This window comes from Mesorhizobium sp. BR1-1-3, assembly GCF_020165455.1.
GTDB classification, from domain to species: Bacteria; Pseudomonadota; Alphaproteobacteria; order Rhizobiales; family Rhizobiaceae; genus Mesorhizobium; species Mesorhizobium ciceri.
This window is the reverse complement of record NZ_JAIUIC010000018.1, coordinates 1-57,671: the sequence shown is the minus strand read 5'-3', so window position 1 is coordinate 57,671 and position 57,671 is coordinate 1. Positions and strand designations below refer to the sequence as shown.

The following is a 57,671-nucleotide window of genomic DNA, read 5'->3' as shown; positions in this document are numbered from 1 at the left end:
GCCCTCAAGTGCGACAGCAGGGAGTGGTCGCGGAAGCCCCGCGCGGAGTGTGTTTTCGTACAGGTCGCAGTACTGATCGACCACCAACGGCAGGGCAAATCGCTCCCGCACAAGTTCAGCGGAACGGACGCCCATTGCCTTTGCCCCAGCGCGGTCGGACAGCAAGTCTATTGTTCGCGAGGCAAGGGCATCGGCGTCATGCGGTGCAACCAGGTAGCCATTCCACCCGTCTTCGACGACGTCTCTGCAGCCTGGCATCCTGGAAGCCACGATTGGCAGTCCCGAAAGCCCCGCTTCCAGCAACACACGCGGTACTCCTTCGCGATACTGGGTGGGAAAGGCGAATACATCGGCCATGCCGAGGAGATCAGCGACATCGCGTCGTGGACCCAAGGCCAGCACATGAGATGCGTGCCGGTCGATCTCGGACTTGTCGATTGCGAATGAGCCTTCGGATTCTCGCGGGCCGACAAGCACAAATCGTGCTGCTGGTCTTTCGGCCACGACGCGAGGAACCGCCTCGAGGAGGGTTCCCACACCCTTCTGACGGGTCAAGCGGCCGACAAAGATCACCACTTCGGCGGACTGGAGGCCGAGTTCCCTACGCATCTTCGTTGCCGAGGACCCGAGGTGGCGCACCGTTGCGAACGCATCGACATCGATTCCGGAACTGCGTATCAGTCGCGAGCTTCCGCGACCGGTCAGCCGAAAGCGCTCGAAGAACAGTTGGTCATCACGATTTTGGAAAACGGTCGCCGCCGTCCACGAAGACGCGAGCCATTGCAGCGCGCAATAGACCGGACGCAGGGCCAAAGCGCGAGGCGCCAGAGATGAGAACGTCCAGCCCAGCCCGTTGATGGTGCGAATAACCGGAACTGTTCCCCGCATGGAAAGGGGCGTCAACAGATTTGGCTTGGTGTCGAAACTCTGGATGATGTCGGGCCGAAGCTCCCGCATCAATCGGCGCATCGTTCCGAGAGCACGCCATTCTCCGCCGCCAGATGCAAACCGGTCGAAGGAGAACCTGTGATGCGAAATGTCATGCCTTAAAAACGGTACGGGAGAACCGCTCGAGACCGCCGTAACGCGAAAGCCTTTCTCTCGCAGCGCGATGAGGAAGGGAACTCTCAAGGCGTGATCCTCGCCTCCCACGCAGACCAGATGTGGGTTCATCTGCCTCTCCCCAGCGCACACGGCGGGCAATCGAGTAACTGACGCTCTCGATGCTGCCACGGCCCGGTTTCATCACCTATGAGCGCATCCCGCCCGAGTGCACGCTATGGGGAGGCCGGGTTCCTGTCCTCGTCCGTTTGAATGACACCATGATGTTTGGAAAGGGGTAGGACCAGTGAGGCGAGATTCCCTCGCGGTGGGGGAGCGCTAATGTCCCTCCTGTCTTGCCGACGCAGTCTCACCGGGACGCCCCCACGGCATTGCCTGAAGTGGGCACGATGAGTGGCTGGAGTAAGGCGTGGCGAACCTGAGCTCCGCGGCTCGCTGATGGGCGCGAAGTTCGGACGCTCGGCCCAAACGACTGTCGGCGAGGCCCCAAGACCTCGCCGACCTTTTAAGGCATTCGTCGCTGGAGCGTCAGGTGACCAGGAAAGACGATGCGGTAATCGACAGATGCGGAGAGAGGCTCGCGAAATGGATCTGGTTTGCGCCTCCGACGCCGTCGCTGTCGAAAGAAAGAGCTCCGGTCGAACTGTTGTAGATAATGTGATCGGAACTGTCATGCGCCGCTTTGCCGGCAAAGAAAGCGTCCGACGAGAGGCCCCCCTGATCGAGACCGGCAAAGATGGAATGGTCGAGGTGGATCTTGTCCTGGGCTTTGTTGAAATCAGTGATCGTGTCGACGTTTCCAGAACCAAGGGCGGTACTGAACACGAAGGCATCTCTGCCCCCGTGCCCGGTCAACGTATCGGCCCCGCCGCCACCGTCGATCTTGTTGTTACCGGCATTGCCGTGAATGGTCTGTCCGAATTCGTTGCCGGTCAGATTGATGGCGGCCTTGCCGGACGTCTTGGTGGTTGCGAGTTGCTCGATGTGCGAGCCAGCCGAAAGAGCGAAGCTCACCGAGGCAAGAACCTTGTCGAGGCCGCTTCCTCTCTGCTCCACCACCTTGTCGTGGGCATTGTCGACGTAATAGGTGTCATTGCCGCCATAGCCGGTCATCTTGTCGGCGCCACCGCCGCCATTGATCTTGTTGGCACCGCCATTTCCATAGATGGCTTGACCGAATTCGTTGCCGGTCAGGTTGATGGACGCCCTGCCACCCGAATTGGCGGTGGAGAGCTGCTCGACATGTGATCCCGCCGTAAGAGCGTAACTCACCGAGGCCGCGACCTTGTCGAAGCCCCCGTTTGGCGCTTCCATGACCTTGTCATGAGCATTGTTGACGAGATATTTGTCTTTGCCCCCGGTTGCGTGGAAAACGTCTGCGCCGCGCGTGCCATGGAAGACATGATCGCTGCCCGACGGGGCCGGCGCGGTGGGAGCAGGCGTGCCGACGTGAGTAGGAGGCGTCGGTGTGCCGACCGGATCACTGACCGGGGGCGTGACAGGATCGCTAACCGGGGGCGAGACCGGGGCATGGGTGCCCTCGAGATTGTGCTGGAGGAAAAAGGCTTTCAGTTCCGAGGCGCTTTCAAGCGCGGTGTCGCCATTCTGCGTTCCCCATTTATAGGTATAGTCAAAGGCCGGCGACGGAACCAGTGCGGCCCAACGATCAATCATGGCCTGCTCCTGGGCAGCGGTGGGCATGACAAACTTGCCGCCAGCGCTGGTTTCCCAGTTGCCACCACCGAACGCCTGGTAAAGCGGGACGATCTTGTCAATCGGGATGCCTGCTTCACCGGCAGCCGCAACCATCTTGTCGATATGGGTGTAGTCGGGAGCCGAAGTGTTGTTGATGGGGTAATAGCCGATACCGTAGAAATCGATGCCCGTATTCGCCGGATTGTAAGCGGCGTGGGCCGGGTCGTTCGGGTTCATGTAGCTCGGGGAGCCATCGGTGCCCAAGTTCATCATCGTGATGAAGGTCTTGGCGCCGGGAACATGAGAATGAATCCAGTCGGATTCCGCCTTTAGATTTGCGGCGGTTGCGTAGCTGCCCCACTTGCCTGTCGGATCAGGCTCGTCGCTAAGGTAAAACCCGAACACATTTGGATTACCTATGAAGGGAGTGACTTTATCAATGAAAGACGAAGTTACTCCGTCGTGCTCACCGAGATAAACCAAGCCTTTCATGCCATCCGGCAAGGCATTGACTTGCGAAACGTACTGAACATCAGCCAGATTGAATCCGGCGGTTGCGATCTCGGCGGCTGATCCACCGGACGCGTAGTGGAGTGTCATCCAAAAATCCTTTGGTTGATTCGGTTATGCCCCACGTCTGCTTAGTTGACGGCGCATATTAGGCCCAAATCAAATACGACACCCGCTGGATAGAATCTTTGATCGCCGACAGGATTGCTGCACAGCAGGAGATGTTCCTCTTCGGTCAACCGAAGTCTTTTAAAACAGTGCCGCAACAACAACATAAGCCCCTCTCATCCGGCTCATTGTTGAGCCGCGTGATTGGGAAATATCCGCCTTTCCCGACCGGGTTATCCCCAACTAGGGGAAAGCCAATTGGGGTGCCTCGGCACATGAACCGAGGCTTGCGCTGACGCCCTCGCGGCTCACCCGCCAACTTGATGGTCGAAAGATCGTGCCGCTTGCGGCGTGAAGCGGCCACCTATCGCTGCTTTAGGAGCGCTTTCTGCTTTGATCCTATTTAAAAAATCGATGGCCCAACTCTCGTTTGAAATATGATCCGATCCAGCGCATGGAGAAAAAGTCATCTCTCCAAAATATATGTCACCATTAATGCTGTACAAATCGACCCTGACAAACTCAACATCCCTAGATATCGTTTCCGCGATCTCGATCATTTTTTCGAGATTTTCCGGCCTTTCTACGTTTTCTGGTAGGTCATAACCATACATGACATCAATCTGTTTAAAATCCGGAAGAGAAAAGACAGCCCTTTTATGATCAACAAATCTACCGACGTCGACCTGAAGATAAATTGCCTTGCCGCGAACGCAAAAGAATTTGTAGTCACTTAATTCGCCGACAGTAGAAATGTTGTCTTCGACAATTAATTTCTTTTCCATTTTATAATATTGTGTCTCTCGTCCAATATTAAAGTACGATTTCTTAGAGAAATTTAAGAATTCCTCTAGAGTTTTCCTATTGAGCGGTTTGTCGAGGAATATAATTTTTCCAGAGGAATGGGTCGGCTTCATCACGAAATGACGTCCGAGGAAAGGCTGGATCCAAAGTAAAATGTCATCTGCCGTCGTATTTCTATCTATCTTGAATACAGAGATCGTCTTTGGGATTTTAAGGCCTGCAATTCCACTAGCTATGTATTTAGCATAATGCTTATCAACGCAAATCTTCTCCAGGTATCCCCATCTATTTCGTATCATTCTGTCAAATATAAAATCATTTATCGTAGCCGATTGACTGGAAACCCGTCTTGGGAACCTATTGTTCCCGTTAAAGAATCCCGCTGCTGCTATGGGGTAGTTCAGAACGTAGAAATTCGGGGTTATCAAGCTGACCCTATATATCGTTTCCCAGACAGCTCTTCTTAATTTCCGATACTTCTTTTCCACGCAACACCCCACTACGCGGATAACGCACCGGCTAACGCGGCGTCCGCTCTGATAACGACGATGGCGAAGGCGCGATCCGCCTCCTTGGGCAGGTTGGCAGCCGTCACAGATGGGGCCGGTCGAACCCGTCGGCCAGCGCCCCGAGGTGAACGAGCCCTCCAGTCGCCATCCCTGCGCATGCGTTAAACCACAATACGTCAGGCTCGATCACCGTCCTCCTCCGTTTGAATGACGATCCGGCGTGCCGGCCTGACGGTCGTCAATTTGCCGCCTCTGGAAGTCTGGGAGACTGATGGTCTGCTCGGGTGATTGGTGTATCGGGGCGAGATCAAATACAGAATACAGAACGACAAAAGGTTTGATTGATCTAAGTTGTTGCTCCGCATCAGGTATTTTGTGTCAACGACCGTGGCGTCTTTGAAAGTGTGTGGAAGCAAGGACATAAGCCCCTTTTGCGTGTTCCATTCTGGACTGCGTTACTAGCGTGAATTGCCGTTTTTTGGGGGAGTTATCCCCAGCCTGTGCACGCTGCGGGTCGCGTTTCGTTGGTCCTGCGCCACGAATCCGCTGCATTTTCCTCAAAGTCGACGTATGTAAGCAGAGCGTAATAAGGGGGGGCGACGGATAGCGGCTGCTATGCGCACCAAGAAAGGTTTGAGCCATCACAATTTACGGAAGTAACGGCGCGGCAGTGTCGCGCGAACGACCGCTGGTCATGAAAACATCGGGGGCCGGTTCTCCCGAGCTGCGTTCCGCCATTCTCGCCTGCATGCCTGGGCTGCTTGGCGTGGCGCTGTTTTCGGCAGTGATAAACATTCTCGCCCTGACCGGTTCGGTTTATATGTTGCAGATCTACGATCGCGTTCTGCCGTCGCAGAGCGTTCCCACCCTGGTGGGGTTCACGATCGGCATGCTGGGCTTGTATGCGGTCTACGGGCTCCTGGATTTCGTGCGGCTTCGCGTGCTGGTCCGCATCGGCAGTCTTCTCTATAGAAATTTGCAGGAAAAGGTGTTCTCCATCTCCCTGTCCTTGCCGCTCAAGGCAGGACGTGATGCGGGCCGTCTGCAGCCTTTGCACGATCTTGACCGACTGCGCGGCTTTCTTTCCGGAACGGGACCGACGGTCATCTTCGACGCTCCGTGGATCCCTTTTTATCTGGTGATCATTTATTTGCTCCATCCTTTGCTCGGCTTGTTGGCAACCGTCGGCGCGATCGCCGTGGTCCTCCTGACGGCGGTTGCGGAAGTCTTTAGCCGTGGTCCGGCCGCGCGCGCCTCCGAAGACTTGTCGTCGCAACGGGCGCTTGCCGACTCCGCCCGGCGCAACGCCGAGGTTGTTCATGCAATGGGGCTTTCTGGTCGACTGGCTCGACGCTGGAGCGACGTCAGCCGCGCATATCTTGGTCAGCAGGAGCGCCTCTCGGATGTCGTCGGTGGCGCCAGTTCCTTCTCGAAGGCGCTTCGCATGGGTCTGCAATCCGGCGTTCTGGGGCTCGGTGCCTACCTGGTCATCGGCGGTGAAGCTTCTCCTGGGGTGATTATCGCATCTTCCATATTGCTCGGCCGGGCCTTGGCCCCAGTTGACGCGGCGATTGCAAACTGGAGAGGTTTTCTATCGACCCGGCGCAGCTATAGCGAGCTGGCAGCTGTCATGGCTGCATTTGGCAGTCAGGACGATCCGATGGAATTGCCTCGTCCACAGGCACGATTTGCCGTCGAGCAACTGACAGTCGCGCCGCCCGGCCTGACAAGACCGACCGTTGTAAATGTAAGTTTCCACCTGTCGAGGGGGGCTGGAATGGCCGTCGTCGGCCCGAGCGGCTCCGGCAAGACGACGCTGGCCCGTTCGTTGGTCGGGGTGTGGAAGCCGCTCCATGGCTCGGTGAGATTGGACGGCGCCTCTCTCGATCAATGGAACTCGGAACATCTCGGCGCCCATATCGGCTACATGCCGCAGGATGTGGAGTTGTTTGACGGCACGGTAGCAGACAACATTTCGAGGTTCCGAGGCAAGACGGATCCAAAAGGCGTCCTTGCGGCGGCAAGAGCCGCCGGCGTCGAGAAGATGATCATGCAACTCCCTCAGGGATTTCAGACCCGCATCGGGGAGGGGGGGGCGGCCCTGTCGGCAGGGCAGAGGCAACTCGTGGGTCTCGCCCGAGCACTTTATGGCGAGCCGTTCCTTGTCGTGCTCGACGAACCGAACTCGAACCTCGACGTGGATGGGGACGCTGCCCTGGCCGGCGCCATACGGGCAGTGCGTCAGCGCGGGGGCATCGTCATTGTCGTTGCGCATCGTCCCTCGGCACTCGCCAACATCGATCAGGTGCTGGTTATGTCGAACGGGACGGTTCATGCCTTTGGCTCGCGCGAGGAGGTCTTGGCGAACGTGCTCCGACCTTCACCGCCTGTTTCACCTCGGCCATCTTCTTTGGCGCCGATACCGGGGGTTGCCGGGCATGCATGAGGCTCTGCTTGAAACATTCGTCACCTTTTCGTCCTATGCCCGGACCCTTCGTGGCAGCAAACAGCCTGCCGTGAGCTCGCCAGATCTGCCGGACGGTATTCGGGCCAACCTGATATTCGGCTTGGTGATTACAGGTCTGCTGGTCCTCGGCGGCGGCCTGTGGCTGGGATTGACCAAGATCGCCGGCGCCGTGGTTGCACCGGCCACCGTGGTGGTAGAAAGCAACGTCAAGAAGGTCCAGCATCAAACCGGAGGCACAGTGGGCGGGATCTTCGCGCAGGATGGAGATCATGTACGAGCCGGCGACGTGCTGGTCAGGCTGGATGACACGCTGACACGCGCGAACCTGCAAATCATCAGCGAGGATCTCGATCGCGCGACCGTTCGCCTCGCCCGGCTGGAGGCCGAGCGCACGGGCTTGGCGGAAATGCAGCTGCCGGTCGGCCTGAAAGCGCGAATGAACCAAGCGGAGCTGGCTGCGCTCGTCAACGGCGAACGCGCTCTCTTTGAAACGCGCTCTTCGGCTTTGGCTGGACAGAAGGCACAGCTGAGAAGCCAATCCCAGCAACTTGAACGTCAGATCGACGGTCTTAAAGCGCAACAGAGCGCGGTGGATGAATCGGTTGCTCTGCTGAGCAAGGATTTCGCCGACGTTGATTCCCTCTACGCCAAAAAACTCGTCTCCAAGGAGAGGGTAAGCAACATCAAGTTGGATGCCACCCGGGCCAGGGGAGAATCGGGGCGCCTCGCTGCAGCAGTAGCTGAAGCCCAGGCGCGCATCAGCGAAACGGGGTTGCAGATGCTGCAGCTGGATGACCAAAGGCGCACCGACGTGACGACCGAACTCCGCGAGACGGAAGCCAAGCAGACCGAACTCAACGAACGGAGGATTGTGGCGCAGGATGAACTGACCAAGACAACGATCCGCGCGCCACAGTCCGGAACGATACAGGAATCGGCTGTCCATACCGTCGGCGGCGTTATCGCGCCTGGCGAGATGCTTATGACCATCGTACCTGATACCGACGATCTTGTGGTGGACGCGCTGATCCCTCCGTCGCGGGTCGACGATGTCCGGCCTGGGCAGCCGGTGTCGATCCGTTTTCCGGCGTTCGACGTGGGAACCACTCCGGTCTGCCAAGGGTCAGTGAAACACATCTCGGCAGATCTGATTAAAGACCCGCAACGTCAGCTTTCCTATTTTTCGGCGCGTATCAAGGTTGAAAGCAAATCGAGCTGCCTGACCGAAGCGAAGGTGCTGAGGCCAGGTATGCCCGCCGAGGTTCATATCCGCACCGACGAACGCAATGTCTGGTCTTATCTGTTGAAACCCTTTGCGGATCAGATGTCCAAAGCGTTTACGCAGTGATGGCGAGGTGGAGGAGGGCGTGACCAATAGGATATCGGGATTTCTGGCGGCCCGACGGCTTTTGGGGGCGGGCGGCCGTCGAGCCTAACCGGCGACGCGGGGATGAAGCGCCTCCGGCTGGAGGAAACATGCGCGTTGTGTGACGCTACCGCATCATTCGAATAGCGAGGCTGGTTTACCGTCCCCAGACAACGGCATTCTCATGCCGTTTGATGATGTGCTTCAGGTTTTCGAAGGCGGTCGTGACGTGGCCGGCGAAGCGCTCTGCCGCCGGTGAGCGTGGTCCGCTGACCCGGCGAAGGATACCGAGTGAGCGGCTGGGCTGCGGGATTTCATAGGGCAGCACCGTAACCCGGCTCTCCTTGCGCTGCGCGAAGACTACGGAGAATGGCAGCACGGCCAACGCATCGGTTTCGGCAAGGAAGTTGATCACGCTCATCAGCGAGCCTCCCGAATAGCGGATGTTCAGGTCCGACATGCCGATGCTCATCAGGATCATCTGCAGGTCCGACATCAGCGGAGAGCCGGGCAGGGGAGCCACCCAGGGAAAGCTGGTCAGGTCATGCGCCCTGAGGCGGCGATTTCGCAGCAGGGGATGATCGGGCCGGCAAGGCCGGAACTTCGTCCCGCATCCGGATGCGGTACGAGTGGATGGTAATTTTTGTCTCAGCGTACGTCAGACATTTCTACAAAATATATCACATGTTGACGTTAATTTAACAGGCTATTATGGTCTGTTTGCCGCATCGGATGCGGCGCTTTGGTATCACCGTTGCTCGTTGATTGTCGTCATGTCCGTCATCCTTATCCCAACCTGCAGGATTGCCTTGCAGCGCCCTTCACCAGTTGCTGAAAACGGCGGCGCCCATGCCCAGTTTGCTCGGAATCGATAATGGTCTCACGGTCACCAAGGCGGTGATCTTCGATGCCGATGGCACGCAGTTGTCGGTGGCGCGTCGGCGGGTTCCGCAATCGATGCCCCATGCGCGCTGGGTGGAGCGCGACATGGCCGGCCTCTGGCAAGCGACCGCCGACGCAATCAAGGAGGCGATCGCGCTATGTGGCCGCCCGGCGGACGACATCAGGGCGGTGGCGGCAACCGCGCATGGCGACGGTCTCTATTTGCTCGACAAGGATCGTCGGCCGCTGGGGCCTGGAATCCTGTCGCTCGATAGCCGCGCCGGCAAGATTGTCGAGCGATGGTCGGCGGACCGGGTCTTCGAAGAGGCGCTAGCGCGAACAGGCCAGGCGCCCCACGTCTCGGCGCCGTCGGCGCTGCTCGCCTGGATCAGGGAGCACGAACCGGCCCGCTATGGGCGTATCGGGCATGTACTGGCCTGCAAGGACTGGCTGCGCTTTTGCCTGACCGGCACGATCGGCACCGACCGTACCGAGGCCAGCACCTCATTCACGGATTTCCGCACGCAAGCCTTCGCGCCGGAAGCGATGCGAATCTTCGGATTGGACGATGTTTTCGACGCGCTACCGCCGATGGCGCACTCCGCCGCGATCGTCGGCCATGTCACCGCCGAGGCAGCCGAAATGACCGGCCTTGCCAAGGGAACACCGGTCGCGTGCGGACTGCATGACGTGACTGCCTCCGCACTTGGCATGGGCGGCCATGAGGAGGGCGTGCTCGCCATCGTCGCCGGAACCTATTCCATCAACGAAGTCGTCTCTTCGCAACCACGCGTCGACCCGCGTTGGCTCTGTCGCAACGCCATCGACGCAGGCCGCTGGAACAACATGGCGATCTCGCCGGCGTCGACCGCGAACTACGACTGGTTTCTCGACACGTTCTGCCGCTCGGAGCAGGAAAAGGCATCAGTCGATGGTGGCTCGATCCACGAGCTTCTGGCAGCAGAGATCGACGCGGCGCTGAAGAAGCCCTCGACCATCCTGTTTCACCCCTATCTATTCGGCTCCCCTTTTGGCGATGTCGCCAGCGGCAGCTTTGTCGGCCTGCACGGCTGGCATAATCGCGGCGATATACTCAAGGCGGTTCTGGAGGGCATTGCCTTCAATCATCGCAATCATGTCGAAGCCTTGCGCGACGGCTTTGCCATCAGCGAGATCCGCCTGACCGGCGGCGGTTCGCGTAATCCGGCCTTCGTTCAGATGTTTGCCGACGTGCTGAACGCCCCGGTCATCGTCACCTCGACCGACGAGGCCGCGGCCTTTGGCGCTGCCCTTTGCGCGGGGGCGGCGGTTGGCATCTTCGCGACGCCGCAACAGGGCGCCAGGCAGGTCGGGATGACGGCCCGCCAATACGAGCCTGACCAAGCCTCGAGTGCTGTGTTCAACGAGCGCTTTTCCCTCTATGGCCGCATAGCCGGTGCGCTCGAACCGCATTGGCCCGACATCGAGAAGCTGGGCCGGCCAGACACTGGGGGAACCGCATGATCAAGGCCGACGAACGACGCGAAGAGATCGCCGACTATGTGATCAAGCTCGGCCAGGTGCGCATCGACGATCTGGTCGAGCATTTCGGCGTGTCGCGCATGACCGTCCACCGGCATATCGACCGGCTGGCGCAGCAGGGCGTGCTGCGCAAGCTGCACGGTGCGGTGACGGTTCAGCCTTCCGGCCTCTACGAAAGCGCCTTCCGCTACCGTGTGACGGTCAACCGGGCCGAGAAGGATGCGCTGGCGCGGGCAGCACTCGATTATGTCGAAGCCGGCCAGGTGGTGATGCTGGACGATTCCTCGACGGCAAACGCCGTCGCGGCACTGCTGCTCGACGTCAAGCCGCTGACCGTCATCACCAACTCCGTAGCGACGGCATCACTGCTGATCAATGTCGACGAACTCGACTTCATCTGTCTCGGCGGCCAGTACCACGGCACCTACAACGCCTATATCGGTATCGTCTGCGAGAACGCCGTGGCGCAGCTGCGCGCCAATGTGCTGATCTGTTCGGCTTCGGCCATCACCGGAACCACGGCCTTCATCCAGGATCCCAATGTCGTGCGGGTCAAGCAGGCGATGATGGCCGCATCGGTCAAGCGTATCCTTCTGATCGACCACGCCAAGTTCGACAGGATCGCGCTGCATGTCTTCGACGATCTGACCAACTTCGATGTCGTGCTGGCGACCGAAGGCCTGGGCGATGCGCGGGCGCAAGCCCTCGAACGGGCCGGCGTGAAGCTGCGCATCGTCAAGACGAAAGCGTCATGAGCTCAAGCGAAGCAAAATTTACGGAAAATCCAGCCGGGCGTTTGGCCGCCATGGCCGGAACCGGGGAGGTAGACGTCGTCATCCTTGGCGCCGGCATCAACGGGGCAGGGCTGTTTCGCGACCTGTGCGCGCAAGGCGTCAGCTGCCTGATCGTCGACAAGGCGGATTTCGGCTCGGGCACCAGTGCCGCGCCATCGCGGCTTATTCACGGTGGCCTGAAATATCTCGAAACCGGCGAGTTCGGGCTGGTCGCACAGTCGACACTTGAACGCAATCTGCTTTTGAAGAACGCGCCGCACTATGTCAGCCCGCTGCCGACCGTGATTCCGATCTTTTCCTGGAGCAAGGGCATGCTGGCGGCGCTGCGGACGCTGTTCGGCTCGACCAGCGCACCGCGCAGCCGCGGTGCCATCCTGATCAAGATCGGCCTGATGATCTATGATTTCTACGGCTCGCGAAACCAGGTCATGCCGCGCCACCGCATGGTCGGGCGGCGCCAGGCGCTCAGCGGGATGCCGGCGCTCAATCCTTCGATCGTCGCCACCGGCACCTACTACGACGCCAAGATAAGCCACCCCGAAAGGCTCGTGCTTGAACTGATCCTCGATGGGCGGCAAGCAAATGCGGCCTCGGCCAGCGCGAACTATACGGCGCTGGTCAAGTCCGCCGATGGGGTACTGACCTTCCAGCCGGAAAACGGCGCGGCCTTTTCGGTGCGGCCGAAGCTGGTGGTCAACGCCGCCGGTCCGTGGATCGACGATGTCAACGAATTGCTTGGCGCGCCGTCGAAGATGATCGGCGGCACCAAGGGCTCGCACGTCCTGCTCAAGCATGACGAACTGGTCAAAAGCCTGGCCGGGCGCATGCTCTATTTCGAAGCCGATGACGGCCGCATCTGCCTCATCTACGATTATCTCGGCCTGGCGCTGGTCGGCTCCACCGACATCAAGGCCGACAATCCCGACGCGGTGCGCTGCGAGCCCGACGAAGTCGAGTACCTGCTCGACAGCGTGCGGACTCTGCTGCCGGGAATGGCGTTCGAGCGCGACCAGATCGTCTATGCCTATAGCGGCATCAGGCCGCTGCCGGCCTCCGATGCATCGCTGCCCGGGCTGATCAGCCGTGACCACTCCGCGCCGGTCACCGAGCCGGATCGGAACAGACCTTTCGCGGTCATCTCGCTGGTCGGCGGCAAGTGGACGACCTTTCGCGGTTTCGCCGAGGAAGTCGCCGACACCGTGCTCGGTCGCCTGCAGCGCAGCCGCAAGGTGACGACGCAAGCCATGCCGATCGGCGGCGGCAGGGATTTCCCGACCAATGCCGCAGCGCGAGCAGGTTGGCTGGCTCTGGCTCGCTCGAAGACGGGCGCTGAGGAACGGCGTCTCGATGCCCTGCTGTCGCGATACGGCACCAGAGCCACGCAGATCGCCACGCATGGGTCGGGCGATGAGGGTCGGCTGCCGGATTCAGAAAGCTACAGCAAATCGGAAATCGACTACATCGTCCGCAACGAGTTCGTCGAACATCTGGCCGATATTGTCATGCGCCGCAGCACCTTGGCGATATCAGGCTCCCTGACAGGCCGCGACCTGCAGGCGATTGCGGCGATTGCCGGACAGGCGCTGGGCTGGAGCGCCGGGCGCCTTGCAAGGGAAGTCGAGGCCGCAATTGTGGAACTCGAGGACCGGAACCTGATGCGGCTGGGTTGATCAGTCCGTCACCGATGCTCTTCCATAGGCAATCCGGTCGGTTTGCCCATGGATGCGTCGCATCCGCAAATCGCCCAACTCACAGGCAGATTGGGATTTTGCCGATATTAGATATTATCCCTGAAAAACAGCTAGTTAGAAGAAAATCTGGATAGCCGATGGCCATGCAATTCTGCTGGCTTAGGCGTGAGGTAACATAGATTGACGTTAAATTAACATCACCGTATGATCGAGTAACATGCTCACCTCCTAATAGGCCGATGTTGCCCGCCGAATGCCGGCAGACCGGTGTTTCGGGAAGGGCGAGACCTGTGAATTGCCCGCATGTGCATGCGCCAAATCCGGCGGGGGATTGACAGCGATGCAGGGATGTGAAAATTTTTGCACACAAAGATAATAATATCATCTCAGGGAGGAGATGGCTTGAAATCCGGCGGAACCGCTAACCGCGATCATGAGTCCAGCCTTGCCACCCGCGCGGCCTGGCTTCACTATGCCGGGGGTCTGACGCAGGCCCAGGTGGCCAAGCGGCTCGGCCTGACCAGCCTCAAGGCGCATCGGCTCATCACGCGGGCCACCCAGGATGGCCTGGTCAGGGTGATCATCGACGGCGACGTCGGCGAATGCATCGACCTCGAGCAGCAGCTGATCAATGCTTACGGGCTCGATTACTGCGAGGTCGTTCCGGATCTCGATCAGGACGAGCTGCCGCTGAAGGCGCTTGGCATCGCCGGCGCTCAGTTTCTGAAGCGGGAGATCGATCGCGGCGAGGACATGCTGATCGGCGTCGGCCACGGCCGTACCCTTGCCGCAAGCGTCGAGTATCTGACGCGCACCGCCGCCGCCCATATCCGTTTCGTCTCGCTGCTTGGCGGTGTGACGCGCAAGTTCGCGGCCAACCCGCACGACGTCATGCATCGGCTGGCCGAGCGGACCGGCGCGCAGGCCTATGTGATGCCGGTGCCTTTTGTCGCCAACACCGCGGAGGACCGTGAGGTGCTGCTTGGGCAGCGCGGCATCAGCGATGTCTTCGACCTCGCAAGCCGGTCCGACCTGATGTTCGTCGGCATAGGGACCGCCGAGCGGGAAGCTTCGCTGGTCGCCACCGGCATGATCGAACATTCCGAAATCGATGAGGTCAAACGCGATGGCGGCGTCGGCGAGCTGCTCGCCCACTTCTTCGACGACCAGGGACGCCCAGTGGAAACGGCGCTGTCGGAAAGAATCCTGGCACTCCCGCGGGACCAGTTGAAGGGCCGCCGGATCGTCGCCGTCGCCGGCGGCAAAGTGAAAATACGCGCTATCAAAGCGGTGCTCGAAAGCCGCTATCTGAGCGGCCTGATCACCGACGAATCCACCGCTCGTGCCCTTGTCGAACAGAACAAACCCAATGGTGCGAAGCGCCATATGAACGGAGGATCGCCAAATGCGTGACAAGCGCGGATCAGCCTTGCTGGCGGTTGCGTCATGAGCGCGAAAGCCGCCACCGCATCGACCAGGCCTGCCTCGCCCGCCCTGCGTCGGGCACTTGCCGGCGCCGCGGTTGTCGTCCTGCTCGGCGCCATGGCGCTCGATACCAAGGTGGTCAGGATAGGGTCGGCAGGCGACGTTCGCAGCGCCGTGTTTTCCGCCGCTGACTACGGCAAGTCGGAATTTCCCAAGGTGCAGGCCGATGTCGAGGCACGTGCCGCCGACGCGGTGACGGTGGCGACGGCGATTGCCAAGGACAGGGCAACGGCGGAAAAGGAATACGGTGTGCCTGCGGGCGTCGGACCGGTCATTTCAGTCAAGTTCACCGGCGTCGTCGGCGAAGGAAAATCTGGCATCTACAAGGTCGCCGTCGACGGCGTGCCAGATACGTTGATGATCCGCGTGCAGACGGGGCCGGCAATCAACGGGACGGAACTGCGTGACGCCACGGGCAAGATCACATTCGGCCAGTTCACCAACCAGATCGAGTACCAGGACGCCGGTTCGGCGCTGAACAATGAGATGAAGAAGGAAGTCCTGGCCAAGGTCGATACGAGCACCTTGACCGGCAAGACCATATCTGTGGTCGGCGCATTCAAGCTGGTCAACCCGAAGAGCTGGCTCGTCACCCCCGTGAGGCTGGACGTCAAATGAAACCGGCTGCCGACACCGGACCCGCGACTGGCGACGCCGTGCTTTCGGCGCGCAACATCGTCATGTCGTATGGCGGCGTCCATGCGCTCAAGGGCGTCAATTTCGACATCCATCGCGGCAAGGTCACCACGCTGTTCGGAGAGAATGGCGCCGGCAAGTCGACGCTGATGAAGATCCTCTCCGGCGTGGTCACGCCGACATCCGGCGACATCGTGCTCGATGGCAATCTCGTCAGCTTTTCCTCATCCTCGGACGCGCGCGATCGCGGCATCTCGATCATCCACCAGGAACTCAGCCTGGCGCCCAACCTCAGCGTTCGCGACAACATCTTCATGGGCCGCGAACTGCGCACCAGGACCGGCCTCGACTTCGCCGAGGAGCAACGCCAGGCGCGCGCCCTGATGGCTGATCTCGAAGAGGACATCGATCCGATGACCCTGGTCGAGGATTTGCGCCTCGGCCAACAGCAGATCGTCGAGATCGCCCGGGCACTGTCGGTCGATTCGCGCATCCTCATCATGGACGAGCCGACCTCCGCGCTCAGCGCAACCGAGGTGGAAGTTCTGTTCAAGGTGATCCGCGATCTGACCAGCCGCGGCGTTTCCATCGTCTACATATCGCATCACCTCGAAGAGGCGCTGCAGATCACCGACTATGCCGTTGTCCTGCGCGATGGCGCGATTACCGCGACGGCCGAAGCCCGGGATATCGATCTCGAATGGATCGTGCGCAACATGGTCGGTGAGAATTTCGATCTCGGCTCGCCGCCGACCGGCCATGAATTCGGCGAAGTCGCCCTGTCGATCGAGGATGTCAGCGTCGTCGACACTTCGGGCTCAGGCTATTCCGTCGTCGATCACCTGTCGCTGGACGTGCGAGCAGGCGAGATCGTCTGCATCTACGGGCTGATGGGTGCCGGACGCACGGAATTGCTGGAGGCCGTCGCCGGACGAGTGCCGATGGCGGGCGGGCGGGCGCTGCTGGAAGGCGAGGACGTCTCGGGGCTGAGCATTGCCCAGCGTATCTCCAGAGGGCTTGTGCTGGTCCCCGAGGACCGGCAGCGCGACGGACTGGTGCAGACGATGACCGTCGGTCGTAATCTTTCGCTCGCCAGCATCGAAGCGTTCGCCAGGGGCCTGTTTCTGTCTCGTTCCAGAGAGCGAGAGCTGGTCGAAGACTCGATCCGCAAGGTGACCGTCAAGACCGCTGGCGGCAACGCCATGATCGGATCGCTGTCGGGCGGCAATCAGCAGAAGGTCGTCATCGGCAAGATGCTGACGACCAATCCCAAGGTTATCCTTCTCGACGAGCCGAGCCGCGGCATCGATGTCGGCGCCAAGGCCGAAGTCTTCCGCTTGCTGAGCGAACGCGCTGCGCAGGGCCTTGCCGTCGTCTTCTCGACCTCTGAGGTCAACGAATGCCTCAGCATTGCCCACCGCATCGTCGTCATGCGCCGCGGCAGGATTTCAGCCGAATTCGGCGCCAATGCCACCAAAGAGCAGATCATGGCCGCCTCGGGCGAAGCCGTGGTCGCCTGATCACCAGGAATTTCGGAGCCCACACCATGACCGATGTCAGCCAGGCCAGAAAACAGTCCAGTCCAAGCGCGAGCGAAGGCTTCGATCTAGCCAAGCTGCTGCTCGAGGGCCGCGCTTTCTTTGCCCTGATCGTCATCATCGTCGTCTTTTCGATCCTGTCGCCCTACTACCTCTCGGTGGCGAATTTCCTGACCATGGCCTCGCATGTCGCCATCTTCGGAATCCTCGCGATCGGCATGCTGCTTGTCATCCTCAATGGCGGCATCGATCTGTCGGTGGGGTCGACGCTGGGCTTGGCCGGCGTCGTTGCCGGCTTCTTGATGCAAGGGGTGACGCTGAGCTGGCTGGGCGTCGTTCTCTATCCGCCGGTGTGGGTGGTCGCGGTGCTGGCCTGCATGCTGGGCGCCGTCGTCGGGCTGATCAACGGCGTGCTCATCGCGCGCTTCAAGGTTCCGGCGTTCGTGGCCACGCTCGGCGTCATGTACATGGCGCGCGGCCTGGCGCTGCTGATGACCAGCGGCCTGACCTACAACAATCTCGGCGGCAAGCCAGAACTCGGAAACACCGGCTTCGATGCGCTTGGCTTCAACCGCTTGTTCGGCGTGCCGACGGGCGTCGTGGTTCTCGTGGTCATCGCGCTCATTGGCAGCATCGTCTTGAACCGAACCGCTTTCGGGCGCTGGCTCTACGCCTCGGGCGGCAATGAACGCGCGGCCGAACTCTCCGGCGTTCCGGTCAAGACAGTGCAGATTTCCGTCTATGTGCTGTCGGGCATCTGCGCCGCCATTGCCGGCCTGATCCTGTCCTCGCAGCTTACATCGGCGGGACCGACCGCCGGCACCACCTACGAACTGACGGCCATTGCGGCCGTCGTCATCGGCGGCGCGGCACTGACCGGCGGCCGCGGCAACATCCGCGGAACCCTGCTCGGGGCCTTCGTCATCGGCTTCCTGTCCGACGGTCTGGTGATCATCGGCATCTCATCCTACTGGCAGACAGTGTTCACCGGCGCGGTCATCGTGCTCGCCGTGCTCCTCAATGCCGTTCAGTATCGCCGCCGCAGCAAGCTCCCAAGCGCGACAGGTGGCCAACCGACTTCTCAGAAACGGGGGAAGGCCGAACCGGCCAATCCTGCCCAAGGGAAGACTGCCAGGTGAACTGGCAGCAACACGCGTAATCATTGGAGGAATGTACATGAAAACCATGCTGAAAAGTCTGCTCGCGGCCGCGATGGTCGTTGGGTTCACGGCCGCCGCGTCAGCCGCGGGCCTGATCTCGATCATCGTCAACGATCCGGCCAATCCCTACTGGCTGACCGAGGGCAACGTCGCCAAGGCCGAGGCCGAGAAGCTTGGCTATACGGCCAATGTCGGCGCCCACAAGGGCGATACCAATACCGAAAGCAATTTGATCGACACCGCCATCACCAACAAGTCGGTGGCGATCATTCTCGATCCGGCCAACGCCGACGGCTCTGTCGGTGCGGTGAAGAAGGCGATTGCAGCCAACATCCCGGTGTTCCTTGTCAATGCCGAGATCAACCAGGAAGGCCTCGCCAAGGGGCAGCTCGTTTCCAACAACGCGCAGGGCGCTGCTCTCGGTGCCCAGCAGTGGGTGCAGGCCGTCGGTGAAAAGGGCAAATATGTCGAACTGCTCGGCGCCCCGTCGGACAACAATGCCGCCACGCGCTCGAACGGTTACGCGACTGTGCTGAGCCAGTACCCGGATCTCGAAAAGGCTGCTTCGCAGGTCGCCAACTGGGATCGTACCCAGGGCCACGACAAGATGCAGAGCATGCTGCAAGCCAATCCCGACATCATCGCCGTGATCAGCGGCAATGATGAAATGGCTCTCGGCGCGGTTGCGGCGCTGAAGGAAGCTGGCAAGCTCGCCGGCATCAAGGTCGGTGGCTTCGACGGCTCCCCGGACGCGGTTGCGGCGATCAAGTCCGGTGAACTGCAGTACACCGTGCTTCAGCCGGTCGCCATCTTCTCGGCCAAGGCCGTGCAGCAGGCGGACTCGTTTATCAAGACGGGTGCCACCGGTGCGGCGACCGAGAAGCAGCTGTTCGATTGCCTTCTCATCACCAAGGACAATGTCGACAAGTACACCGCACCCTTCGTGCTGTCTGAGTAATACCTGCACAGGGGGTGTCCTTGCGGGCACTCCCTGCCTCTTCTACGAAATGACTGCCCTCGTGAACTGCCTTCGCAACCAATCGGAATTTGCGGCATGAAAGACCTGCTGATCGGCATCGACGCGGGAACGTCGGTGATCAAATCGATCGCTTTCGATCTGTCCGGGCGGCAGCTCGCCATGACGTCGGTGCCCAATAGCTTCGTCACGCTGGAAGGCGGCGGCGCCGAGCAGGACCTCGACCAGACCTGGCGCGACATGGCGCGGACCGTTCGCGATCTCGCGGCCAAGATTCCCGACCTCGCGCAACGAACCGCGGCGGTGGCCATCACCGGGCAAGGCGACGGAACCTGGCTGATCGATAGCGACGGCTTGCCTGTCTCGCGCGCCTGGCTGTGGCTCGATGCCCGCGCCGGACATTTGGTGGACGAGATGCGCGCCGATCCCCGGGATCGCAGGCGGTTCGAACTGACCGGCACGGGGCTGAATTCCTGCCAGCAAGGCGCCCAGCTTGCCTTCATGAAAAAGAACCATCCCGACATGCTGGAGCGGGCGGCCACCGCACTACATTGCAAGGATTGGCTCTACTTCAAGATGACGGGCGAACGCGCCACCGATCCCTCCGAAGGAACCTTCACCTTCGGCGATTTTCGGTCGCGCACCTATTCCGACGAAGCCCTCGACATCCTGGATCTGACGACGCATCGCCGCCTGTTGCCTCCCATGCTCGAAGGCACCACCGACCATCATCCGCTGTCGCGATCGGCGGCGGCGGAGACCGGCCTGCTCGAAGGCACGCCGGTGGTGCTGGGCTACGTCGACATGGTCATGACGGCGCTCGGAGCCGGCCTCTATGATCCCTCGGGCAATGTCGGCTGCACGGTCATCGGCTCGACCGGCATACACACGCGCTTCGCAGCCACTCCCGACGATGTCGTGCTGAACGCAGATGGCTCCGGCTACACGATCGCCATGCCTATTCCGGGCGCCTTTGCACAATTGCAATCCAACATGGCGGCGACGCTCAACATAGACTGGGTGCTTGGCCTTGCGCGCGACGTGCTCGCCACGGCTGGCGGCAAACCTTCTCATGACGAGTTGCTGAAGGCCCTCGACGCTTGGATGGAAGCATCGGAGCCGGGATCGCTGATCTACCAGCCTTACATATCGCTAGCCGGCGAAAGAGGGCCGTTCGTCGACCCTGACGCACGCGCCGGCTTCATCGGCCTTTCGGTCAAGCATGGCTTTGGCGATCTGGCACGCGGCGTGCTCGAGGGGTTGGCCTTCGCCGCTCGCGATTGCTACCAGGCGATGGGCGCCGTGCCGAGTGAGATCCGCCTGTCGGGCGGCGCAGCGCGCAGTCCGTCTCTACGTCGCATCATCGCGGCGGCGACAAGGGCGCAGGTGCGCACCAGCAGCCGCCAGGAAGCCGGCGCGGCGGGTGCCGCGATGATGGCCGCGGTCGGGCTCGGCGTCTACGGCTCCATGGAAGACTGCGCCGCCGAATGGGTGACGCCGCTTCTCGGCGACTGCGATGCCTATGACGAGGCGCTTTCGCAAACATACGATGCGCTCTTCCCTTCCTTCGTTGCGGCGCGCCAGGCGCTTCGGCCGGTGTGGAAGGGCATGGCGCACCGCACAGGAGCAATATCTTGAGCAATACAACAGATGTCGTCGATCTCTTCGTGATCGGCGGCGGCGTCAATGGAGCCGGCATAGCGCGTGATGCTGCAGGTCGTGGCCTGTCCGTCATCCTGTGCGAAAAAGACGATCTCGCGCAAGGCACCAGCTCGCGCTCCGGCAAGCTGGTGCATGGCGGCCTGCGCTACCTCGAATATTATGAATTCAGGCTGGTTCGCGAAGCGCTGATCGAACGCGAGGTGCTGCTCGAGGCGGCGCCGCACATCATCTGGCCGATGCGCTTCGTTCTACCGCACAGCCCGCAGGATAGGCCGGCATGGCTGGTCCGGCTCGGGCTGTTTCTCTACGACCACCTTGGCGGCCGCAAACGGCTGCCTGGGACAAGAACGCTGAACCTGAGGACCTCGCCTGAAGGCGCGCCGATCAAGGACGAATTCAAGCGCGGTTTCGAATATTCCGACTGCTGGGTCGACGATGCGCGCCTGGTGCTGCTCAATGCGCTCGATGCAAGGCAGCGAGGCGCCAGAGTGCTCACGCGCACCGCCTGTGTCGCGGCGCGCCGTGAAGGCGGACTGTGGTCGATCGACATGCAGGATGGCCGCACGGGCGCCGTCACGAAAGTCCGCGCGCGCGCTCTGATCAACGCAGCAGGTCCCTGGGTCAACGACATTGTCAGCCGCGTCGCCGGGCAGAATTCGACGCGCAATGTCCGGCTTGTAAAAGGCAGCCATATCGTCGTGCCCAAATTCTGGGAGGGGCGGCAGGCCTATCTCATCCAGAACAACGACAAGCGGGTGATCTTCGTCAACCCGTACGAGAACGATCTGGCGCTGATCGGCACGACCGACATTCCCTACGAAGGCAGGCCCGAGGAAGTGGTCGCCGAGGCCAGCGAAGTCGACTACCTGATCAAGGTGGTCAATCGCTATTTCAAGCGGCAGCTGACGCCACAGGACGTGGTCTACAGCTTCTCCGGTGTGCGTCCGCTCTATGACGACAATGCCGACAATCCAAGCGCGGTGACGCGCGACTATATTTTCGAACTCGACGCCTCCAACGGCAACGCACCGCTGCTTTCGGTGTTCGGCGGCAAGATCACCACCTTCCGCAAGCTGTCGGAACACGCGCTGGAAAAGATCCAGCCATTCTTTCCGACGATGAAGAAAGCCTGGACGGCCAAAATTCCCTTGCCGGGGGGCGACCTGCCCAATGCGGACTTCGAGCAGTTTCTGAGCGATCTGCATGTCGAATTTCCATGGCTCAGCCCGTCGTTGGTGAAGCACTACGCTCGAAGCTACGGCACCCGCGCCAGGCAATTGCTCGCCGGCGCGCAAAGCGAGGCTGATCTCGGCCGACGCTTCGGTCCCGATCTGTATGAACGGGAGGCAAAGTTCCTGGTCGAGACCGAATGGGCTGGCACATCAGCCGATATACTGGAACGCCGCACAAAGCATGGCCTGCATATCAATGCGGCCGAGCGGAAAGCATTCGAAGATTGGTTCGGTAACATCATGGCGACGGCGGACTGATGGCCTTCACGCTTTCCCTCAACACCAATCCTCTGGTCAATCGCTTCGCCGATCCAGACGATTTGATCGACGCGATTGCTTATGGCATCGGCATTCGCGACGTGCAGTTGACGCATGAATTCGTCAATCCGGGCTGGCCGGCGGCCACGATTGCCAAATTCCTGCGCCTGTTCAACAGCGCGCTTTCGCGGACCGGTGTCAGGATCACCTCCGGCATGACCGGACCTTATGGCCGGCTCAACCATTTCGGCCACCCGGACGCCGACGTCCGGCGCTACTATGTCGACTGGTTCAAGACCTTCGCCGACATTTCCGCCGAACTCGGCGCGCCAGGCATGGGCACGCAGTTCGCCATCTTCACCTACAAGGACTTTGACGATCCGCAACGGCGGGCAGCACTTCTCGATATCGCGCTCGAATGCTGGCGCGAGGTTGCCGAACACGCCAGGGCGGCGGGGCTGACATACCTGTTCTGGGAGCCGATGTCGGTCGGCCGCGAGTTCGGCCACACGATCGAAAGCTGCGTCACGCTGCAAGGCGCCATCGACGCAGCGAAGCTGCCCATACCGATGAAGATGATGGTCGATATCGACCATGGCGACGTGACCTCACCCAACCCTGCCGACACCGACCCCTACGCCTGGGCGAAAGCGTTTCCATTGCAATCTCCGATCATCCACATCAAGCAGTCTTCCATGAACAAGGGCGGCCATTGGCCGTTTACCGCCGCCTACAACAAGGATGGCCGCATAGTGCCGCAGAAGTTGCTGGACGCGGTTCGGCAGGGTGGTGGAACCGACAATGAAATTTGCCTTGAACTTTCCTTCAGGGAGAGGGAACCAGTCGACCATCAGGTTATCGAGATGATCCGCGAGTCGGTGGATTTCTGGGCGCCTTACGTCGACAGTGGCCGCGACAGTCTCAAGCCTCGGACTTGAGCGAATACGTCGCCCGGAAGCCGGCTTCGGCCGCAAAAGTATCGAAGGAGAAAAACAATGGCCCCATATTGGGTCGGCACGAGCTGGAAGATGAACAAGACGCTTGCCGAGGCGTTGCTGTTCGCCGATGCGTTGGCCGCCTTCGTGCCTGGTTTCGATCAGGCGATACAGCCTTTCGTCATTCCGCCGTTCACCGCCGCGCGCCAGGTCAAGGCGGCACTGGCCAACACCCGCGTGAAGGTAGGTGCCCAGAACATGCATTGGGCCGATGCCGGCGCCTGGACGGGAGAGATTTCGCCAGTGATGTTGAAAGACTGCGGGCTGGATGTAATCGAACTCGGCCATAGCGAGCGCCGCGAGCATTTCGGCGAGACGGATGCGACTGTCGGACTGAAAACGGCAGCTGCTGTCAGGCACGGTTTCGTGCCACTGATCTGCGTCGGCGAGACGCTGGACGAGCGTGAATCAGGCCGCGCCGAGGCGGTGCTGACGGCACAGGTTCTCGGCGCGCTGCAGGAGCTGAGCGGCGATCAACCGAAGGCGGAAATCCTCTTTGCCTACGAGCCTGTCTGGGCGATCGGGGAGAAGGGCATTCCCGCAAGCGCCGACTATGCCGACAAGCAGCAAGCGCTGATCAAGCAGGTAGCCGCTGACCGGCTGCCGGCTGCCCCGCCTGTGCTTTACGGCGGCAGCGTCAACCCCGGCAACGCGGCCGAACTTATCGGCCAGCCGCATATTGATGGCCTGTTCATCGGCCGCTCGGCGTGGCAAGCGGAAGGCTATATCGACATTCTGAAAAAGGCGTCGGCCGCCATCGCGCGCTAACCGCGCGAGCAATTCCAGGAAAAGTGTGAAGCGGTTTTCCGTCCGGAATTGCGTCAAATCAAAGAGATAGAAACAAAAGCAAAGGAGTTCATCATCATGAAGATCGCACTCGGAGCCGACAGCGCCGGCAAGCCGCTGCTCGATGTCATCGCCAAGCATCTCGCCACCAAGCCGGAGTTGCAGGTCGTCGACCTCAGCCAGGCCGGCTTCTACGCCGATATCGCCGCCTCGGTCGGCCACGAAATTCTCGACGGCAACTACGACCGGGCCATCCTGTTTTGTGGCACCGGCATCGGCGTCAGCATCTCTGCCAACAAGGTGCCGGGCATTCGCGCCGCGTTGACCCACGATACCTATTCCGCGGAGCGCGCCGCCAAGTCCAACAACGCCCAGATCATCACCATGGGCGCCCGCGTCATCGGTCCCGAACTGGCGAAATCGATCGCCGACGCATGGCTTGCCTCCGAGTTTGATCCGAATGGCCCATCTGCCGCGAACGTGCAGGCCGTCGACAAGCTCGACGCCAAGCGCTGAAAGACGCGGCAAGTCCGCTGATGATCAGTCGGTCAAGGCGGTCCGCATCGCCTCGATCACGGTGACGGCGGACGCAGCGCCCGGATCCATATGGCCAAGCGAACGTTCGCCGAGGCGTGATGCCCGGCCCTTGGTGGCCACCATCGCTTTGGTCGCTTCCGCGCCTGTCTCTGCCGCCTGGGCGGCGGCCTTGAGACTGGCGGCCAGATCCTTGCCTGAGGCCAGCGCTTCGCCCGCCGCTTGCCCCGCCGGCGCCCATGCATCGATCATCGTCTTTTCGCCAAGCTCTGCCTTGCCGCGATCCTGAATGCCCTTGGCCATGGCCTGGAACAGGGCGACCACATCCGCGTCGTCGAGCGCCGTCTTGCCCTTGACGGCTGCCGCGGCGCGCATGAGCGCGGTCGCATAGAGCGGACCGGAGGAGGCGCCGACCGCATTCAGGAACGACTTTGCCGCCGTGTTCAGCAAGGTGGTCGGATCGGTCGCCGCGGTGTCCAGTCCGGCCACCGCATCGCGCGCAGCGGAAAATCCAAGCTCCATCGCGATGCCGTGGTCGGCGTCACCGATAACCCCGTCAAGCGCGCACAGCCTGTCCCTGTCGGCTGACATGGAGTTTGCGATCGCTGCGAACATCGTGACAAGGCGGGCAGTATCGATTGTCGTCATGTCTTAGTCCTTGCCACAGAGTGGGTTTAGCCGGCGCGAAACATGGCGCAGTCGCAGGGGTGGTCCAGCATCGTCTGCAACTCGCCGTCCAGCCGATGCAGCGTGATCGAGGCCCCGGCCATTTCGAGCGAGGTGCAGTAATTGCCGACCCAGCTTGCGTGGATGGACACACCGATCTCATCGAGCCTCTGCTTCACGCGCCGGTTCATGATGTAGAGTTCCATCAGCGGCGTTGAGCCCAGCGAATTGACGAGCACCGCGACCTTGTCGCCGCGCGCCGGCGCCATCTCGTCGAGGATCCTGTCCAGCATCTCGTCGGTGATCTCATCGGCTGTTTTCAACTTTTCGCGTGCGATGCCGGGCTCGCCGTGGATGCCCATGCCGATCTCCATCTCGTCCGGCCCGATCTCGAAATTCGGCCGGCGGGTCTGCGGCAGCGAACAGGGCGACAGCGCCACGCCCATGGTGAAGGTGTGGTCGTTGGCCTTGCCGGCGATGCGCTCGCATTCGTCGAACGACAACATCCGGTCGCAGGCGGCGCCGGCCGCCTTGAAGATGAAGAAATTGCCGGCGACGCCGCGTCTCTTGTGCCGCTGGTCGCGCGGTGCCGAGGCAACGTCGTCGGTGCTCAGCACCGTGCGCACCTCGATGTCGTCCATCGCCGCCATCTCGGCCGCCATGTCGAAATTCATCACGTCGCCGGCATAATTGCCGTACATGAACAGCACGCCGGCGCCGCCGCTGACCGCCTTGGCGCATTCGAGGATCGGATCTGGAGGCGGCGAGGCAAAGACATTGCCGATGGCCGCAGCGTCAGCCAAGCCCTTGCCGACGAAGCCGAGAAAGCTCGGCTCGTGGCCCGAGCCGCCGCCGATGACCAGGCCCACCTTGCCCTGGCGCGGCCCGTCGCGGGCGACGATGGAGCGTGGACTGCCGTCCACGCTTTTGAGATGGCGGGGATGCGCTGCCAGGATGCCTTCCAGCATCTCGTCGACGGCGCGGTTGCCATCGTTGATGATCTTCTTGGTCTGCACCCGGCATCCTCCCGATTTCGGTATTTTCGCAGATAATACCGGGTGTTACCGGGATTTCCACCCGGCAAGGCGTATTTCGCGCGCTGAGATGTTCCCACCGGCCAACACCTGGACGCAGGCGCTGGCTGTTTCAACCGCCGAGGCCGTCGCGGATGGCTGAGAAATAGCGATCGGTCCCGACCTGGCCGCCCTTGAGCGCGACCTCCAGTCCGTCGATCGCCTTGACGCGCGAATGGGCAACGCAAAGCGGGGAACCCGGCGAAGCGGGCAGCGGCATGCGAATTGTCAGGGCATCGACGCCCATCTCGCCGAGTGCGTGGCTCGACGTGTCGCCGCCTGCAATGACCACGCGACGCAGGCTCTGTTCCACCGTCAGGTTGCGAAGGATTTCTCCGAGGCCGCGGCCAAGCCTGTGGCGGGCGCCTTCCTCCCGGTCGATTTCGGCGCCCCTGTCGGCAGTGGGGCCAAGCGCGGTGTAGAGGATGACGCTGCGCCCGGCTTGCAGACTGGCACGGCCGCTTGCCGTTGCGCGCGTGATCGCCTGCTGCGAGGCCTCCGAAACCAGTTCGACCGGATCGACCTCGATGCCGTCGAAACCGTCGGTCAGGGCATGCCGGATCTGTCGTTCGGTGGTCGGCGAGCAACTGCCCGACACGACGGCTATCCGCTCGGCTGCGCCCGGCGGCGTGAAATCTTGTCCAGTGCCGACAATGTCATTCGACACCCATTCGGCCAGCAACGCATACTCGACCCCGGACGAGCCGACGACAAAAGAACCGCCGGGCTTGCGAACGCGCCATAGCTCCTTGCCGGCAAGGGCCTGAGTTTCCAGATTGTCGATATCGACAAGCACGATAGCGGTGCCGTTTCCGGTCAGGCGATCGAACGCCGCCGACCGCGACGCGCACTGCAGCGTCGCAAGGTCGACCAGCCCGGAGCTCAGCGCCGTCTGCCGCGACAGATGGATCAGCAGGTCGGACTCATCCATCGGCGTCGTCGGGTGGCGGCTCATCACCGGGTGGCGATCAATGCGGAAATATTGGTCGCGATAGGCCGCGAACAGATGGCCGAAAGCGGTATAGCGCTTGAGCTGCGGCGCGCCGACCAGCAGCGGCACGCTATCCTGCGCGAACACCGAGCGGCCGACCTCGATGGCTCGGCCGATGCTGCCGATCGTCGGGCTGGAATCGAAGGTCGAGCAGACCTTGTAGTGGCAAATCTCGGCGTTAAGCGTCTTCAGCCAGGCGAAGGCATCGCGCAGATGCGTGTCCATCCATTGCGGCGTCTCACTGCGGCTGGTGCCGGCCAGCCCTATCGCCCGGCAATGGCCAAACCGGGACAGCAGGGCCGCGTCCGGCTGGCGCATGAACAGCACGGTCGGCACGCCACCGAGCTCGAGCGCCTCCATGACATCGGTCGAGCCGGTCAGGTCGTCGCCATAATAGCTGAGAAGCAGGTCCTGCATCGTCTCAGGCTGCCTTGCCGTCGCCGAATTTTTCGATCGACCGCGCCAGTTCGGGATGGTTCAAGGCGAAGTCGGCCAGCGGAATGCCGTCGACCGCCGCTTGCCAGGCTTGCTGCACGGCACGTACGCCGGCGCCCGGTCCGTCCGGATGGCTGACGATGCCGCCGCCGCAGAGATAGAGAAGATCCACGGTCCGGCCGGTCCGTGCATATGTCTCGGGCGCCTGACCGCCCCACTGGCCGGAACCTGCCACCGGTAATGCGCAGTCCCCAGGCGAAAAGATCGGCGTCGTCACCGCCTTGAAGGATTCGACGAAAGAGTCATCCGGCTCCCAGTATTTCGAGGCGATGCCGTTGATCTGGAACTGGTCGACGCCGAGCAGTCGCCAGAATTGCTGCCAGACCTTGAAGTCCATGCCGAGGCCGGGGTGACGGGTGAGGATGTCCCAGCCGTTGCGATGAGCATGCAGCACCAGGCCGGAGCGTTTTCTCAGGAATGCCATGCCGCCAAAGCCGATCGAATTGATGTTGATAACAGCACAATTGCCGCCGGCCTTCGCCACCAGATCGTGGTTGCGCATCATCTCGTCCGGATCGGCGTGCGAAATGCCGAAGGCATACATCACCTTCTTGCCGGTCTTCTGCTCGTGATCGAGGATCAGCGGCATGATTGCCTTCACCCGTTCCGACAGGGGCGAATAGGCCGGGCTCATCAGCTTCTCGTCATCCTTGATGAAGTCGACGCCGGCGGCGATCAGTTCCGCCACCATTGCCGCCGTCTCGTGCGGCCGCAATCCCAGCGCCGGCTTGACGATCGTGCCGATGATCGGGCGGTCAGTCACATTGGTCAGCCGGCGGCTGCCGGCGACACCGAACTGTGGGCCGGGATGTGCCCCGCGATACTCCTCCGGCAATTTCATGTCGACGACGCGAATCCCGGTAAGGCCCTTGATCGAATAGGTGCCGCCGATGGCAATCGTCATCAGCGCCGAAAGGTCGGTGCCGATGGCATCGAACGGAAAGGCGATGTCGACATCGGCGCGCCTGAACGGCCCCTTACCGTCATTGGGAAGCGACGGCCGCTCGGCATCGGGCAGAGGCCGAATCGCCAGCACACACGCCGCCACCCGGGCCTTCAGTTCCTCGGTCTCGCCGGGCAGCGCTACGAAGGTGCCGGTCGACTGATCGCTGGCGATCTTGGCCGCCAGCGCTTCGATGCTTCCAGGCGTTTCGATGCGGTAGGTGAGCGTGATCATGGTCCGCTGTCTCAAGCCGAGGCGTTCGAAAAAGGTTCACTGGTGTTTCAAATCTGGTATAATGAGTACATAAGTATTGCAAGTCATATCCGGCAGCGGGATCGACAGACGGCAATTCCGGGAATTGTGGCGGCAGTGTTAGATAGGGCCGGGTCAAGGGAGTGATTCGCGGCGATGAACCGTTCGGAACCGATTGTCCGGCGCAAGCTTTCCGATGAGGTCTTCTTGCGGCTGAAGCGGCTGATCACCAGCGGCGAGCTGATGCCAGGCGACGACATGCCCTCGGAGCGCGAGCTGATGGAGCGCTTCGAGGTCGGCCGCCCCGCGATCCGCGAGGCGATGCAGGCGCTGAGCAATATGGGGCTGGTTGCGATCTCGCATGGCGAACGCGCCAAGGTGCTGCAACTCACCGCCAAGTCGATCATCAAGCAGGTCGACGGCGCCGCCAAGATCATCCTGTCGTCATCGAAAGACACGCTGGAGCACCTGAAGACCGCGCGCATCTTCTTCGAGCGTGGTATGGTCAGGGAAGCCGCCGAAAAGGCCACCGCCGAGGATGTGCTGCGGCTGCGGGCCACCGTTGCCGAACAGCGCGGCTTTCGCGGCGCTTCCGAAGCCTTCATCTCCGCCGACATGAAGTTCCATACACAGATCGCCGCGATCTCCGGCAACCCGATCTATGTCGCCGTCAGCGAGGCGATGCTCGGCTGGCTGAAGGAATACCACACCGAAATGCTGATCTGGACCGGCAAGGAAAAGTTCACGCTCACCGAGCACGAAGAGATCATAGGCCGCATTGAGCTGAAGGATGCAGACGGCGCCGAGAAGGCGATGATCAAGCATCTAGAACGCTCGCGCGCGCTCTACGTGATGAACTCCGAAAAATAACGTCAGTCGATCCGGAGGATCTCGTAAGGCGTCATCACGAGATGGCCTCGGCCAAAAGCTGAAATGTCGACCTGCACGTCGTCCGCCGTCAGGTTCGCCAGCCACACGACAGTGTCGCCCGAGGCCGAGCGTCCAGCCAGCGCCAGCACCTTGGTCTCATCGCTCGTCCCTGCCGCCACATGCGCAAGGCCGGCCAGTTCGCAAAGCCCCTTGATGGCTCTGAAGAGCGGCCGGGGCGATCCTTCCGCGACGGGTTCTCCGGATGACGCCAGCACGCCGAACGGTCCGGTGAAGCTGGAGAGCGTGAGCTGTTCCAGCCCAGCGGCTGCGACGCGCGCGGCATAGCCGACCGTCCAAGCCGCCGCGAACTGGCCGGCATGGCGGGGATCGCTGTCGGCCATGGCAATGCGCTGTCCCCCGGGATTGGGTTTGGTCGCTCCGCCATAAGGGTTCTGGCGCATGGCAATCGTCGACGGTCCGATCCGGTAGGGCTTTGCCCCGAAGATAGCCCGTGCCGATTGGGTGATGAAAGGCAGCGCCTCCAGCGACTGCATGACGCTGAGATCGTCGGCGGCGTGCACGATCGGGCAGGTGCAATGGGTGACGAAATCGAGCTGGTCTGCCGGAACGCGCTTGCGGTTGAGTTCGGTGAAATAGCTGAACATGCCGCCGCCGAGGCGGATATCGGGGAATGCCCGCCGCGCTGCGGCATAAATGACGTCGAGCGGCGGGCATTCCGGCCACGCGCTGCCCGGCGGCGTCGACTGCCGGTCGACCGACGGCGACACGGCAATGGCCGAGAGTTTTAGCCCGGCCCGGCGAACCAGGTCGGCGACGCCGGACAGCTCGGCGTCAAGATCGCCAGCGCAGGCAACGACGCATTCGAGGGTTGTTTCGGCTGCGTAGGCAGTTGCGAGCCGGGCGAAAGCGCGCAAGGCATCGAGCCCGTGGCCGCGCGTCGGATCGTAGTGAAACAGCAGCTGTTGTGGGCCGAGTTCCGCCAGCGTGGAGAGGTTCGCCAGCGCCGTCTCGACATCCTCGGGATAGATGATCACGCCGATATCGGGCAGCCTTGCTCCCGCCTCGGCGAGTTTGACTCTGACCGGTTCGCTGGCCACTGCGGCAGCCGGCGCTTTGCCGTCACCTGCGATGCGCAGGCTGATCGTCTGGCGCAGGGGCTGGCCGGCAGGCAGCACATACGGCCACGGCAGCACCAGCGGCCGCACATAGGTCTTGTAGGAGGCGTCCGACCAGTTGCGCTGGTCCTCCATTTCGAAAGTATCGCCTTCCATCCGGCACTCAGCGGTGACACCAGGCCGAACCTGATGGGAGATGGCGCGGATATCCTTGAAAGGCTGCCAGGGGTCGATCAGTTCGGGAAGCTTTGTCGCCACCACGTTGCCGTCCGTATGCTCGACCGTGACCGGGCTGCCGGCGAGGCGGGCGATCGGGTGCAGGATGCAGAAACCGCAGCGGTTGGTTTCGAAATCGCTTTCGGGAAGGGCGCTGACGTCGAAGACCAGACGGCCGTCGGCAGAGCCTTTGATGGTGGCGCGGAAGCCGAGCCGGTTTCCATCGGGGGCCAGGCAGCTTGCCGAATAGCTGACCGAAAAAGCGTCGGCAGCCTGGTCGATGATCAGGTCTGTCAAATTTGGCTCATAGGTGCCCCAGTCGCGGTCACGCACGATATAGGCGATGGCGCGCAGCACTTCGGTGCCGCCATGGCGGATGGTGCGTAGATTGCCGTTGACGAAGTCGGCGCTGAGCGAGCCTGCGCTGAGCCTGACCGGCTCGGCCTCGACCACGCGCGTGCCGTAGAGCAGGAAAGTGTCGGCGGTCATTTCGGCAAGGCGTCGAGTTGCACCGATTGCCGGCTCGCGGCCCCAGCATAGGCGGCCTCGACCAGCGCGAACGTTTTGAGATTGTCCGCGCCCGAGGTCGCCGGCTCGGTCCCCTTTGCCAGGCAGTCGACCCAGTGCTGCTGGATGGCTACGACGCTTTCCTGGATGTTGTGCCAGGGCCGCGACGCCCAGGCCAGCAGCGGCGGCGAGACGTCGGTGACGGCCGTGCCGCTCTTGCCGGTGACGGTCAGCCGGTATCCCTGCGCCAGCCGGATCGTGCCGTCGCTGCCATCGATCTCGATCAGCGTTTCGGGAAACGGCTCGGTGGCGAGCTTGGTCGCGTAGCTGCAGTCGACCACGGAGGTTGCGCCGCTCTTGTGGTCCATCAGCATGGTCGCCACATCCTCGCCCGCAATGGCGGGATTGATGCGGGCGATTCGTGTCGTGATGGTCGAGACGTCGCCGAGCAGGAAACGGGCGATATCGAGGATATGGATACCGAGGTCCTCGATGATGAAGCGCTTTCCCGTCGCCAGATAGGGCTGACCGGAAAACACGTCATAGGCCGAGCGGAAGGAGATACGCCCGAAGAAGGGCGTGCCGATCTCGCCGCTATCGAGCACGGTCCGCACCGCCTGGATAGGTGACTGCCAGCGAAAATTCTCATGCACCATCAGCGGAACGCCGGCTTCCGCGCATGCCTTGACCATCGCCTTTGCGTCGGCAAGCGTCGGCGCGAACGGCTTTTGGCAGATCACCGGAACGCGATGGGCGGCCGCCATTTCGACCAGCGGACGATGGCTGGGCGCGGTGGTGGCGATGTCGACGAAATCCAGGCTTTCGCCGGAAAAAAGGTCCGCCGCATCGGTATAGCGCTTCGCAATGCCGAACTGGTCACCGACGATCCGCAACCGTTCCGGGTCACGGTCGCAGATGGCGATGATCGAGGCGCCCGCTATGTCGCGCCAGGCATGCACCTGGTTGACGGCAAAGAAGCCGCAGCCGATCAGCGCTCCCCGCAGTTCCGCCATGCTCAGCCTGCCTTTGCCATCTGCATCAAGGTGACACGTTGCTGAAGCCGGCGCTGTGCCTGGTCGACGACGACGGCGACGATGATGACGAGGCCCTTGATCACCATCTGCCAGAACGAACTCACGCCCATCATCACCAACCCGTCCGAAAGGATGCCGATGACGAAGGCGCCCACGATGGTGCCGCCGATCGTACCGCGGCCGCCCGACATCGAAGTGCCGCCAAGCACCGCCGCCGCAATGGCGTTGAGCTCGAAGCTTTCCCCCGTCGCCGGATGCGAGGCCATCAGCTCGGACGAGATGATCAGGCCGACGATCGCCGCGCAGAAACCGGAGAACATATAGACGAACATCTTGACCATGTTGACCCGGACGCCCGAAATCCGCGACGCCCGTTCATTGCCGCCGACGGCGAAGATATGGCGACCGAGTGGCGTGTACTTGGCGAGATAGGCGGCTCCCAGTGCAACGACGATGAGGATCCAGATCGCCACCGGCAAGCCGAGCAGCCGGCCTGCACCGAGGAAACCGAAGCCGGTGGTGCCAAGCTCCGGCTTGCCGACGAGGTTGGGAAAGGTGCGGCCATCCGACGACAGCAGCGCCAGGCCGCGCGCGACATAGAGCACGCCGAGCGTGGCGATGAACGGCGCGACGTTTAGCCTGGTGATCAGCAAGCCGTTGACGGCGCCGATCAATATGCCGACGGCAAGCGTGATCAGCGCGATCTCAAAGACGTTGAAATAGATGGTGTAGCCGATCTGCAGGTCGATGCCGTTGAGCACGAGATACCCGGCCACCATACCGCACAGGCCGACGATCGAACCGACCGAAAGGTCGATGCCGCCGGTGATGATGACGAAGGTCATGCCCATCGCCAGGAACGCATTCAGCGCCACGTGCTTCGACATCAGGATCAGATTGGCGGTCGACAGGAAATTCGGCGCCGCGATCGAGAAGAAGATCAGCACGGCGATCAGCGCAATGAAGGTCCTGAGCTTCATAACTGTCAGCAGCACCGAGCCGCTGGAAGCGGAGGGAGCGGCCGCTTTGGCTGGGATGTCAGTCATGGGCGGTGCTCTCCGTATGTGGGGCTGGTCCGTGGCCAAGCGCCGATGCGGCGACGAGTGCCGCCTCCGTCGCCTCAGTGCGGTCGAACATGCCGGTCAGTTTTCCGTTGCTCATCACTGCGATGCGGTCCGACAGCGCCATCACCTCATCGAGATCGGAGGTGGCGAACAAAATCCCCAAACCGTCGCGGGACAGTTTGCGCATCGTGCGGAAGACGTCGGCCTTGGCGCCGACATCGATGCCTCGGCTGGGCTCGTCCATCAACAGCACCTTGGGTTCGGTGAGCAGCGCCTTGCCGATCACCACCTTCTGCTGGTTGCCGCCCGACAGCGACGACACCTCTTGCGCCGGGTCGGCGACCCTGATCGCCAACTCCCGCACCACCTGCGTCACCGCCTGCCTTTCGTCGGCGCCACGGATGTGGAACAGGCGGGCAAAGCGCGACAGGCTGGCCAGCGTCAAATTGCTGGCGACCGAAAGGATCGAGACAAGCCCTTCGCGCTGGCGATCCTCGGGGATCAGCGCCAGCCCGCGCCGGATGCGCCGCGTCGTATCGCGCTCCTTGACCTTTCTACCGCCAATGAAGATGTCGCCGGTCGAATGGCCGTGGCGGCCCATGATGCAGTCGAACAGTTCGCTGCGCCCGGCGCCCATCAAGCCGTATATGCCGAGGATCTCGCCGGCACGCAGCGACAACGAGACATGGTCAACGGCAAGTCCGCCGGTGGCACGAGGCAGGCAGATCTCCTCGGCACGAAAAATCTCTTCGCCCGGAAGATGGCCGTCGGCCTTGGCGAAGTCCTTGGCGTCGGAGCCGATCATCTGGCGAACGATCCACTGCGTGTCGACGTTCTTCATCTCTTCCTGGCCGGTGATGCGGCCGTCACGCAGCACGGTGATGTAGTCGCCGATGCGGATCAGCTCTTCGAGCCGGTGCGAAATGTAGACGATCGCCACGCCGCGCGCCTTGAGGTCGGCGATCACCTTAAACAGGATCTCGACTTCCGCAGCACTCAGCGCCGAGGTCGGTTCGTCCATGATCAGGATGCGCGCGTCGAGCGAAACCGCCTTGGCGATCTCGACCAGTTGCTGCTGGCCGATACGCAGATCCTCGACCAGCATGTCGGGCCGGATGCCGGCCTGCAGGCGTTCCAGAAATTCCGCAGCGCGGTTTTCCTGTTGCGCGTGGTCGATTTTGCCGAAGCGGTTGGTGATTTCTCGGGTGGCGAAAATATTCTCGGCGACGCTCATATTGCCGAACAGGTTCAGCTCCTGGAACACCATGCCGATGCCACGGTTCACCGCATCACCGGATGACGAGAAGGAAACCTCTTCGCCTTCCAGCAGGATGCGGCCGGCGGTCGGCCGTTCGACGCCGGCGATGATCTTCATCAGCGTCGACTTGCCGGCGCCGTTTTCGCCGACCAGCACGTTGACCGCGCCCTTGCGCACCTCGAAATTGGCGCGCTTGACCGCAACGGTGCCGGAATAGACCTTGGAGACGTCCTCGAGCTTCAGAATGATTTCGCGCTCCGCGATCGCGCTCATGGCTTCGGCCCGATCTCTGCCTCCGCCGGCGTCACCAGCGGCAGGTCCTGGCCGCTGCCCAGCGTGTAGGCGCCGAGCACCTTGGCGCTGCGGCCTTCCAGCGCCTCGCGCGGCAGCTTGGAAAGCACCGTCTTGTCGGCATAAGCGTTGAAAGCCTTGCCGAACTGGGCGAAGTCGATCTGGTTGGTGAAGTCGTTGAACTGGATGAAGTCCAGGCTGTCGCGCAGCGCGGTACCGCGCACCGCCGGTCCGATCTGCACCCGTGCATCGGCTTTGCCGTCGCCGTCGACATCGACGTCGACCGTTGCCGCACGCGACTGTGTGTTGGCCGCGATAATCTTGCCTTCCAGCCGAACCGCGAAAGTCCAAGGCGAATTCGCCTGCTTGTTCGGATTGCCGTATTTGGCGCCGGCAGCCGCTGGGTCGGTTGTCGCCAGTGTGTGAACCTGCGCAAACGCTCCGGCTTTCTGCTGGAGATAGGGCACGACCTTTGCCGCCCATATCTCTTCGACCATCTTGTCTGGATTGAAGGTGGCAGCGTTGTTGCTGTCGTCCGATTTCGTCGGCAGGATCTTGCAGCCGGTCAGGCTGATGCCGACCATCACGGTAAGGATCGGCCAGTTCGGCTTGGTGTTCAGCATGGCGGCCTGTCGTTCAGCATCGTGGGCGGCCCACGGAAAATGGCAACGACGGGCGATCCTGGGTTCGCCCCTCGCTATTCAAATCACGCTGGCTCAGTTCGTCAGCGCGAAGGTCTCCAGCTTGGCGGCATTGTCGCCATTGACCAGAACGCAGTCCATCAATTGCTTTTCCTTGGCCGGCGACTTCTTGTTCTTGATGAAGTCGTTGGCCTGCTCGACCGCCATCTGCGCCTGCGCGAAGGCGGGCTGCAGCACCGTTGCCTTGATGCCGCCCGAGGTGATGGAGTCGCGAACATCGTTCGATCCGTCGAAGCCGACGACGATGACATCCTTGCGGTTCGCCGCGGCAAGTGCCGCATAGGCGCCCATCGCCATCGTATCGTTGCCGGAGATCACGCCCTTGATGTCGGGGTTGGCCTGCAGGATCGATTCCATCTTGGAATAGGCTTCCGTCTGGCTCCAGTTGGCCGACTGCTGGGCGACCATCTTCAGGTCCGGATAGTCGTCGATGACGTCGTGATAACCCTTGGAACGAATGCCGGCATTGGTGTCGGATTCCTTGCCGACCAGCTCGACGAAATTGCCCTTCTCGCCCATCAGCTTGACGAATTCCTGCGCGCCGAGCTGGGCGCCCTGGTAGTTGTTGGAGACGATCTGCGCGACGGCGACGCCGGTGGCGTTGATCTCGCGGTCGATCAGGAAGGACGGAATGCCTGCGTCCTTGGCCTTCTGCACGGCGGCGACGGTGGCGTCGGCGCCGGCATTGTCGAGGATGATCGCCTTGGCGCCGCGGCCGATCGCGGTGTCGATCAGCTCGGACTGCTTGTTGGCGTCGTCGTCATGGACCAGCACCAGCGCCTCGTAGCCGAGTTCCTTGGCCTTGGCTTCGGCGCCGACGGCTTCCGCCTTGAAGAACGGATTGTCGTGCGAGGGCGTGATGATGGCGATGAGATCCGCCGCGTAGGCGGGCGCGGCCGTGCCAAGCGCCAGCATGCCGGCGAAAGCCGCAAGCGTCATTCTGCGTGTAAGTTTCATGAAGTCCTCCCGTTTGAAAATTGCCTTGGTAACCCAAAGCATCTGTCGGCATCCGAATTCGTCAGGCGGCGCGGGCGGCGGATCGCTTTCGGGCTAAAGAGCCGTTTGCCGGCTTCCCCTCCACGGATCGTTGCTCCCCAGCCATCCTCCACTCGCCCAGGCATCGTACTCCTGCGAAAACCCTGTCGATCCGAGCCATGAACAGCTAAGCCAACTGGTATGATGAGTCAACCACGAATTCAGGTGATATGTACCTGATGAGCTACGATGCCGAGCGTCGCAACGGTACGGCGACGTCGCGGCGCTGCGGCAGCGCCTCTCCTCTTCAGGTGATACGCTGAATGCTGGCGGCGATCTCTTCCGGCTCGAACACGCGCTTCCAGTCGTCCCGCATCAGCACCGGCTTGCCGAACTCGATCGCCTTGTTGCAGGCATCCGAGAAAACGCCCTTGGTCTCGCCGAAAATGACGGCGCCCAGCACGTTCATATGGCCGAGCAGGAAGTCGAGCGCCGCCTGCTGGTCGACGCCGCGTGCCACGACCTCGTCGACGGCTTCCTTCATGACCACCAGCAACGAGGCGCACACCGTCTCCGAAAGCCCGGGTTCCAGCAGCGCCATCTGTTCGACGCTGACGCGGTGCGAACGCATGACCGGCGCCCAGATGATCTTCGCGATCGCCTCGCCCTTGGCGTAATCCTCTTCCGGCCCCTGCATCAAGGCGCTGACCATATGCTGCTTGGCCTTGACGCCGCCGAAATAGTCCTTCTTTGCCGCCATGTCTGTTTCGTCGTTGAAGATCGGCGGATGGCAGGGGTGGGTGACGAAATAGGTGAGGTCCGGTCGATTCGGCAGGTGGCCGGCGAAGGGTGCCGCCGCGTCGAGCACCACCACCATGGTGCCCGGCGCCAGCTTGCTCTCGATGCTGCTCGCCACCTTGCCGATATGCGTGTCGGGAACGGCCAGGATCACCACATCGGCGCCCTTGAGCGCTTCGTCGGCGCTGACCGTATCGAAACCCAGCCCGGTCTTCAGTCGTTCGCGGCCGGCATCGCTGACCTCCACATGGCGTATCGTGTAGGGCGATCCGCGAAAATTGGTCGACAGGCGGTAGCCCATTTTCCCACCGGCACCGAACAGCGCAATCGTTGTCATCTGGTCACTACTCCTGATCTCAGCGGACGGTATCGCCCGTCGTCAACTGATCAACTGGTATAATCACGCTACCAGATTTTGGCAATCCGATAATGACAATGAGGATGCGGGTCATGTGCTTCGCCGCGTCATCGGCTGCCGCCTCGCAAGCTCAAGCACGAGAACCATGGATGGCGCGCTCGGGAATGATCTCTAGGTCACCAGAAGAAGCCCGCGCTTGCCCGCTGAGTGCGCATGAGCGCTGCTCTGCCATCCCCAGAAATAGGAGGCATGTGATAGGGGTCGGAGGTCGGGCCGGGCGCTACTTCAAAAGATCGACCAGCATGTCGAAAGCCGCATCGATATCGCCGCGAACCGCCGCCTGAACTGCCTGCTCGTCCCGGTCGCGCAGGGCCGCAAACATCTGTTGATGGTATGTGTTCGCGGTTGAGTAGGATCCATGCAGCATATTGAAATAGGGGCTGATCTGCAGCCACAGATCCTTAATGATCTTGAGCAGGGTTTCGGATCCCGCTGCTCGGTAGATTGCGAAGTGGAAGGTATAATTCGCCCTGAGATAGGCCTTTACGTCGTCCGCGCCATTCGCGCGTTCCAGTGAGTCCAGATCGCGCGCGAAAATCGCAAGATCCGCATCACTGCGGTTCTGTGAGGCCCAGCCGGCGGCGATGGCCTCTATCTCAAAACGTACATTGCGCAAATCGGTGAGCCGCTCGCGGCTGAGCGCCGGAATACCAATGGAGCGTCCGGATACCACGGTGAGCGCGTTGGCTGCCGTCAGGCGCCGCAGCGCTTCCCTGACCGGCATCGGACTGACGCCAAAGGCGTCGGCGAGGCTCTGAACCGTGACCATCTCGCCCGGCACGATGCTGCCGTCGAGGATCAACTCGGTGACCTGGTTGTAGACCCGGTCCTGCAGAGTTTCCTTGGACAATGGAATGATCTCGACACCAGGCTTCCTGAACGCCGATCCAGCCATCTCCGGTCAACCTTCCCGCCCATGGGCGACACTATTGCTTGTGCCGGAATGCAAGGTTCGTGGTGCCACGTCAAGCGGCCGACATAGCCCGTTTTGATATAAACGATTCCATCATTGATATTTGATCAAATCATGATACGGTCGCTGGCATCGAATGACAAGGGTTTACGTTTTGCCCTTGGGAGGCATTCGGTCGTTCTGTTTGGGAGGAGTTCCACATGGGTATCGGATCGAAAGTCCGGCGGCTCGCGCTGCTGGCCGGCATGGCTGCGTGCGCCTTCGGCCTGTCCGCCGCGCAGGCCGCCGAGAAGCACAAGATCTTTCTCAGCATGAGCTACATCGGCAATGATTGGCAGGCGGAGGCGGCCAACATGGTCAAGGCCATGGCCGCTCATAAGAGCCTGGCCGACAAGGTCGACCTGCAGGTCCAGGTTGCTGGCCCCAACGCGCAACGCCAGATTCAGCAGATCAACGCAATGGTGCAAAGCGGCGCCGAAGCCATCGTCGTGTATCCGATCTCGCCGACCGCGCTCAACCAGGTCGTCAAGAATGCCTGCGACAAGGGTGTGAAGGTCTTTGCGTACGACGCCGAGATCACCGAGCCTTGCGCCTACAACGTCCACATAGACCAGCTGGAAGCGGGCAGGGTGACCGCCGAATGGCTGGTCAAGAAGCTCAACGGCAAGGGCAACATCATCGCCATCACGGGCGTCCCGGGAACATCCGTTGACGATCAGCGGACAAAGGCCGCCAAGGAAGTCTTCGCCAAGTATCCTGATATCAAGATCGTCGGCGAGGCTGTCGGCATGTGGAGCCAGGCGGTCGCCCGCACCGAACTTTCGAAAATCCTGGCCACCCGCAATTGGGACGACATCAACGGACTGTGGATGCAGGTCGGCTGCTTCACCGCCAACTCGATGCAGCTCGAGGCTGGCAAGAAGACCAGCGAACTCCTGCCTTGCGCCGGCGAAGGTTCCAATGGCGGCCGCATCCAGATGCTGCCGGAGGGCACCGAAGTCGAAGGTGCCGCTCCTCCTTATGCACCGGCGGGCGCACAACGCATTTCCTATGCCTCGCCGCCTTATTCGGGTGCGCTGGCGCTGAAGCTTGCCGTCGAGGCGATCGAAGGCAAGGACGTGCCGAAGACCACCATCCTGCCGCTGCCGGTCGTTACCAATGAGACGATCAAGCTGTGCGACGAAGGCACATGGGCGGAGATGAAGGCCGGCTGCAACGCCTTCAAGCCGTCGCTGGTCTCCAATCCGGGTTGGTTTGCCTCGATCTTCTCGGACCAGACACCCGAGGTCGGCCTTAATGCTGCCCTCGTCGGACAACCGGAGAACTAAGCCTCCCAAGGCCCGTGTGACGATGCACGGACAACTGTCCGTGCGTCGTCAATCCATGCCAAGCCGGCGATCGAGGACAATGACAGAGCACTCCGAGCTCCCCGCCGTCGAGATCGACGGCATCAGCAAGGCGTTCGGCCCGACCGTCGCGCTGGACGGCGTGTCGTTTGCGATCGCGCCCGGCAGCGTCCATGCCCTGCTCGGCGAAAACGGAGCCGGCAAGTCGACACTGGTGAAGCTGCTGTCCGGGCTGGTCCGGCCGAGCCAAGGCCATGTCCGTGTCTTCGGCAAGGAGATCGCTTACGGCGCACCGCGCGCAGCACATGCGCTCGGCATGCAGACAGCATTCCAGGAGATGACCCTGGTGCGCGATCTCTCCGTGCTCGACAACATGCTGCTGCCTTACGCCCCCGTCGGCATCTCCGGCCTGATCCGCCGCGGTGCCGCCCGCAAGGCCGTCCGCCGCCATATCGAAGATCTCGGTTTTTCCGTCGATCTCGATGCCGAGGTGAGCGAGCTCGAGCTTTCGGTGCGCCAGAAGATCGAGATCGCGCGCGCCGTCTACCGCAAGCCGCGCATCCTTTTGCTCGACGAACCGACCTCGACGCTCGCCGGACGCGACGTCGACTGGCTGGGCGACATCATCGCCAGGCTGAAGGCGGCAGGCACCACCATCGTCTTCATCACCCACCGCATGCGCGAGGTCCGCGCTTTTTGCGACACGCTGACGATCCTGAGAAACGGCCGCCACATCGTCACCGCGCCGGTCGCCGATGTCTCGGATGCCGACGTCATCGAAAAGATCATCGGCCGCAGCATCGAGCAGACCTTTCCGCCCAAGCCGGACAGCGCCCAGGCCTTCGGTCCGCCGGTTCTGGGCGTGCGCGACCTCAAGGTCGGGCGCAAGCTCGACGGCGCCGGCTTCGATCTGCGCAAGGGCGAAATCCTCGGCGTCGCCGGGTTGCAAGGCATGGGCCAGCAGGACCTGTTCCTGGCCTGCTTTGGCATGGCCGAGATCGAGCGCGGCCACATCCTCGTCGACGGCCGCAAGGTCTGGCTCGGTTCGCCGGCCGATGCCTTGCGCCCCAACATGGCCATCGGCCTGGTGCCGGAAGACCGCAAATCCGAAGGCCTGTTCCTGAAATTGTCGGGCAGCCAGAACGCCACGCTGCCGGTGATATCGCGCTTCACACGGCTAGGCCTTGTCGACGCGCAAGCCGAGACCCGCTCCGTCGAGGCGGCATTCGCCACTGTCGAGGTCGACCGCCGAGCGCTGTGGACGCGGGCCGGTGCGTTTTCCGGCGGCAACCAGCAGAAGATAGCCATCGCCAAGTGGCTGGTGGCGCAGAGCCGCATCCTGCTGTTGTTCGATCCCACCCGAGGCATCGACGTCGGCACCAAGCACGAGCTTTATGTGATGATGCGAAACTACGTGGCTTCGGGCGGTTCGATCCTGCTGCACTCGACGGAGATCCCCGAACTCGTTCACCAATGCGACAGGGTGCTGGTCCTCTATGACGGGCGCATCGCCGCCGAACTCGAAGGCGACGCCATCACCGAACCGGCCATCATGCGCCCGGCGCTCGGCCATGCCGGGGAAGCCGCCGCATGAGCAGCGCAGCAGCCTCATCCCCTGTTCCCGGCGGCTTCGGACTGCGCCGTGCGCTGGTGCGCAATCGCGGCGCGCTGATCGCCGCGGCCGTCCTGGCGATCCTGCTCTTCGTCGTCGACTGGATCAGCGCCGGGCCGCTGACCTATTTCGATGTGTCGTTCCTGTCGAGCGGCGGCGCCACCTCGGCGCTCGCGGCGATCGGCCAGACGATCGTGATCCTGTCGGGCGGCTTCGACCTGTCCGCCGGCGCGGTGATATCGCTGGTCAATGCCGTGCTGGCATCGAGCATGGATCCGATGGCGCCAGGCGCAAGCATCCTCCTGTGGACCACCGTCGGCATCGGCGTCGGCATGGCGGTGGGCGCCTTCAACGGCTTCTTCATCGCGGTGCTGCGCATGCAGCCGATCGTGGTGACGCTGTCCACCATGTTCATCCTGCAAGGTGTCACGCTGCTGGTGATGGACAAGCCCGGCGGCTTCGTGTCGCCCGATCTCGGCACCTTCTATCTCGGCGACGCGATCGCCGGCTGGCTGCCGATGCCGCTGGTGGTGATCGGTGTCGTCCTGCTCGCCTGGTTCTGGCTGAAGGGAACCCGCTTCGGCACAGCACTCTACGCGCTTGGCAGCGATCCGGAGTCGGCCGCTTCCGTCGGCATCAATGTCGTTCTGGTGCGCTTTGCCGTCTATGTCATCGCCGGCGGCTGCTATGGCCTTGCCGGCGTGTTCATCAGCGCCCAGACCGGCAGCGGCGATCCGCTGGTCGGCAATCCGCTGCTCTTGTCGATGTTCGCGGCGGTCGTCGTCGGCGGCACGCGCCTCGGTGGCGGGCAGGGCGGCCCGGTGGGCTCTGTCTTCGGCGCCTTTATCCTGATGATCGTGGTGAACATCCTGCTGGTGCTCAACGTATCGGCCTATTATGCGACCATCGCCGAAGGCACCATTCTGGTGCTGGCAGCACTTGCCGGCTCGATCTCGCATGCATCGGTGCTTGCCGTGCAACTGCGCGCCGCGCGTGCCCGGCTCGCCGCCTGGCGCGCCGGCATATTGCCCTCGCAGCTCGAGCGCGTGGACCGGCGTCTCAAGATCGCCGAGCCAGCCCATGCCCAGCGCAGTCCGGCATCGCCGCGCCCTGCCTTCCATCTGCGCAATGCGGAAACGCTGCGCTATGCGCTGCCGGCCTATGTCTGCCTGCTGCTCATCGTGCTTGTCACCCAGATCTGGCTCGGCCGCGCCATCCTCAATCCGGGGTACTGGAATTCGCTGCTGGTGCTATCGTCCTTCCTAGCCGTCCTGGCGCTCGGGCAGGGAACCGTCATCCTGACCGGAGGCCTCGATCTCTCCGTGCCGTGGACGATCGGCATCTCCGGCATCATCCTGGCGGGCATGGTCAACGGCTCCGACGCCGCCCTTGTCTATGCCTTGCCGGTCGTCCTGGTGATGGCCTGCGCCATCGGCTTCGCCAATGGTTTCGGCATCGTCTATCTCGGCATCTCGCCGATCGTCATGACGCTCGCCACCAACGGCATTCTGCAAGGCTGTGCGCTGCTCTATTCGCAGGGAACGCCGGCCGGGTTTTCCTCGCCGATGCTGCGCTGGGTCATGACGGCCAAGCTCGCCGGCCTGCTGACTCCAATCGTGCTGCTGATGGTCGTCTTTGTCGTCGCAGCGGTACTCCTGCTTGGCCGCACCCCGTTCGGAAGGCGCGTCTACGGCATCGGCAACGGGCTGCGCGCGGCGCGCTTGTCGGGCATCGGCGTCGAGCGCACGCTGATCCTGGTCTACATGCTTTCGGCCGTCTGCGCGGCTGTTGTCGGCGTCATGCTGACCGGCTTTTCGGGTCAGGCGAGCCTCGGCATGGGCGACGACTATCTATTGCCGTCGATCGCCGTGGTGGTGGTCGGCGGCGCGCTGATCACCGGCGGGCGCGGCCACTATCTCGGCATGCTCGGCGGCGTGTTGTTGCTGACGGCACTGCAGATGCTGCTCGCCGGCACCACGCTTCCCTATGCCACGAGGGCAATTCTTTACGGACTGGTCGTTCTGGGCGCCGTCATGGCGCTGCGCGAACGGCGGCTGCAATGAGAAGGACAGGACCATGAGCACAAGGGCGCCGGCATCGGCGGACGAATTTTTGACCGGGCTGAAAGGCCAGCGCGTGCTGGTGACGGCGGGCGCAGGCGGCATCGGGTTTGCCATAGCCGACACGCTGTCACGCCTCGGCGCCCGCATCGTCGTCTGCGACGTTTCCGACGAGGCGCTGGCCGCTGCTCCCAGCAAGATCGACCTGGTCGCGGCGGTCAAGGCCGACGTCTCGCGCGACGACGACGTCGACCGTCTGTTCGAGGCGGTCGAGAAAAAACTCGGCGGGCTCGATGCGCTGATCAACAATGCCGGCATTGCCGGGCCGACCGGCGGTGTCGACGAGATCGATCCGGCGGACTGGCGGCGTTGCATCGACATCTGCCTGACCGGCCAGTTCCTGTGCGCCCGGCGCGCGGTGCCGCTGATCAAGGCGGCGGGCGGCGGTTCGATCGTCTCGATGTCGTCGGCCGCCGGCCGCCATGGCTACGCCTTCCGCACACCCTATTCGGCGGCCAAGTTCGGTGTCATCGGTTTCACGCAAAGCTTGGCCAAAGAGCTCGGGCCGCACGCCATCAGGGTCAACGCCATCCTGCCCGGCATCATCGAGGGCCCCCGCATCGAAGGGGTTATCTCGGCGCGCGCCAAGCAGGTCGGTATCAGCCACGAGGAGATGACCGGACGCTATCTGCAGAACATCTCGCTGCGCCGCATGACCAGCCCTTATGATGTCGCGTCGATGGTCGCCTTCCTGCTCTCCGATGCGGGGATCAACATTTCCGGCCAGTCGCTCGGCGTCGACGGCAACGTCGAAACACTTTGAGGAACAAACCATGGCCAATGTCGCGATCGTCGGAAGCGGGTTCATCGGGCGGGCCTGGGCGATCAGCTTCGCCCGCGCCGGCCATGACGTGCGGATGTGGGACCAGTCGCCCACTGCCACAGGTGGAGCCCGCGACTACATTGCCGGCGTGCTCGGCGATCTCGCCGCGAACGATCTTCTGCGGGGACAGCAAGCCGGTGAGGTTCTTGACCGTATCTCCGTTGTCGCCGAGCTTGAAGAGGCGTTGGCAGGTGCCGTACATATCCAGGAGAACACGCCCGAGAATCTCGAGGTGAAGCGCAAGGTGTTCTCCTTGATCGACACGCTTGCCGATCCGCGAACAGTCATTGCCAGTTCCACCTCGGCGCTGTTGCCGTCGAAATTCACCGACCATCTGCAAGGGCGGCAGCGCTGCCTGGTCGTGCATCCGATCAACCCGCCCTATCTCATTCCGGCGGCCGAAATCGTGCCGGCGCCGTGGACCTCGGCCGAGACGGTCGAGAGAACCCGCGCCTTCCTCGTCGACGCCGGCCACGCGCCACTGGTCATGCAGCGCGAGCTTGACGGCTTCATCATGAATCGCCTGCAAGGCGCATTGCTGGAGGAAGCTTTCCGGCTTGTCGCCGATGGCTACGCCAGTGTCGAGGATGTCGACGTCGGCATCCGCGACGGGCTGGCGCTGCGCTGGTCGTTCATGGGGCCGTTCGAGACCATCGATCTCAATGCACCCGGCGGCGTGCGCGACTATGTCGAGCGCTATCAGGGCATCTATTCCAACATCTTTCCCCAGACGCAGCGGCGCGTCGACTGGGCCGGCAAGGTCATCGACACGGTCGAGGCTGATCGCCGCAAGCGACTGCCACAGCAAAGCCTAGGCGACCGGCAGGTGTGGCGTGACCGCCGGCTCATGGCGCTCGCCGCCCACAAGAGAAAATCGGATCAGGAGTTTGGAGAATGACGCAAACCAGTCGCAAGCCGGGACCTGCACGGACCAGGGGCAAGGTCATCATCACCTGCGCGGTGACGGGCGCCATCCACACGCCGACCATGTCGCCCTATCTGCCGATCACGCCCGACCAGATCGCTTCGGAGGCGATCGCGGCGGCGGAAGCCGGTGCCGCGATCCTGCATCTACATGCCCGCGATCCGGAAACCGGCAAGCCCGACCAGACGCCGGAGGCCTTCGCCCGCTTCCTGCCGCGCGTCAAGCAAGGCACCAACGCCGCCATCAACATCACCACCGGTGGCAGCCCCTACATGAAGGTCGAGGAGCGCGTGCGCCCGGCCGCCCAGTTCAAGCCGGAAGTCGCCTCGCTCAACATGGGCTCGATCAATTTCGGGCTCTATCACCTGGCCGACAAATACGAGACCTTCAAGTTCGATTGGGAAAAGCCGCATCTGGAAGCGACGCGCGACCTCGTCTTCCGCAACTCATTCAAGGACATCGAGTACATTCTGGCGACCTGCTACGACAACGGCACGCGCTTCGAGTTCGAGTGCTACGACATCGCCCATCTGTACAACCTTTCCCACTTCGCCGACCGTGGGCTGGTGAAGCCGCCTTTCTTCGTGCAGTCGGTGTTCGGGCTGCTCGGCGGCATCGGCACGCATCCAGAAGACGTCGCCCATATGAAGCGCACTGCCGACCGGCTGTTCGGCGACCAGTTCCGGTGGTCGGTGCTGGGCGCCGGCGCCAGCCAACTGCGCATCGCCGCGCAATCGGCGGCCCTTGGCGGCAACATCCGCGTCGGGCTGGAGGACAGTCTGTGGGCGGGCAAGGGAAAGCTTGCCAAATCGAACGCCGAGCAGGTCTTGCTGGCCCGCAAGATCATCGAAGGGCTCGGCATGGAGGTGGCGACGCCCGACGAGGCACGCGAAATCCTGTCATTGAAAGGCGGGGACAAGGTCGCTTTCTGAGGCGGTCCGAGCAATCGCCGCGAGACGCAAAACGGAGGAGGACGGCATGAAGATCGAAGTCGTGGTGGACGTGAAGACCACACTGGGCGAAGGACCGCTGTGGGACGTCGAACAGGAACGACTCTACTGGATCGACAGCTTCGACGGGCGCGTGTTTCGGGCGACCGCCGACGGGCGCGAGATCCGGTCATGGGACGTGCCGATGAAGATCGGCTCAATGGCGCTGCGCAAGGATGGCGGCGGCGCTGTCGTCTCGCTGCAGCGCGGCTTCCATCTGCTCGATTTCGCCACCGGCGAGGTGACGCTGATCCACGATCCCGAGCCGGACAAGCCGATGAACCGGCTCAACGACGGCAAGGTCGACCGGCGCGGCCGTTTCTTCGCCGGCTCCATGGATACGATGGAAGAGGGGCCGTCCGGCGGTCTCTACAGGCTCGATCCGGATTTCTCCGTCACCCGGATCGATTCCGGCATCATCTGCTCCAACGGTCCATGCTGGAGCCCCGACGACCGCACCTTCTATTTCGCCGATACCTGGACCGGGGAGATATGGGCCTACGACTACGATATCGCCACCGGTGCCGCCACCAACAGGCGTACCTTCGTGCGCGTCGACACCAGCCGAGGCGGTGCGGCGGACGGCTCGACCGTCGACGCCGAGGGCTATCTCTGGAATGCGCTGGTCTATGACGGAAGGCTGGTGCGCTACGCGCCCGATGGCAGCATCGATCGCATCATCGACATGCCGGTCAAGAAGATCACCAGCGTCATGTTCGGCGGACCGAAGCTCGACACCCTCTACGTCACCTCGATGGCCAAGCCGCCGCTGCCGCGTTTTCCCGGCGACGGCGTTTTGCGCGGCAGCCTGTTCGCCATATCAGGCCTTGGCGTTAGGGGCGTTGCGGAACCGCGCTTCGGCGGCTGACGCCAGGCAAGCGAAGCGCCGGTAAAATACGCAGATCAGGCCTTGGCGCAGGAATTCGGGCAAGTCTGGCAATTGATGCCGAACGTGTGCATATACAGGCATACATATATCCATGCAGAGGGGTTTCCGTTAGGCTGAGCGCCCCGCGTCAAACGGGAGCATCGATTGCCAGGATTTGCGGAAAGCGTGATGCAGGGGCCGCGAACCGTGGCCGAACAGGTCGCCAATGTCCTGCGTGAAGCGATTGCCAGTGGCACCATCAAGGCGGGCACTTCGCTGCGCCAGGACGAATTGGCCGAGCAGTTTGGCTTCAGCCGCATGCCCATTCGTGACGCCCTTCGCCAATTGGAAGCCGAAGGCATTGTTTCCATCCATCCGACAAAAGGTGCGCAGGTCGCCCGGATGGACAGCGCCGAGATCAGTGAAATCTATGCACTGCGCGAATTGCTCGAATGCGAGGCGTTGCGGCTTTCGCTTCCCAATCTCGCCGGTGACAGGCTCGACGAGGCGGAACAGGTTCTCGATCAGATCGACGCGGAGCGCAATGTCGGCCGATGGGGCGCGCTGAACCGTGCCTTTCATCTGGCTCTCTACGATGCCTGCGGCAACAATCGATTGCTGGCCTTAATCGAGGCGCACCACAATGCCGCCGATCGCTACGTCCGCATCCTGCTGTCGAACCTGGACTATCGCAGCCGCTCGCAGACGGAGCACCGCGATCTGCTGGCCGCCTGCCGGTGGCGCGACGGCGACAGGGCCATAGGCATTCTGAGGCAGCATCTTCGCGAGGGAAGCGAGACGCTGGTCAGCGCGATCAGGGAAGATGGCCTGTCGCGAAAATCCTGACGACATGGCTTGAGTTGCCTCTGCGCACGATCACTGCCACATATTGCAACATCGCTACTCGATCCGAGGATCATCATGTCCCCCGACAGCAGCCTGCCGGCGCGCGCCCTTGCTCCACGTCGCCACGAAGAGATCCTGCGGCGGCTGGGCGCCCAGGGGTCTGTCAGTGTCGCCGAACTGGCCGGGTTCTTCGATGTCTCGCGCGAAACCATCCGCCGTGATTTGAAGCTGCTGTCGGATAAGGGACGGCTCGGCATCGTCCATGGCGGCGCCGCCCGCTTCGAGCCGAGCGAACCGGCAATGAGCTTGCGCAGCCACGAAAATGCCGGAGGCAAGGCCGCGATCGGCAGGCTGGCCGCCGGTCTTGTAAAGGACGGCATGGTGGTGTTCCTCGATTCCGGCACCACCACATTGGCCGTCGCACAAGCCATGGCCGACCTGCGCGATCTCACCATCTGCACGGCGAGCCTGAAGATCGCGCTTCTGCTGTGCCACGTCTCAGGCATGCGCGTGCATGTGCTGGGTGGCGAAGTCGATCCGGGCGAGGAAGCGGCCTCGGGAATCGACATGCTCGAAGCCATGTCGCGCTTTCGCGTTGACATCGCGTTCCTCGGTGGTGGCGCGCTGTCGCCCGACGGCGAGGTGACCGATTTCACCCGCGCCGGCGCCGAACAGCGCAGCCGCATGATCGCGCTTGCCGCCAAAACCTACTTCGTTCTCGACAGCAGCAAGTTCGCAAAGCTGACGCCGCTCAGGATTCCGAATTTTCAACGCGCCGCCGGCGTGATCGTCGACGCGAAACCGCAGGCTGACATCGCTGAAGCGCTTGCGCGCAAAGGGCCTGAGCTGATGATTGCCTCTTTGATGTGATATTTTGTGGTATTTTGTGTTGATATTTGGAATTCGGCTGCTATGATCCAACCGGTGTCAAAACGGCAGGATGTCCCATGGCAAACGAATTCCCCACGCAAGCGCGCGTCGTCATCGTCGGCGGCGGTATCATTGGCTGCTCGGTCGCGTATCATCTGACGAAGCTCGGTTGGACCGATGTCGTGCTGCTCGAACAGGGGCAACTCAGCGGTGGCACCACCTGGCACGCCGCAGGGCTTGTCGGCCAGTTGCGCAGTCATTCCAACATGACCAGCCTGATCAAATACTCCACGCAGCTCTATGGCGAGCTGGAGGCCGAGACCGGGCTCGCCACCGGTTGGAAGAATTGTGGCTCGCTGTCGGTGGCGCGGACCGCCGACCGCATGACGGTGCTGAAGCGCACGGCCGCATCGGCCCGCGCCCAAGGCGTCGAGATCGACGTGATTTCGCCGAAGGAGGCGGCCGATCTATGGCCGGTCATGGCGACCGACGATCTGGTCGGAGCCGTCTGGCTGCCGGGCGACGGCAAGGCCAATCCGACCGATCTCACGCAATCGCTGGCCAAGGGTGCGCGCAATCGCGGCGCGAAAATTTTCGAGCGGGTCAAGGTCACCGGCATCAGCGTGAAGAACGGCGTCGCCTGCGGTGTCGAGACGGACCGCGGCAACATTGCCGCCGAGATCGTCGTCAATTGCGCCGGCCAGTGGGCGCGCAAGGTCGGGCTGATGTGCGGCGTCTCGGTGCCGCTGCATTCGGCCGAGCACATGTACATCGTTACCGGCAGGATCGAGGGCGTGCATCCGGACCTGCCGGTCATGCGCGACCCCGACGGTTTCATCTATTTCAAGGAAGAGGTCGGCGGCCTGGTCATGGGCGGCTTTGAGCCGCACGCTAAGCCGTGGGGCATGAATGGCATTCCCGAAAATTTCGAGTTCGCGCTGTTGCCGGACGATTGGGATCAGTTCGAGATCCTGATGGAAAACGCGCTGGTCCGCGTGCCGCAATTGGCCGAGGCCGAGGTCAAGAAATTCTACAACGGTCCCGAAAGCTTCACGCCGGACAACAATTTTCTCCTCGGCGAGGCGCCGGAACTGAAGAATTTCTATGTCGGCGCCGGCTTCAACTCCATGGGCATCGCCAGCGCCGGCGGCGCGGGCAGGGCGCTGGCGGAATGGATCGTCAACAGCGCGCCGACCATGGATTTGTGGCCGGTCGACATCAGGCGTTTCGCCTCCTTCAACAACAATCCGCGCTGGCTGCATGACCGTGTCAAGGAAACGCTCGGCTTGCATTACGCCATGCCGTGGCCGAACCGTGAACTGGACACGGCGCGGCCGTTCCGCCGCTCGCCGCTCTACGACCGGCTCGCCGCCAAAGGTGCCTGCTTCGGTTCCAAGATGGGCTGGGAGCGCGCCAACTGGTTCGCGGCACCGGGAGAGAAGACCGAGAACGACTATGCCTTCGGCCGCCAGAACTGGCACGAGGCGGTCAAGCGCGAAATGAAGGCGACACGCGAAGCCGTCGCCGTCTTCGACCAGACCTCTTTCGCCAAGCTCCTCGTGCAGGGCCGCGATGCCTGCGCCGTGCTCAACTGGATCTGCGCCGGAAATATCGACGTACCGGACGGTACGTCTGTTTACACGGGCGTGCTCAATGCACGCGGTGGCTATGAGAGCGATCTCACCGTTATGCGGCTCGGCGCGGAGAAATTCCTCATCGTCACCGGGTCCGCACAAGCTGTCCACGATGCCGACTGGATCGTCAAAAACATTCCGTCCGACGCGCATGCAATCGTGACCGACGTCACCTCGTCCTACGCGGTGCTGGCGTTGATGGGACCGCGATCACGCGATCTGCTGGGCAAACTCTCCTCGGCCGATCTTTCCAACGCCGGCTTTCCCTTCGCCACCATCCGCGAGATCGATATCGGCTATGCCACCGCCTATGCCAACCGTATGACCTATGTCGGCGAACTGGGCTGGGAACTGATCGTGCCGACAGAATTCGCCGTCGGCGTCTATGAGGCGTTGCATGAGGCGGGCCGTGAATTCGGTCTGCTGGACGCCGGTTACTACGCGCTCGATGCCTTGCGCATCGAAAAGGGTTTTCGCGCCTGGGGCAGGGAGTTGACGCCTGATATCGACCCCTGGCAGGCCGGGCTTGGCTTCGCCGTGGCGATGGACAAGCCAGGTGACTTTATCGGCCGCGACGCGCTGGTTGAGACGAAGCCATCGGCAGCACCGGCAAGACGCATCGTGCTGTTCACGCTCGATGATGCCGAGCCGATGCTGTGGGGCGGCGAACTGATCCTGCGCGACGGCAAGCCGGTCGGCGAAGTCCGCTCGGCCGCCTACGGCCACACGCTTGGCCGCTCGGTGGCGCTCGGCCTGATCGAGAACGAGGCGGGCGTCGACGCTGCATTTCTCACCGGTGGTCGTTTCGAGATCGACCTTGCCGGCGTTCGCCATGCCGCGACAGCACATCTGCGCAGCCCCTACGATCCGAAGTCGGAGCGGGTGAAGGCTGATGCGGTGGAGATCAGGGCCGCCGCTTAATCCGCCGACATCGAGCGCGCCATATCCAGGAAAGCCCGCACCAGTTTGCCGCCGCTGCGTTCACGCAGGCAGATCAACGCCTCGTCCATCAGGGTCTCGGGAGCATCGATGGTGATCGGCACCAGCCGCGAATCCTGGCCGAATTCGGCCGCCGAGACAAAGCCGATGCCGGCGCCCGAGGCGACGATCTCGCGGACGGCTTCGCGGCCCTCGGCTTCGATCGCCGGCCTCAATTCGATTTTCGAGGCGGCTGCGAGATCTTCGAGTTTCTGACGCGTCTTCGATCCACGCTCGCGCATGACCAGTGATTCCTGCGCGAGCTGCTTGAGGGTGAGCGACTTTTTCGCGGCCAGCGGGTGGTCGACGGATGCAAACGCGATGATCGGCGTCGAGTTGAGTTTCAGCACCTCGAAATCGCGCCCCGTCGGCACCTCGCCCAGCACGCCGATATCGGCATCGTAGCTGTAGAGGCTGCTGATCACCGTCTCGGTGTTGCCGGCGCGCACCGAAACCTGCACGCCGGGGTAGCGGGCCCGGAAGCTGCCGAGAATATGAAGCAGATGATGTGCGGCATCGGCGACGATGCGCAGCGTGCCGGAACGCAGGGCGCGGGACTCCGTCAGGAGTTCGAGCGCCTGTTGCTCGGTATCGAACATGCGGTGGGTTATTTCGAGCAATTTCTGGCCCGAATGGGTCAGCGTGACCTGCTTCTTGTTCCGGTTGAACAGCAGCACATCATACTCTTCCTCGAGCTTGCGCACCTGGTCCGAGATCGCCGGCTGGGTCAGGAAGAGCGCCTCGGCGGCGCGAGAAAAGCCACCGCAGATGGCCACCTGGTGAAAGGCTCGCAACTGGACGTAGCGCATCTCCCGTGCCTCCGACACTTCTGAAATCGCCGACATCTTATCATAAGGATTGCTTAGGAAAAGATCGAAAGGAACGATTTGACTTATGTTTTGCCGACCCTCAGCCTGAGCATGGGTCGACATCCCTGCCGGCCGTTGGCACCGGAGGCGTCGCCATGCAATTTTCCATCATCCTGCTGCATCTGGCGGGTGCGGTCATGCTGCTGCTCTGGGCCGTGCATATGGTGCGCAAGGCTGTCGAGCGGGCCTGCGGGCTCACTTTGCGTGATGCCCTGAGGCAAGCCCGGGGTGAGCGGATCAGATCGGCCGGTGTCGGCACCGTGCTTGCCGTGCTGCTGCAGAGCTCGACCGCCGTCGCTATCCTGGCGGCCGGGTTTGCCGCCAGCGGCATGGTTTCGGTGTCGGCCGGGCTGGCGATCCTGCTGGGCGCCGATCTCGGTTCCGCCCTGGTCGTGCAGGTGCTGTCGTTCGACCTCAGCTGGCTTGTGCCGGCGCTGATCCTGGTCGGCGGCGCGATGGCCCTGAAGTTCGAAGTGGCTGGCATCAGGCATAGCGGGCGAATCCTGATGGGGGTCGCCTTCGTCCTGTTGTCGCTGCATATGATCGGCGAGGCGACCGCACCGATGCGGCAGAGCACCTTGCTGCCACTGGTGATTTCCTATCTGCGCGCGGACTATTTCACCGCCTTTGCCGCCGCTGCCCTGTTCACATGGCTGATCCACTCCAGCGTCGCGGCGATCCTGCTGTTCGTCACGCTTGCCGCGCAAGGCGTCTTGCCGGTCGAGGTCGGTCTGTTCTTCATCCTCGGCGCCAATTGCGGCGGCGCGCTGATCGCGGTTTGGCTGACGCGCGGCGAAGCCGTCGAGGCGCGCCGTATCCCGCTCGGCAATCTGATCTTTCGCGGCACGGCGGCGCTGACGGCTTTGTTCGCGCTTCAGGCCGTGACCTTCCCGGCGCATCTGTTCGGCGCAACCGAAGGCCGCCAGCTGGTCAACCTGCACCTTGCCTTCAATCTGGTGCTGGTCATCTGCTGCTTGCCGTTCACCGGCATGATGGAGCGGCTGGTCGCCTTGTTGATCGCAGACAGGCCGGTGGCAAAGGCCGGAGAGGGTGGAGACCTGATGTCGCGCCGAACCAGCGCGCTCGACCGCACCGTCATGCGCACACCCGGTCTTGCGCTAGCCAGTGCGACCCGCGAGCTGCTGCGCATGGGCGAAGTCGTCGAGGTGATGCTGCGCCCAGTGATGGATTTCTTCGACGCCGGCACCGGCGACCAGATACGCCAGGCCCAAAAACTCGATGAGGAGGTCAACCGCGCCCATACCGAAATCAAGCTCTACATTGCCGAAGTCAATCGCGGCAGCATGAGCGTGGCCGAAGCGCAGCGCGGGATCGAGCTCACCGACTTCGCCATCAATCTCGAACGCGCCGGCGACATCGTCGCCAAGAACCTGCTCGTGCTCACCCAGGAGCTGCGTGACAAGAACCTGCGCTTCTCACGCGACGGCTGGAGCGAACTGGCCGGGCTTCACAACCGTGTCATGGCCAACATGCAGCTTGCACTCAATGTGCTGGTGTCGAGCGATCTCGATTCGGCGCGGCAACTCGTCGTCGAGAAGGAGCGGATGCGCAGACTGGAACGCACGAGCCACGACCGTCACCTCAAGCGCCTGCAATCGGGAATGCCGCAGAGCATCGACACCAGCGACATCCACCTGGAGGCCGTGCGGGCGCTGAAGGAGATCAACTCGCTGATGGCCTCGGTCGCTTATCCCTTGCTGACGCAGAGCGGTGATCTGCTGGAAAGCCGGCTGGCGAGAGGGGCTGCGGAAGTGAGGGCTCCTGCACTGGCCTGAGGACGGATTCCCGCCCGGCAGGTCATTACTAAAATCGATACATCGATACAAAATAACGATTTTACAAATAGATCATTCAGGCCAAGAATAAGGCCACATCGAACGCAGATCGAGCGGAGGACAACATGCTCGCCGAGACGAAATTTGCCGCGGAGCCGCTGGCCAGCCCGGCGCTGGGCGAGCCGTATCTTCTGACCCCGGGGCCGCTCACCACGGCCTATTCGGTCAAGCAGGCGATGTTGCGCGACTGGGGATCGTGGGACGGCGACTTCCGCGCCATGACATCGGATATGCGTCGCCGGCTGCTGGCGCTGACCGGGGACAGGAACGATGAGTTCGACTGCGTGCCGATGCAAGGCAGCGGTTCTTTCTGCGTCGAAGCGATGCTGGGGTCGTTCGTGCCCAGGGACGGCAAGGTTCTTGTGCTGGCCAACGGCGCCTACGGCCTGCGCGCCGCGCAGACCATGCAGTATCTCGGCCGCGCCTATACGCTGATCGACAAGGGCGACTATCTGCCCCCGCGCGGCGACGAGGTGGCAGCGGCCCTCGCGGCCGACCCTGATATCACCCATGTCATCGCCATCCATTGCGAGACCAGTTCCGGCATCCTCAACCCGGTCGCTGAAATTGCCGAAGCCGTCCATGCCAAGGGTCGCAAGCTGCTGGTCGATTCCATGAGTGCGTTCGGCGCCGTGGCGCTCGACGTCAACGAAATCCGCTATGAGGCGATGGTCTCGTCCGCCAACAAGTGCATCGAAGGCGTTCCGGGTTTTGGCTTCATCATCGCCCGCAAGAGCGAACTGGACGCCGCCAAAGGCAGGAGCCATTCGCTGTCGCTCGATGTCCACGCTCAGTGGGCGCACCTGAACAAGACCGGCCAGTGGCGCTACACGCCGCCGACGCATGTCGTGGCCGCCTTCCTCGAAGCACTGCGCCAGCATGAGGCCGAAGGCGGCGTCGCCGGCCGTGGCGCCCGCTATACGAGGAACCGCGACGTCATGGTGGCCGGCATGCGCGACCTCGGTTTCGAGACACTGCTCCGGGATCGCTGGCTGTCGCCGATCATCGTCACCTTCTTCAACCCGGCTCATGCCAGTTTCGCGTTCGACCGTTTCTACGACCTGATGAAGGACAAGGGCTTCATCATCTATCCGGGCAAGCTGACCGCCGTGGATTCGTTCCGCGTCGGCTGCATCGGCCAGATGGACGAACATGTCATGCGCCGCGTCGTCGAGGCGGCGGCGTTCTCGCTTCATGAAATGGGCGTCGACACCGCCGCCCCACCCGCCGCGGCACTTGCCGAACGCGCCAAACTCGCCGCCTGAAGCGGCCGACTTCGAGGATATCAGATGAACCAGATGTCTCCCATCAACGTCGCGGTCAACGGCCGCACCTACGCCTGGCCGCGTGTGCCGGCCATTGCCATCTGCCTTGACGGCTGCGAGCCGGCCTATCTCGACGAGGCAATCGAGGCCGGGCTGATGCCGGCGCTGGTCAGGATCAAGCAGAAGGGCACGGTGCGTTTTGCGCACTCGGTCATTCCGAGCTTCACCAACCCCAACAATCTGTCGATCGCCACCGGCCGACCGCCGTCGGTGCACGGCATTTGCGGTAATTATCTCTATGAGCGCGAGACCGGCAAGGAAGTGATGATGAACGACCCGCGCTTCCTGCGCGCGCCGACCATCTTCCAGGCCTTCTACGATGCCGGCGCCAAGGTCGCCGTGGTCACCGCCAAGGACAAGCTGCGTGCCTTGCTTGGCAAGGGCCTCGCCTTCGATGAAGGCCTCGCGCTGTGCTTCTCTGCGGAAAAGTCCGACACCACGACTATAGCCGAGCACGGCATCGACAATGCCTCGAAGCACTTTGGGCTGCCGGTGCCGGAGGTCTATTCGGCCGAGCTGTCGGAATTCGTCTTCGCCGCCGGCGTGCAGCTGCTGAAGGAGTTCCGCCCCGACATCATGTACCTGACGACCACAGATTATGTGCAGCACAAATATGCGCCGGGCGTGCCGCAGGCCAACGCCTTCTACGAGATGTTCGACAAGTACCTGACCGAGCTCGATGCGCTGGGTGCTGCCATCGTCGTCACCGCCGACCATGGCATGAAACCGAAGCACAAGGCCGACGGCTCGCCCGACGTGGTCTATGTCCAGGATATTCTCGACGACTGGCTGGGCAAGGACGCCGCCCGCGTCATCCTGCCGATCACCGACCCCTATGTCGTGCATCATGGCGCGCTGGGTTCCTTCGCCACCGCCTATCTGCCTGATGGCGCCGACCAGGCCGGCATCATGGCCAGGCTGGCCAAGATCGACGGCATCATGCTGGTCGTCGACAGCCCGACCGCCTGCGAGCGCTTCGAGCTTCCGGCTGACCGCATCGGCGACATCGTGCTGATCTCGACCGAGAACAAGACGATCGGCACCTCGGAACATCGCCATGACCTGGCGGCTCTGAACGAGCCGCTACGGTCGCATGGCGGGCTGACCGAGCAGGAGGTGCCGTTCATCGTCAATCGTGTGCTGCCGGAATTGCCGAACGAGCCGACGCTGCGCAATTTCGATGCCTTCTATTACGCGACGATGGCGGCGGCGCTGGCGGGCTGAGCCAATGTCGACCCCCACTCCGCCGAGCTACGCTCGGCACCTTGTATCTACACGAGAGAGATTTCGTGGGATTAGAGCGATTGAGCCAAGGTCCGGGTGGCCGCCCGGACCTTG

46 protein-coding genes (1 of these 46 running past the window's edge) are annotated in these 57,671 nt (G+C 62.4%); 29 read left to right on the top strand and 17 right to left on the bottom strand.

Going from position 1 to position 57,671, the window contains the following annotated elements:
- The 3 genes from LB559_RS29835 to LB559_RS29825 form a co-directional block, all read right to left on the bottom strand.
- Positions 1–1,173, bottom strand: partial view of a glycosyltransferase family 4 protein gene (locus LB559_RS29835; protein WP_063167495.1) — the 5' portion only. Its footprint begins 36 nt before the window's first position; 1,173 of the gene's 1,209 nt are visible here — the first part of the coding sequence; it begins with the start codon at positions 1,171–1,173; its stop codon lies beyond the left edge, outside the window.
- Between the two features lie 417 nt (positions 1,174–1,590).
- On the bottom strand, positions 1,591–3,357 hold the full coding sequence (locus LB559_RS29830) for a calcium-binding protein (protein WP_224675643.1): 1,767 nt from the start codon (positions 3,355–3,357) through the stop codon (positions 1,591–1,593).
- A 326-nt stretch (positions 3,358–3,683) separates the two neighbouring features.
- Positions 3,684–4,667 (bottom strand): ATP-grasp fold amidoligase family protein, encoded by a 984-nt coding sequence (locus LB559_RS29825; protein ID WP_224675642.1) that lies wholly within the window; start codon positions 4,665–4,667, stop codon positions 3,684–3,686.
- Positions 4,668–5,382: 715 nt separating this feature from the next.
- Between LB559_RS29825 and LB559_RS29820 the strand changes: the two genes are divergently transcribed.
- Positions 5,383–7,134: a type I secretion system permease/ATPase gene (locus LB559_RS29820; RefSeq protein ID WP_024502439.1), complete on the top strand. Its 1,752-nt coding sequence runs from the start codon at positions 5,383–5,385 to the stop codon at positions 7,132–7,134.
- Entirely contained in the window at positions 7,127–8,503 is a 1,377-nt protein-coding gene (locus tag LB559_RS29815) for an HlyD family type I secretion periplasmic adaptor subunit (protein ID WP_224675641.1), read from the top strand. The genes LB559_RS29820 and LB559_RS29815 overlap by 8 nt, the downstream gene beginning before the upstream one ends.
- Positions 8,504–8,678: 175 nt before the next feature.
- On the opposite strand, the gene LB559_RS29810 is transcribed toward LB559_RS29815, so the two are convergent.
- Positions 8,679–9,173 carry a LysR substrate-binding domain-containing protein gene (locus LB559_RS29810; RefSeq protein WP_224675674.1) on the bottom strand — a complete coding sequence of 165 codons (495 nt, stop codon included), beginning with the start codon at positions 9,171–9,173 and terminating at the stop codon, positions 8,679–8,681.
- Between the two features lie 197 nt (positions 9,174–9,370).
- On the opposite strand from LB559_RS29810, the gene LB559_RS29805 reads away from it, so the two are divergent.
- The 13 genes from LB559_RS29805 to LB559_RS29745 all read left to right on the top strand — a co-directional run bounded on the left by LB559_RS29805 (position 9,371) and on the right by LB559_RS29745 (position 24,653).
- Complete coding sequence (locus tag LB559_RS29805) at positions 9,371–10,906, top strand: FGGY-family carbohydrate kinase (protein WP_224675640.1); 1,536 nt, start codon at positions 9,371–9,373, stop codon at positions 10,904–10,906.
- Positions 10,903–11,679: a DeoR/GlpR family DNA-binding transcription regulator gene (locus LB559_RS29800; protein ID WP_224675639.1), complete on the top strand. Its 777-nt coding sequence runs from the start codon at positions 10,903–10,905 to the stop codon at positions 11,677–11,679. The genes LB559_RS29805 and LB559_RS29800 overlap by 4 nt, the downstream gene beginning before the upstream one ends.
- Positions 11,676–13,388: a glycerol-3-phosphate dehydrogenase/oxidase gene (locus LB559_RS29795; RefSeq protein WP_224675638.1), complete on the top strand. Its 1,713-nt coding sequence runs from the start codon at positions 11,676–11,678 to the stop codon at positions 13,386–13,388. Before LB559_RS29800 ends, LB559_RS29795 begins: the two co-directional genes overlap by 4 nt.
- A 423-nt stretch (positions 13,389–13,811) precedes the next feature.
- The gene (locus LB559_RS29790) at positions 13,812–14,822 is read left to right on the top strand and encodes a sugar-binding transcriptional regulator (RefSeq protein ID WP_027163951.1); all 1,011 of its coding nucleotides are present in this window, start codon (positions 13,812–13,814) and stop codon (positions 14,820–14,822) included.
- Positions 14,823–14,855: 33 nt separating this feature from the next.
- A complete protein-coding gene (locus tag LB559_RS29785) occupies positions 14,856–15,512 on the top strand; it encodes a DUF2291 family protein (RefSeq protein WP_024502445.1) in 657 nt (218 codons plus the stop codon).
- The gene (locus LB559_RS29780) at positions 15,509–17,050 is read left to right on the top strand and encodes a sugar ABC transporter ATP-binding protein (RefSeq protein WP_013533074.1); all 1,542 of its coding nucleotides are present in this window, start codon (positions 15,509–15,511) and stop codon (positions 17,048–17,050) included. The genes LB559_RS29785 and LB559_RS29780 overlap by 4 nt, the downstream gene beginning before the upstream one ends.
- Positions 17,051–17,076: 26 nt before the next feature.
- Positions 17,077–18,207 carry an ABC transporter permease gene (locus LB559_RS29775; RefSeq protein ID WP_013533073.1) on the top strand — a complete coding sequence of 377 codons (1,131 nt, stop codon included), beginning with the start codon at positions 17,077–17,079 and terminating at the stop codon, positions 18,205–18,207.
- 37 nt (positions 18,208–18,244) lie between these two features.
- Positions 18,245–19,186: a D-ribose ABC transporter substrate-binding protein gene (locus tag LB559_RS29770; protein WP_013533072.1), complete on the top strand. Its 942-nt coding sequence runs from the start codon at positions 18,245–18,247 to the stop codon at positions 19,184–19,186.
- Between the two features lie 96 nt (positions 19,187–19,282).
- Positions 19,283–20,842 carry an FGGY-family carbohydrate kinase gene (locus LB559_RS29765; RefSeq protein ID WP_224675637.1) on the top strand — a complete coding sequence of 520 codons (1,560 nt, stop codon included), beginning with the start codon at positions 19,283–19,285 and terminating at the stop codon, positions 20,840–20,842.
- A complete protein-coding gene (locus tag LB559_RS29760) occupies positions 20,839–22,356 on the top strand; it encodes a glycerol-3-phosphate dehydrogenase (protein ID WP_024502448.1) in 1,518 nt (505 codons plus the stop codon). Before LB559_RS29765 ends, LB559_RS29760 begins: the two co-directional genes overlap by 4 nt.
- Positions 22,356–23,294, top strand: a complete 939-nt coding sequence (locus LB559_RS29755) for a sugar phosphate isomerase/epimerase family protein (RefSeq protein ID WP_013533069.1) — start codon at positions 22,356–22,358, stop codon at positions 23,292–23,294. Before LB559_RS29760 ends, LB559_RS29755 begins: the two co-directional genes overlap by 1 nt.
- A gap of 57 nt (positions 23,295–23,351) precedes the next feature.
- Positions 23,352–24,119, top strand: a complete 768-nt coding sequence (locus LB559_RS29750; RefSeq protein ID WP_013533068.1) for a triose-phosphate isomerase — start codon at positions 23,352–23,354, stop codon at positions 24,117–24,119.
- 96 nt (positions 24,120–24,215) lie between these two features.
- The gene (locus LB559_RS29745; RefSeq protein ID WP_024502451.1) at positions 24,216–24,653 is read left to right on the top strand and encodes an RpiB/LacA/LacB family sugar-phosphate isomerase; all 438 of its coding nucleotides are present in this window, start codon (positions 24,216–24,218) and stop codon (positions 24,651–24,653) included.
- A 24-nt stretch (positions 24,654–24,677) separates the two neighbouring features.
- Here the strand turns inward: LB559_RS29745 and dhaL are convergent, their stop codons facing one another.
- From dhaL to oiaX, 4 genes are all read right to left on the bottom strand, one after another.
- A complete protein-coding gene (gene dhaL / locus LB559_RS29740) occupies positions 24,678–25,319 on the bottom strand; it encodes a dihydroxyacetone kinase subunit DhaL (protein WP_027163948.1) in 642 nt (213 codons plus the stop codon).
- A 26-nt stretch (positions 25,320–25,345) separates the two neighbouring features.
- A complete protein-coding gene (locus tag LB559_RS29735; protein WP_027163947.1) occupies positions 25,346–26,353 on the bottom strand; it encodes a dihydroxyacetone kinase subunit DhaK in 1,008 nt (335 codons plus the stop codon).
- Positions 26,354–26,483: 130 nt separating this feature from the next.
- Positions 26,484–27,818, bottom strand: coding sequence for a four-carbon acid sugar kinase family protein (locus tag LB559_RS29730; RefSeq protein WP_224675636.1), 1,335 nt, complete (start codon positions 27,816–27,818; stop codon positions 26,484–26,486).
- A 4-nt stretch (positions 27,819–27,822) separates the two neighbouring features.
- Complete coding sequence (gene oiaX / locus LB559_RS29725; RefSeq protein WP_224675635.1) at positions 27,823–29,073, bottom strand: 3-oxo-isoapionate-4-phosphate decarboxylase OiaX; 1,251 nt, start codon at positions 29,071–29,073, stop codon at positions 27,823–27,825.
- Between the two features lie 174 nt (positions 29,074–29,247).
- Between oiaX and LB559_RS29720 the strand changes: the two genes are divergently transcribed.
- Positions 29,248–29,961: a transcriptional regulator NanR gene (locus LB559_RS29720; RefSeq protein ID WP_013533062.1), complete on the top strand. Its 714-nt coding sequence runs from the start codon at positions 29,248–29,250 to the stop codon at positions 29,959–29,961.
- A 2-nt stretch (positions 29,962–29,963) separates the two neighbouring features.
- Here the strand turns inward: LB559_RS29720 and LB559_RS29715 are convergent, their stop codons facing one another.
- From LB559_RS29715 to LB559_RS29680, 8 genes are all read right to left on the bottom strand, one after another.
- Positions 29,964–31,802 (bottom strand): hypothetical protein, encoded by a 1,839-nt coding sequence (locus tag LB559_RS29715; protein WP_224675634.1) that lies wholly within the window; start codon positions 31,800–31,802, stop codon positions 29,964–29,966.
- Positions 31,799–32,833, bottom strand: a complete 1,035-nt coding sequence (locus tag LB559_RS29710; protein WP_224675633.1) for a Gfo/Idh/MocA family protein — start codon at positions 32,831–32,833, stop codon at positions 31,799–31,801. Before LB559_RS29710 ends, LB559_RS29715 begins: the two co-directional genes overlap by 4 nt.
- A gap of 2 nt (positions 32,834–32,835) precedes the next feature.
- Complete coding sequence (locus LB559_RS29705) at positions 32,836–33,900, bottom strand: ABC transporter permease (protein ID WP_024502456.1); 1,065 nt, start codon at positions 33,898–33,900, stop codon at positions 32,836–32,838.
- Positions 33,893–35,449, bottom strand: coding sequence for a sugar ABC transporter ATP-binding protein (locus tag LB559_RS29700; protein WP_224675632.1), 1,557 nt, complete (start codon positions 35,447–35,449; stop codon positions 33,893–33,895). Before LB559_RS29700 ends, LB559_RS29705 begins: the two co-directional genes overlap by 8 nt.
- Positions 35,446–36,090, bottom strand: a complete 645-nt coding sequence (locus LB559_RS29695; RefSeq protein ID WP_224675631.1) for a DUF2291 family protein — start codon at positions 36,088–36,090, stop codon at positions 35,446–35,448. The genes LB559_RS29700 and LB559_RS29695 overlap by 4 nt, the downstream gene beginning before the upstream one ends.
- A gap of 93 nt (positions 36,091–36,183) precedes the next feature.
- On the bottom strand, positions 36,184–37,125 hold the full coding sequence (locus LB559_RS29690; protein WP_224675630.1) for a D-ribose ABC transporter substrate-binding protein: 942 nt from the start codon (positions 37,123–37,125) through the stop codon (positions 36,184–36,186).
- Positions 37,126–37,450: 325 nt separating this feature from the next.
- Positions 37,451–38,278, bottom strand: coding sequence for a phosphogluconate dehydrogenase C-terminal domain-containing protein (locus LB559_RS29685; protein WP_064995024.1), 828 nt, complete (start codon positions 38,276–38,278; stop codon positions 37,451–37,453).
- Positions 38,279–38,579: 301 nt separating this feature from the next.
- Positions 38,580–39,254, bottom strand: coding sequence for a GntR family transcriptional regulator (locus tag LB559_RS29680; RefSeq protein ID WP_013533053.1), 675 nt, complete (start codon positions 39,252–39,254; stop codon positions 38,580–38,582).
- 218 nt (positions 39,255–39,472) lie between these two features.
- Between LB559_RS29680 and LB559_RS29675 the strand changes: the two genes are divergently transcribed.
- The 10 genes from LB559_RS29675 (at position 39,473) to LB559_RS29630 (ending at position 52,226) form a co-directional block, all read left to right on the top strand.
- A complete protein-coding gene (locus tag LB559_RS29675; protein ID WP_013533052.1) occupies positions 39,473–40,600 on the top strand; it encodes a sugar ABC transporter substrate-binding protein in 1,128 nt (375 codons plus the stop codon).
- Between the two features lie 79 nt (positions 40,601–40,679).
- Positions 40,680–42,212 carry a sugar ABC transporter ATP-binding protein gene (locus LB559_RS29670; RefSeq protein ID WP_224675629.1) on the top strand — a complete coding sequence of 511 codons (1,533 nt, stop codon included), beginning with the start codon at positions 40,680–40,682 and terminating at the stop codon, positions 42,210–42,212.
- Positions 42,209–44,293 (top strand): ABC transporter permease subunit, encoded by a 2,085-nt coding sequence (locus tag LB559_RS29665; protein WP_063167525.1) that lies wholly within the window; start codon positions 42,209–42,211, stop codon positions 44,291–44,293. Before LB559_RS29670 ends, LB559_RS29665 begins: the two co-directional genes overlap by 4 nt.
- Before the next feature lie 13 nt (positions 44,294–44,306).
- Positions 44,307–45,113, top strand: a complete 807-nt coding sequence (locus LB559_RS29660; RefSeq protein ID WP_084016157.1) for an SDR family oxidoreductase — start codon at positions 44,307–44,309, stop codon at positions 45,111–45,113.
- A gap of 10 nt (positions 45,114–45,123) precedes the next feature.
- Entirely contained in the window at positions 45,124–46,071 is a 948-nt protein-coding gene (locus LB559_RS29655; protein WP_127367393.1) for a 3-hydroxyacyl-CoA dehydrogenase, read from the top strand.
- The gene (locus LB559_RS29650; protein ID WP_013533047.1) at positions 46,068–47,030 is read left to right on the top strand and encodes a 3-keto-5-aminohexanoate cleavage protein; all 963 of its coding nucleotides are present in this window, start codon (positions 46,068–46,070) and stop codon (positions 47,028–47,030) included. Before LB559_RS29655 ends, LB559_RS29650 begins: the two co-directional genes overlap by 4 nt.
- Before the next feature lie 46 nt (positions 47,031–47,076).
- Positions 47,077–47,955: an SMP-30/gluconolactonase/LRE family protein gene (locus LB559_RS29645; protein WP_013533046.1), complete on the top strand. Its 879-nt coding sequence runs from the start codon at positions 47,077–47,079 to the stop codon at positions 47,953–47,955.
- A gap of 189 nt (positions 47,956–48,144) precedes the next feature.
- A complete protein-coding gene (locus LB559_RS29640) occupies positions 48,145–48,801 on the top strand; it encodes a GntR family transcriptional regulator (RefSeq protein ID WP_032809708.1) in 657 nt (218 codons plus the stop codon).
- A gap of 75 nt (positions 48,802–48,876) precedes the next feature.
- Entirely contained in the window at positions 48,877–49,671 is a 795-nt protein-coding gene (locus LB559_RS29635; RefSeq protein ID WP_024502478.1) for a DeoR/GlpR family DNA-binding transcription regulator, read from the top strand.
- Between the two features lie 77 nt (positions 49,672–49,748).
- Positions 49,749–52,226, top strand: coding sequence for an FAD-dependent oxidoreductase (locus LB559_RS29630; RefSeq protein WP_224675628.1), 2,478 nt, complete (start codon positions 49,749–49,751; stop codon positions 52,224–52,226).
- On the opposite strand, the gene LB559_RS29625 is transcribed toward LB559_RS29630, so the two are convergent.
- Positions 52,223–53,092 (bottom strand): LysR substrate-binding domain-containing protein, encoded by an 870-nt coding sequence (locus LB559_RS29625; RefSeq protein ID WP_013533042.1) that lies wholly within the window; start codon positions 53,090–53,092, stop codon positions 52,223–52,225. The two genes, LB559_RS29630 and LB559_RS29625, sit on opposite strands and share 4 nt — an antisense overlap.
- A gap of 155 nt (positions 53,093–53,247) precedes the next feature.
- On the opposite strand from LB559_RS29625, the gene LB559_RS29620 reads away from it, so the two are divergent.
- The 3 genes from LB559_RS29620 to phnA all read left to right on the top strand — a co-directional run bounded on the left by LB559_RS29620 (position 53,248) and on the right by phnA (position 57,557).
- The gene (locus LB559_RS29620; protein ID WP_224675627.1) at positions 53,248–54,948 is read left to right on the top strand and encodes a Na/Pi cotransporter family protein; all 1,701 of its coding nucleotides are present in this window, start codon (positions 53,248–53,250) and stop codon (positions 54,946–54,948) included.
- 125 nt (positions 54,949–55,073) lie between these two features.
- The gene (locus LB559_RS29615; protein WP_027163932.1) at positions 55,074–56,273 is read left to right on the top strand and encodes a 2-aminoethylphosphonate--pyruvate transaminase; all 1,200 of its coding nucleotides are present in this window, start codon (positions 55,074–55,076) and stop codon (positions 56,271–56,273) included.
- Between the two features lie 24 nt (positions 56,274–56,297).
- Positions 56,298–57,557, top strand: a complete 1,260-nt coding sequence (phnA, locus tag LB559_RS29610) for a phosphonoacetate hydrolase (RefSeq protein WP_224675626.1) — start codon at positions 56,298–56,300, stop codon at positions 57,555–57,557.
- Positions 57,558–57,671 lie beyond the last annotated feature (114 nt).

Bases quoted from the DNA above. Each gene is read 5' to 3' on its own strand.
- LB559_RS29775 (WP_013533073.1), top strand. From the start codon at position 17,077: ATGACCGATGTCAGCCAGGCCAGAAAACAGTCCAGTCCAAGCGCGAGC.
- LB559_RS29665 (WP_063167525.1), top strand. From the start codon at position 42,209: ATGAGCAGCGCAGCAGCCTCATCCCCTGTTCCCGGCGGCTTCGGACTG.
- LB559_RS29695 (WP_224675631.1), bottom strand. From the start codon at position 36,090: ATGCTGAACACCAAGCCGAACTGGCCGATCCTTACCGTGATGGTCGGC.
- LB559_RS29650 (WP_013533047.1), top strand. From the start codon at position 46,068: ATGACGCAAACCAGTCGCAAGCCGGGACCTGCACGGACCAGGGGCAAG.
- LB559_RS29715 (WP_224675634.1), bottom strand. From the start codon at position 31,802: ATGACCGCCGACACTTTCCTGCTCTACGGCACGCGCGTGGTCGAGGCC.
- LB559_RS29830 (WP_224675643.1), bottom strand. From the start codon at position 3,357: ATGACACTCCACTACGCGTCCGGTGGATCAGCCGCCGAGATCGCAACC.
- LB559_RS29785 (WP_024502445.1), top strand. From the start codon at position 14,856: ATGAGCGCGAAAGCCGCCACCGCATCGACCAGGCCTGCCTCGCCCGCC.
- oiaX (WP_224675635.1), bottom strand. From the start codon at position 29,073: ATGATCACGCTCACCTACCGCATCGAAACGCCTGGAAGCATCGAAGCG.
- LB559_RS29620 (WP_224675627.1), top strand. From the start codon at position 53,248: ATGCAATTTTCCATCATCCTGCTGCATCTGGCGGGTGCGGTCATGCTG.
- LB559_RS29750 (WP_013533068.1), top strand. From the start codon at position 23,352: ATGGCCCCATATTGGGTCGGCACGAGCTGGAAGATGAACAAGACGCTT.
- LB559_RS29710 (WP_224675633.1), bottom strand. From the start codon at position 32,833: ATGGCGGAACTGCGGGGAGCGCTGATCGGCTGCGGCTTCTTTGCCGTC.
- LB559_RS29685 (WP_064995024.1), bottom strand. From the start codon at position 38,278: ATGACAACGATTGCGCTGTTCGGTGCCGGTGGGAAAATGGGCTACCGC.
- LB559_RS29670 (WP_224675629.1), top strand. From the start codon at position 40,680: ATGACAGAGCACTCCGAGCTCCCCGCCGTCGAGATCGACGGCATCAGC.
- LB559_RS29705 (WP_024502456.1), bottom strand. From the start codon at position 33,900: ATGACTGACATCCCAGCCAAAGCGGCCGCTCCCTCCGCTTCCAGCGGC.
- LB559_RS29800 (WP_224675639.1), top strand. From the start codon at position 10,903: ATGATCAAGGCCGACGAACGACGCGAAGAGATCGCCGACTATGTGATC.
- LB559_RS29635 (WP_024502478.1), top strand. From the start codon at position 48,877: ATGTCCCCCGACAGCAGCCTGCCGGCGCGCGCCCTTGCTCCACGTCGC.
- phnA (WP_224675626.1), top strand. From the start codon at position 56,298: ATGAACCAGATGTCTCCCATCAACGTCGCGGTCAACGGCCGCACCTAC.
- LB559_RS29640 (WP_032809708.1), top strand. From the start codon at position 48,145: ATGCAGGGGCCGCGAACCGTGGCCGAACAGGTCGCCAATGTCCTGCGT.
- LB559_RS29690 (WP_224675630.1), bottom strand. From the start codon at position 37,125: ATGAAACTTACACGCAGAATGACGCTTGCGGCTTTCGCCGGCATGCTG.
- dhaL (WP_027163948.1), bottom strand. From the start codon at position 25,319: ATGACGACAATCGATACTGCCCGCCTTGTCACGATGTTCGCAGCGATC.
- LB559_RS29720 (WP_013533062.1), top strand. From the start codon at position 29,248: ATGAACCGTTCGGAACCGATTGTCCGGCGCAAGCTTTCCGATGAGGTC.
- LB559_RS29660 (WP_084016157.1), top strand. From the start codon at position 44,307: ATGAGCACAAGGGCGCCGGCATCGGCGGACGAATTTTTGACCGGGCTG.
- LB559_RS29780 (WP_013533074.1), top strand. From the start codon at position 15,509: ATGAAACCGGCTGCCGACACCGGACCCGCGACTGGCGACGCCGTGCTT.
- LB559_RS29675 (WP_013533052.1), top strand. From the start codon at position 39,473: ATGGGTATCGGATCGAAAGTCCGGCGGCTCGCGCTGCTGGCCGGCATG.
- LB559_RS29615 (WP_027163932.1), top strand. From the start codon at position 55,074: ATGCTCGCCGAGACGAAATTTGCCGCGGAGCCGCTGGCCAGCCCGGCG.
- LB559_RS29815 (WP_224675641.1), top strand. From the start codon at position 7,127: ATGCATGAGGCTCTGCTTGAAACATTCGTCACCTTTTCGTCCTATGCC.
- LB559_RS29745 (WP_024502451.1), top strand. From the start codon at position 24,216: ATGAAGATCGCACTCGGAGCCGACAGCGCCGGCAAGCCGCTGCTCGAT.
- LB559_RS29730 (WP_224675636.1), bottom strand. From the start codon at position 27,818: ATGCAGGACCTGCTTCTCAGCTATTATGGCGACGACCTGACCGGCTCG.
- LB559_RS29820 (WP_024502439.1), top strand. From the start codon at position 5,383: ATGAAAACATCGGGGGCCGGTTCTCCCGAGCTGCGTTCCGCCATTCTC.
- LB559_RS29700 (WP_224675632.1), bottom strand. From the start codon at position 35,449: ATGAGCGCGATCGCGGAGCGCGAAATCATTCTGAAGCTCGAGGACGTC.
- LB559_RS29625 (WP_013533042.1), bottom strand. From the start codon at position 53,092: ATGCGCTACGTCCAGTTGCGAGCCTTTCACCAGGTGGCCATCTGCGGT.
- LB559_RS29655 (WP_127367393.1), top strand. From the start codon at position 45,124: ATGGCCAATGTCGCGATCGTCGGAAGCGGGTTCATCGGGCGGGCCTGG.
- LB559_RS29765 (WP_224675637.1), top strand. From the start codon at position 19,283: ATGAAAGACCTGCTGATCGGCATCGACGCGGGAACGTCGGTGATCAAA.
- LB559_RS29795 (WP_224675638.1), top strand. From the start codon at position 11,676: ATGAGCTCAAGCGAAGCAAAATTTACGGAAAATCCAGCCGGGCGTTTG.
- LB559_RS29805 (WP_224675640.1), top strand. From the start codon at position 9,371: ATGCCCAGTTTGCTCGGAATCGATAATGGTCTCACGGTCACCAAGGCG.
- LB559_RS29770 (WP_013533072.1), top strand. From the start codon at position 18,245: ATGAAAACCATGCTGAAAAGTCTGCTCGCGGCCGCGATGGTCGTTGGG.
- LB559_RS29680 (WP_013533053.1), bottom strand. From the start codon at position 39,254: ATGGCTGGATCGGCGTTCAGGAAGCCTGGTGTCGAGATCATTCCATTG.
- LB559_RS29755 (WP_013533069.1), top strand. From the start codon at position 22,356: ATGGCCTTCACGCTTTCCCTCAACACCAATCCTCTGGTCAATCGCTTC.
- LB559_RS29630 (WP_224675628.1), top strand. From the start codon at position 49,749: ATGGCAAACGAATTCCCCACGCAAGCGCGCGTCGTCATCGTCGGCGGC.
- LB559_RS29645 (WP_013533046.1), top strand. From the start codon at position 47,077: ATGAAGATCGAAGTCGTGGTGGACGTGAAGACCACACTGGGCGAAGGA.